40 protein-coding genes and 1 pseudogene (2 of these 41 running past the window's edge) are annotated in these 57,671 nt (G+C 46.1%); 25 read left to right on the top strand and 16 right to left on the bottom strand.

Annotation, left to right across the window (positions count from 1 at the left end; all coding sequences use genetic code 11):
• Window positions 1-55 carry the 3' portion of an N-acetyl-D-Glu racemase DgcA gene (gene dgcA / locus EBI00_RS04025; protein WP_123094637.1) on the top strand. Its footprint begins 926 nt before the window's first position, so only the last 55 of its 981 coding nucleotides appear in the window; its start codon lies off the left edge, out of view; the stop codon is at window positions 53-55.
• Window positions 56-175: 120 nt separating this feature from the next.
• Here the strand turns inward: dgcA and EBI00_RS04020 are convergent, their stop codons facing one another.
• The 3 genes from EBI00_RS04020 to EBI00_RS04010 form a co-directional block, all read right to left on the bottom strand.
• Window positions 176-2,059: a methyl-accepting chemotaxis protein gene (locus EBI00_RS04020; protein WP_123094636.1), complete on the bottom strand. Its 1,884-nt coding sequence runs from the start codon at window positions 2,057-2,059 to the stop codon at window positions 176-178.
• Window positions 2,060-2,221: 162 nt separating this feature from the next.
• A complete protein-coding gene (locus tag EBI00_RS04015; protein ID WP_123094635.1) occupies window positions 2,222-4,663 on the bottom strand; it encodes a YbcC family protein in 2,442 nt (813 codons plus the stop codon).
• Window positions 4,664-4,711: 48 nt separating this feature from the next.
• On the bottom strand, window positions 4,712-6,298 hold the full coding sequence (locus EBI00_RS04010; protein ID WP_174714888.1) for an NADH-quinone oxidoreductase subunit L: 1,587 nt from the start codon (window positions 6,296-6,298) through the stop codon (window positions 4,712-4,714).
• Window positions 6,299-6,396: 98 nt separating this feature from the next.
• Here EBI00_RS04010 and EBI00_RS04005 point away from each other — a divergent pair, with 98 nt between their 5' ends.
• The 5 genes from EBI00_RS04005 to EBI00_RS03980 all read left to right on the top strand — a co-directional run bounded on the left by EBI00_RS04005 (window position 6,397) and on the right by EBI00_RS03980 (window position 22,938).
• Entirely contained in the window at window positions 6,397-7,281 is an 885-nt protein-coding gene (locus EBI00_RS04005; protein WP_123094634.1) for a LysR family transcriptional regulator, read from the top strand.
• Window positions 7,282-7,323: 42 nt separating this feature from the next.
• Window positions 7,324-8,277 carry an NAD(P)H-hydrate dehydratase gene (locus tag EBI00_RS04000; protein WP_241556942.1) on the top strand — a complete coding sequence of 318 codons (954 nt, stop codon included), beginning with the start codon at window positions 7,324-7,326 and terminating at the stop codon, window positions 8,275-8,277.
• Window positions 8,278-8,746: 469 nt separating this feature from the next.
• Entirely contained in the window at window positions 8,747-12,124 is a 3,378-nt protein-coding gene (locus EBI00_RS03995) for a two-partner secretion domain-containing protein (protein ID WP_123094633.1), read from the top strand.
• Window positions 12,125-12,784: 660 nt separating this feature from the next.
• Window positions 12,785-21,184 (top strand): beta strand repeat-containing protein, encoded by an 8,400-nt coding sequence (locus tag EBI00_RS03985; RefSeq protein WP_123094631.1) that lies wholly within the window; start codon window positions 12,785-12,787, stop codon window positions 21,182-21,184.
• 17 nt (window positions 21,185-21,201) lie between these two features.
• Window positions 21,202-22,938, top strand: a complete 1,737-nt coding sequence (locus tag EBI00_RS03980; protein WP_123094630.1) for a ShlB/FhaC/HecB family hemolysin secretion/activation protein — start codon at window positions 21,202-21,204, stop codon at window positions 22,936-22,938.
• 84 nt (window positions 22,939-23,022) lie between these two features.
• Here the strand turns inward: EBI00_RS03980 and fdhA are convergent, their stop codons facing one another.
• Window positions 23,023-24,216 carry a formaldehyde dehydrogenase, glutathione-independent gene (gene fdhA / locus EBI00_RS03975; protein ID WP_123094629.1) on the bottom strand — a complete coding sequence of 398 codons (1,194 nt, stop codon included), beginning with the start codon at window positions 24,214-24,216 and terminating at the stop codon, window positions 23,023-23,025.
• A gap of 306 nt (window positions 24,217-24,522) precedes the next feature.
• On the opposite strand from fdhA, the gene hppD reads away from it, so the two are divergent.
• From hppD to maiA, 4 genes are read left to right on the top strand one after another with little or no spacing between them, the layout of a single operon-like run.
• Window positions 24,523-25,596, top strand: coding sequence for a 4-hydroxyphenylpyruvate dioxygenase (gene hppD / locus EBI00_RS03970; RefSeq protein ID WP_123094628.1), 1,074 nt, complete (start codon window positions 24,523-24,525; stop codon window positions 25,594-25,596).
• Window positions 25,589-26,722, top strand: coding sequence for a homogentisate 1,2-dioxygenase (locus EBI00_RS03965; RefSeq protein WP_123094627.1), 1,134 nt, complete (start codon window positions 25,589-25,591; stop codon window positions 26,720-26,722). Before hppD ends, EBI00_RS03965 begins: the two co-directional genes overlap by 8 nt.
• Window positions 26,723-26,731: 9 nt before the next feature.
• Window positions 26,732-27,748 carry a fumarylacetoacetate hydrolase family protein gene (locus EBI00_RS03960; protein ID WP_123094626.1) on the top strand — a complete coding sequence of 339 codons (1,017 nt, stop codon included), beginning with the start codon at window positions 26,732-26,734 and terminating at the stop codon, window positions 27,746-27,748.
• Complete coding sequence (gene maiA, locus EBI00_RS03955; RefSeq protein WP_123094625.1) at window positions 27,748-28,389, top strand: maleylacetoacetate isomerase; 642 nt, start codon at window positions 27,748-27,750, stop codon at window positions 28,387-28,389. Before EBI00_RS03960 ends, maiA begins: the two co-directional genes overlap by 1 nt.
• Here maiA and EBI00_RS03950 read toward each other — a convergent pair.
• The gene (locus EBI00_RS03950; RefSeq protein WP_123094624.1) at window positions 28,386-29,291 is read right to left on the bottom strand and encodes a LysR family transcriptional regulator; all 906 of its coding nucleotides are present in this window, start codon (window positions 29,289-29,291) and stop codon (window positions 28,386-28,388) included. The genes maiA and EBI00_RS03950 overlap by 4 nt on opposite strands.
• A 125-nt stretch (window positions 29,292-29,416) precedes the next feature.
• Between EBI00_RS03950 and EBI00_RS03945 the strand changes: the two genes are divergently transcribed.
• The 4 genes and pseudogenes from EBI00_RS03945 to EBI00_RS03930 all read left to right on the top strand — a co-directional run.
• Complete coding sequence (locus EBI00_RS03945; RefSeq protein ID WP_123094623.1) at window positions 29,417-30,121, top strand: CoA transferase subunit A; 705 nt, start codon at window positions 29,417-29,419, stop codon at window positions 30,119-30,121.
• Between the two features lie 54 nt (window positions 30,122-30,175).
• Window positions 30,176-30,838: a CoA transferase subunit B gene (locus EBI00_RS03940; protein WP_123094622.1), complete on the top strand. Its 663-nt coding sequence runs from the start codon at window positions 30,176-30,178 to the stop codon at window positions 30,836-30,838.
• An 85-nt stretch (window positions 30,839-30,923) separates the two neighbouring features.
• Complete coding sequence (locus EBI00_RS03935) at window positions 30,924-32,099, top strand: acetyl-CoA C-acetyltransferase (protein ID WP_123094621.1); 1,176 nt, start codon at window positions 30,924-30,926, stop codon at window positions 32,097-32,099.
• Window positions 32,100-32,127: 28 nt separating this feature from the next.
• Window positions 32,128-32,244, top strand: a pseudogene (locus EBI00_RS03930) (TIGR00366 family protein); the annotation flags it as partial.
• 89 nt (window positions 32,245-32,333) lie between these two features.
• On the opposite strand, the gene EBI00_RS03925 reads toward EBI00_RS03930, so the two are convergent.
• Window positions 32,334-32,954, bottom strand: coding sequence for a DsbA family protein (locus EBI00_RS03925; RefSeq protein WP_123094620.1), 621 nt, complete (start codon window positions 32,952-32,954; stop codon window positions 32,334-32,336).
• 154 nt (window positions 32,955-33,108) lie between these two features.
• Here EBI00_RS03925 and EBI00_RS03920 point away from each other — a divergent pair, with 154 nt between their 5' ends.
• Entirely contained in the window at window positions 33,109-34,008 is a 900-nt protein-coding gene (locus EBI00_RS03920) for a LysR family transcriptional regulator (RefSeq protein ID WP_123094619.1), read from the top strand.
• 39 nt (window positions 34,009-34,047) lie between these two features.
• On the opposite strand, the gene EBI00_RS03915 is transcribed toward EBI00_RS03920, so the two are convergent.
• The 7 genes from EBI00_RS03915 to EBI00_RS03885 all read right to left on the bottom strand — a co-directional run bounded on the left by EBI00_RS03915 (window position 34,048) and on the right by EBI00_RS03885 (window position 40,969).
• Complete coding sequence (locus tag EBI00_RS03915) at window positions 34,048-34,908, bottom strand: inositol monophosphatase family protein (RefSeq protein WP_123094618.1); 861 nt, start codon at window positions 34,906-34,908, stop codon at window positions 34,048-34,050.
• A 132-nt stretch (window positions 34,909-35,040) separates the two neighbouring features.
• On the bottom strand, window positions 35,041-36,030 hold the full coding sequence (locus EBI00_RS03910) for a 2-hydroxyacid dehydrogenase (protein ID WP_123094617.1): 990 nt from the start codon (window positions 36,028-36,030) through the stop codon (window positions 35,041-35,043).
• Window positions 36,031-36,171: 141 nt separating this feature from the next.
• Entirely contained in the window at window positions 36,172-36,627 is a 456-nt protein-coding gene (locus tag EBI00_RS03905) for a MarR family winged helix-turn-helix transcriptional regulator (RefSeq protein ID WP_241556941.1), read from the bottom strand.
• Window positions 36,628-36,820: 193 nt separating this feature from the next.
• Window positions 36,821-38,140 (bottom strand): TRAP transporter large permease, encoded by a 1,320-nt coding sequence (locus tag EBI00_RS03900; RefSeq protein ID WP_123094615.1) that lies wholly within the window; start codon window positions 38,138-38,140, stop codon window positions 36,821-36,823.
• Window positions 38,133-38,636 carry a TRAP transporter small permease gene (locus EBI00_RS03895; RefSeq protein ID WP_123094614.1) on the bottom strand — a complete coding sequence of 168 codons (504 nt, stop codon included), beginning with the start codon at window positions 38,634-38,636 and terminating at the stop codon, window positions 38,133-38,135. The genes EBI00_RS03900 and EBI00_RS03895 overlap by 8 nt, the downstream gene beginning before the upstream one ends.
• Window positions 38,637-38,659: 23 nt before the next feature.
• Window positions 38,660-39,697, bottom strand: coding sequence for a TRAP transporter substrate-binding protein (locus EBI00_RS03890; protein WP_123094613.1), 1,038 nt, complete (start codon window positions 39,695-39,697; stop codon window positions 38,660-38,662).
• 237 nt (window positions 39,698-39,934) lie between these two features.
• Window positions 39,935-40,969, bottom strand: coding sequence for a TRAP transporter substrate-binding protein (locus EBI00_RS03885; RefSeq protein WP_123094612.1), 1,035 nt, complete (start codon window positions 40,967-40,969; stop codon window positions 39,935-39,937).
• Between the two features lie 231 nt (window positions 40,970-41,200).
• Between EBI00_RS03885 and EBI00_RS03880 the strand changes: the two genes are divergently transcribed.
• The 7 genes from EBI00_RS03880 to EBI00_RS03850 all read left to right on the top strand — a co-directional run bounded on the left by EBI00_RS03880 (window position 41,201) and on the right by EBI00_RS03850 (window position 49,825).
• Entirely contained in the window at window positions 41,201-42,769 is a 1,569-nt protein-coding gene (locus EBI00_RS03880) for an acyl CoA:acetate/3-ketoacid CoA transferase (RefSeq protein ID WP_123094611.1), read from the top strand.
• A gap of 32 nt (window positions 42,770-42,801) precedes the next feature.
• Complete coding sequence (locus tag EBI00_RS03875; RefSeq protein ID WP_123094610.1) at window positions 42,802-44,010, top strand: thiolase family protein; 1,209 nt, start codon at window positions 42,802-42,804, stop codon at window positions 44,008-44,010.
• 20 nt (window positions 44,011-44,030) lie between these two features.
• Complete coding sequence (locus EBI00_RS03870; RefSeq protein ID WP_123094609.1) at window positions 44,031-44,789, top strand: crotonase/enoyl-CoA hydratase family protein; 759 nt, start codon at window positions 44,031-44,033, stop codon at window positions 44,787-44,789.
• Window positions 44,790-44,839: 50 nt separating this feature from the next.
• A complete protein-coding gene (locus tag EBI00_RS03865) occupies window positions 44,840-45,607 on the top strand; it encodes a 3-hydroxyacyl-CoA dehydrogenase (RefSeq protein ID WP_123094608.1) in 768 nt (255 codons plus the stop codon).
• A gap of 24 nt (window positions 45,608-45,631) precedes the next feature.
• Entirely contained in the window at window positions 45,632-47,413 is a 1,782-nt protein-coding gene (locus EBI00_RS03860) for an acyl-CoA dehydrogenase family protein (RefSeq protein ID WP_123094607.1), read from the top strand.
• A gap of 116 nt (window positions 47,414-47,529) precedes the next feature.
• Complete coding sequence (locus EBI00_RS03855) at window positions 47,530-49,395, top strand: feruloyl-CoA synthase (protein WP_123094606.1); 1,866 nt, start codon at window positions 47,530-47,532, stop codon at window positions 49,393-49,395.
• A gap of 13 nt (window positions 49,396-49,408) precedes the next feature.
• Entirely contained in the window at window positions 49,409-49,825 is a 417-nt protein-coding gene (locus EBI00_RS03850; protein ID WP_123094605.1) for an acyl-CoA thioesterase, read from the top strand.
• On the opposite strand, the gene fdhD is transcribed toward EBI00_RS03850, so the two are convergent.
• Window positions 49,797-50,654: a formate dehydrogenase accessory sulfurtransferase FdhD gene (gene fdhD, locus EBI00_RS03845; protein ID WP_123094604.1), complete on the bottom strand. Its 858-nt coding sequence runs from the start codon at window positions 50,652-50,654 to the stop codon at window positions 49,797-49,799. The two genes, EBI00_RS03850 and fdhD, sit on opposite strands and share 29 nt — an antisense overlap.
• Before the next feature lie 189 nt (window positions 50,655-50,843).
• On the opposite strand from fdhD, the gene EBI00_RS03840 reads away from it, so the two are divergent.
• Window positions 50,844-52,325 (top strand): peptidoglycan DD-metalloendopeptidase family protein, encoded by a 1,482-nt coding sequence (locus EBI00_RS03840; RefSeq protein WP_123094603.1) that lies wholly within the window; start codon window positions 50,844-50,846, stop codon window positions 52,323-52,325.
• An 82-nt stretch (window positions 52,326-52,407) separates the two neighbouring features.
• On the opposite strand, the gene EBI00_RS03835 is transcribed toward EBI00_RS03840, so the two are convergent.
• Both EBI00_RS03835 and EBI00_RS03830 read right to left on the bottom strand, forming a co-directional pair.
• Window positions 52,408-54,531: a TRAP transporter permease gene (locus EBI00_RS03835; RefSeq protein ID WP_123094602.1), complete on the bottom strand. Its 2,124-nt coding sequence runs from the start codon at window positions 54,529-54,531 to the stop codon at window positions 52,408-52,410.
• 85 nt (window positions 54,532-54,616) lie between these two features.
• Window positions 54,617-55,645: a TAXI family TRAP transporter solute-binding subunit gene (locus EBI00_RS03830; protein ID WP_123094601.1), complete on the bottom strand. Its 1,029-nt coding sequence runs from the start codon at window positions 55,643-55,645 to the stop codon at window positions 54,617-54,619.
• 277 nt (window positions 55,646-55,922) lie between these two features.
• Between EBI00_RS03830 and EBI00_RS03825 the strand changes: the two genes are divergently transcribed.
• Together EBI00_RS03825 and acs are read left to right on the top strand one after the other, a co-directional pair.
• A complete protein-coding gene (locus EBI00_RS03825; RefSeq protein ID WP_123094600.1) occupies window positions 55,923-56,663 on the top strand; it encodes a class I SAM-dependent methyltransferase in 741 nt (246 codons plus the stop codon).
• 122 nt (window positions 56,664-56,785) lie between these two features.
• Window positions 56,786-57,671, top strand: the beginning of a protein-coding gene (gene acs, locus EBI00_RS03820) for an acetate--CoA ligase (protein ID WP_123094599.1). Its footprint extends 1,073 nt past the window's final position; only the first 886 of its 1,959 coding nucleotides appear in the window; the start codon lies at window positions 56,786-56,788; its stop codon lies off the right edge, out of view.

The raw sequence follows: 57,671 nt of genomic DNA, 5'->3' as shown, positions 1-57,671 counted from the left end.
GGCTTTGCGCTACGAGGGGAGCGTAGTGCATCCCGTTGAAGGCGTTTGGGGATAAAGAGGGTACCCATAAAAAAATCCCGGTTCTCAACATGATGATTGAGAATCGGGATTTTTTCGTTTTGAGATTAGCTAATCTGACAGGTTAAGGTGAATCATAAAACCAATAGGTATCGTTTTACACTTTAAACTTATCCAATGCCTTAGCTTGCTTGTTCGTGATGTCTACCATAGCTTGGCATAGGGCTTCTTGTTCTTTTGCGGCTTCCGATACCGCCTGACTGATGTCTCGAATATTGGTGGTATTACGGTTGATTTCGTTTGAAGTAGCGCTTTGCTGTTCTGCTGCGGTGGCGATCTGAACGTTCATGTCATTAATCTCCAGTATGCTAGCGCGGATTGCGTGCAGTGCCTCTTTAGCTTGCTCGGCAACACCTTGAGTGTGCTTCGCATTATCCTTGCTTTTGAGAATCACATTTTCCGCATTTTTCACACCGCCCTGAAGCTGGTGAATCATTTTATTGATCTGCTCAGTCGACTCTTGTGTTTTAGATGCCAAGGTGCGAACTTCATCGGCAACAACAGCAAAGCCACGACCTTGCTCGCCCGCGCGAGCGGCTTCTATGGCGGCGTTCAGTGCCAACAAGTTCGTCTGATCGGCAATGTCAGTAATCACGGTTAAGATAGATTCAATATTGTTACTGTAACCCACTAACTCATTGATGGTGGTGACCACACTGTCGGTTTGTTCTGTTAGCTCAGCAATGGATTGAGTCGTGCGGTTAACGATTTCTTCCCCACTTTTGGCCGAAGTATCCGCTTGATTCGCTCGTTCCGCGGCAGTCTGTGCGCTACCAGCGACGTCATGAGCAGTGGCAGACATTTCATGCATAGCGGTGGCAAGCTGGTCTAGCTCGCTCAACTGGGTTCGTAATTGTTTGGCTGAGTTTGCAGACGACAAGGCCGTCTTGTCAGTATTTGATCTCACATCAACGGACAAACTTTTTATGTCGCGAATGAGTGTCTGCAAATAATCAATGAAGCGATTGAAGTCGCTCGAAACCTGACCAAATTCGTCATTACTAACAATGCTGAGTCGTTTTGTTAAATCCCCATTGCCACTATTAATGTCGTGCAAAGATTGACGCAATGCTTGTAAAGGTTTGAGCAATTGGCTGACGACCAAGTATAGGATGAAAGAGGCCAAGGTTGCTGCAATGATGGTACTTATCAAGGCGATCCAGCCAAATTCACGCACATCTTGTAATACTTTATCCTGATCTAAAACAACACCGATATACCATTTTGCACCGTAGAGATTGGTCAATGGCGTGAAGGAGATATAGGCGGCACGGCCATCTTTTAACGTGACCTCATTTAGGTTCTTATTCAGCGAAGGCATAGCGCCTGCGATGAAATCCGTCATTTTTTTGCCATTTAACTCGGCTTCTGGGTGACTGATGATATTGCCAGCGTCATTTAGTAAGAAAGCATAACCTGTGTCATTGAAGTTAAGCGTATTGACCGCATCTGACACGGTTTTCAAGCTTAAATCGCCACCAAAGGCGCCTTTGAACTGACCTTTATCATAAAAGTTAGCGACAGCTGAAATCAGAATCTCCCCCGATGCCGCATCAGGATAAGGGTCTGTTAAAATGGCTTCTTTGTGTGCTTGCGCTAATGGATACCAAGGTCGTTTACGGGCATCCCAACCGGTTGGGTTCCAACTTGGATCGTTGGTAATGCGTTCTCCATCTGTGGAGAGCCCTCCAAACATGAGTAAGAACTCATTTTTGTACACGGGCAAATCGAAGGTTTTTTGAATGGTTTGCCCTGAAAAATCGTTATCTATGATTTGTGCGGCGGTATTGATTAGTACCAACTTACCGTTAAGCCAGTTATTGACTTGCTCTGCTAATGCAAGGCTGCTTTCTTGGGTGCTGGTTGAGGTTTTTTCAAATAAAGCGCTTTTTAAGCTGCTGTATTGTATCCATGAATAAAGGGCGAAGGCTAAGATAACGACGGCTGAAGCGCAGAGCGCAACTTTTTGGGATACTTTCATAGGGATACCTTATTTAAAGGGTCAAGGGTCATTCTATACTCACAAGACAGCACCGCTGTTTTAAACCATCCCTAAACTTTTAAACAAGGCGGTCTGCTGTCAACTTCTTAATATTAGCATCCGTGTTAAGAATTAGAAATAAATGTGTACAAAGTGTGGCTGTTAATGCCATTTTTGTTGGTGAAAGCGTTCAATTAACCCGTCTTCACTCCAGCGAAATACATAGAGCCATTCATTGTCGATTAAATGACGGACATTATCGTGCTTTGACGCGATGGTTTCGATGGCTTCTTTTGGGGCGGCGATGTACACGGCAAGTCGTTGTGGCTGGTGCATCCATTTTTCGCCATTGTGCAGGGATTGCATTGAAAGGCCAATGCGGAGGTCGCCGCCGTTGCCTTCGAATACCCCTATGTTGCCTCCAACCGCGTTATGTAAGACCTTGTTGCCACAGCCATATTTTAGGTTATCTGTTACCGACGCGTTGTACTGCATGTTGATCCAGTTGGTGACTATCATGGGAGCAGTCATGATGAGTTCAAGTACGCTAAACCCGGTGTCATTTTGCCATTGGTAATCGTGTAAAAAACTGCGGCCTTGTAGGTCTACTTGGCGGGTCCAGTTTCTAGGAGCAACAATAAATGCGGCATTGTTAGCCAATCCCCATTCAGGACGCACTTGAGACCAGTCTTTGCTACGTTTTAAATAAGCTTTGTTGAGTTTGTCATCATCAGCCTTGAGTAAACTTGGGTCTATTTGGGCGATGCGTTCCCGTTGCGCTTTTTTTGTTGCGGCATCGAGCCAGTGTTGAATTTTCTCATCGAGAGGATCATCAAAACAACGTATGTGATCCGTTGTGGTGTTGTGCAGTGCGGCAATAAAACGGCTGCTGGGTGGAATCTCCACCCCAAGGGTTTTAAGTTCCGCTCGGACATCTAAATTATTGAGTAGTTGGGCCAATACTCTGACGTTTATTTCCCCTGTTTGCCCGCCACAGGCACCGCAATCCAGCCCAGCCGCGTGAAGATTGTTCGTAGTGTGGCTACCGTGTCCGACCAACAAAATCGTGTTAGCAAAATGCGTTAAGCCCATGGCGTGTAAAATGCCTTTTGCCAGTTGAGCTTGTTCTCTGACTGATAACACCTGTCCTGCTTGCGTCAGCGTCCATTTTGTTTGATGACTCAGACGACTAAACGGGTTTTCTTCACTCTTAGGCAAAAATGACTGTTTCAGCATTTTAAACGCATACAACCACCCCATGGATTCCACCATAGAAAACGTCGACGGGGCGGCTTGTGACCAGCCATGCCAACGGGCTGTTTTGTTTATTTGAGAAGCCGTGTTGTCGGTGGATGCCTCTTCGGTCAGTGTTGCTTTGGTTGAAGCGGCTTCAGTAACTTGAATGGCAGGCTTTAATAGCCCTGGTAACTGTGGTCGAGATAAGGGGCTGGCTTGAGATTGATACTCTATGGGTAGGCCAAAAAATCCCGCAAACCCCAAGGTCTGAATGTCGTTACTTTGTGCTTCTAAGGCACGACGTATGACCTCAGAACGCACATCAATGCAAAAGGCCGCTTGCAGTTTGGGCGCTGTAGATGCAGGTTGTGGCTTCGCAGTCAGTAAGGTGCGATGAAGTCGATGGTGATAACTCAGTTCAGCGGCTTTTGCCCAGACCCACAACAGACTTTGCGCTTCTTGTTGTTGGCGAATGAGACGGGGTAGTTGTGCTTTTTCACGTGACCAGAGTACGTTCAACAGTTCGGCATGCTTTGGTTCTTTTGCTTGATAATAGCGCCAGATAACCAGCTCCCAAGCCATGCGTATGGCCAACAAGGACAACATATCGTCGTTGGGTTGAGCATAAAGGTCGCCTTGCCAGCGCAGATAGGCTACCCAAGAGGCCCAGCCATTAATGTCGAGCAAGAGTGCGTGAGCATAATGCCCTAATGCGTCATCACTCAGTTTTAGGGTATCAATCGCTAAAGAGAAAACCTGTTCCTGTGTCTCGGGTAAGTGTTGAAAAAAGTGATGCAGTCCAGACTCATCCAAAATAATGCTGATGCCCTTGTCTTGGCGTGTCACGTCTAGCCAGTGTTGATATAAATCAGGCTGATGATCGATGTTTTGTCGTCCTAAAATTGGGCGCAGTTGCTGATAATGCGCGGCGCAAAACTGGCTAATTTGATGGGTTATTTCATCACGCCAGGCCATTTTATGAGGATCACGCTCATGGTCTAGTAAGTCTGCAATATTGTGCCAATTGGCGATGGGGTTTTCTTGTTCCAAGAAGGCTTCAAGGACGGCTTGATCTAGGCTTACACCTTGTTCCTGTGCCGCTTGCTGCAGTGCACCCGAGGTTATCTCACCAGATTGATAATGATTAAGATAATAGGTTTTTGGCATCAAGAGTTGAGCGTGTCCTAACGTGCTGAGTGTCGCACTGACTTGCTCAATCGGTTGGTGGCGCATTGGCCAAAAAGGGTTCACGGCAATCATTTGATCCAGCGGCCAGGTTGGCGCTATGTTCTGAGCTGCCGCCTTTAATATCGATGTTTGTTTTTCTGTCAGCATAGGGCTTTGGTTGACGTCGATGGCGGAATGCATCTTGTGGCTCCTTGTTAATGACCGTTCAATAGATTGTTGATAAAGCATTTACTTAATAGACACTTGTGGTTTCAAGGTTTTGCTATTAGCGCGAGTGGGTAAACGTAATGGCCATACTTTTAGTGTTAGACGTGTTAACCATTCATCAAGATACAAACCAGCAAACAACGACATGGATAAACGCTGCACCCAAGGGCGTTGTGCTTGATAGCGCAATAACCCGCTTGCGATAAATAAGCTAAGGAACAGCCCCATGACCCAGAGGTCTGCCAGACTCAATGGCGATACTCGCAAAGACGGATTGATCGGTAATACAAAGGCGAAGAGAGTTTTCATCGTGCTATACAGAGTCAGCAATAAGAATGTTAATCCAATGGCAGGCCATAGGCTGGCTTTAAGCTGGTGGCTATGACGTTGCGCGATCAGCATAGTGAGCGCCAGACCAAATAAGAGCCAAATACTCCACACCCCTTGGTACTGGATCAAATACGCGGCGCTCATTACAAGACCTGTTGCGACCATCGCTGCCAGTACCCAATCCCAAATCGATGGTTCTTGCGCTGGGGCGAGTCGGCGCTGCAAATCCTCGTTAATGGCGTTGCCTGAATTCAAAAAAGCGTAGGCTTTGTAGGCCGAATGCGTTAACAGATGCAATAACGCCAGCTCAAATAAGCCCAACGCACACTCTATTAACATTAAGCCCATTTGTGCACTGGTCGACCAAGCAAGACGAACTTTTTGGCTGATACGGGTCGTCATAATCAGGGCGCTGATAAGGGTGGTGAGACCCGCCACGATAAGCACTAACCACTGGGCTTCAGAGACTTGCAACAATAAAGGACCAAAGAGGATTAATAAGAAGCCCCCTAGGTTGATTACACCTGCGTGCAATAACGCACTCACTGGTGTTGGTGCCTCGACCACCTGTATTAACCAGCCATGCACTGGCAGTTGCGCGCATTTAATCAGTGCCACCAAGGCAATAAGAACAGCCGCAATGCGTTCATTTGTGGTTAAGGTAAGCTCAGGATTCGATGCCAATCGATTAAAATGTTCGACAAGCTCATTGATAAATAAGGTGTTGTGGGCTTGGTATAAGCAGACAAAGGCCACTAGCAAGCAAAGCTCCGCCGTGCGAGCTAATAAAAATTTCTTGTGTGCGGCCAGAGCTGCTCTCGGGCGTTCGGGATAAAAGGTTAGTAGCTTGTGCAACGCCAAACTAATGCCAACCCAACCCAGCCAAAACAGCACCAAATGGTTGCTTATCACCACCAAGGAGACGGCCGCTAAGGTAGTCAGCAACCAGCGCCAGTACAGGTTCAGCCTAGGCTCAGATGCCATGTAGTTGCGTGAAAAGGCAATCAGAATCATGCCCATAAAAAGCACCAACGCCAGCATGACCATACTCAGGTTCGATACACTCAGATAGTGTTGAGACTGTGGTGATGGCCACAGAACCTTTGTGAACACAGCGCCAATAAACACCACTATAAGAGTAATACTCAGTGCTAAGAGCCTTTGACCGTGATTTTTAGCCTGGTGACCGTCTGTTTGTCGTCGACCGACCAGCCAACCTGCAATGGCCAAACTGAGTGGGATACTGAAAAAGAAAAGAGAAGATAGATAAATGCTCATAACGGGCCCCTTGGAAAACTGTTGAGCAGTATCGCAGAACTGGATTGATTAAAAAAATATATATAAAATAACTAAACGTTCACTTATATAGAATGATTATGAGCCGACTTAACTACCATCACTTATACTATTTTTGGCGTGTTGCCATCGTGGGGAACCTCACTCAGGTAGCCAGAGAGCTGCATATTTCGCAATCGGCGCTCTCGCTGCAAATAAAGCAGCTTGAACACAACATGGGTGTGGCTTTGTTTGAACGCAGCGGCCGTCGGCTTGTTTTGACTGACATGGGGCGGCGTGTGCAGGCCTATGCGGATGACATTTTTAATACGGGAGAAGAACTTGAGTCTTTTTTAAGTAAGGGAGTACAGGTTGAAACACAGCATTTATCGATCGGTGTCTTACCGACGTTGTCGAGAAACTTTGTGGAACATTTTGTCAGTCCGCTACTGGTCAAGCCAGAGGTCAGCTTTTCACTTACCTCACGAGGTATGAGTGATTTGCTCAATGGCTTAACCAATCATGAGCTCGATCTGGTGTTAACCAATCGTCCGATGAATGCAGAAACCAAGGAGGCGCCTTGGATTGTGCAACAAGTTTCTCGTCAGCCCCTCGCCATTGTTGGTCCGAAAGACAGTAAAATAGCGACGCCATTTCCACAGGGCTACGAATCGGCCCAGTGGATATTGCCAGGGAAGAATACCGAGATACGAGCTGCGTTTAATTTACTCTGCGCCACATGGCAGTACCAACCCAATGTGAAAGCCGAAGCCGATGACATGGCGATGTTGCGTCTTTTGGCCAGAGACAGCGGCGCTCTCGCTGTACTGCCGGCTGTGGTCGTGAAAGATGAAATTCAGCAAGGATTGTTGGAAGAATATCAACGCCTACCAGAGGCTTATGAACATTTTTACGCCATCACCACGCAGCGCAAATTTGTCCCGCAAGTCTTAATTGAGCTCTTGCAAAAAAGCCAAAACATCTAAAAGCTAGAACGTATAAAAGGCATATAATCACAAGGATAGCCCATGAGTCTTCAATCGAATAAACACGACAAAGTGCTTTTACCCCGAAGTAAAATGGCAGTAGCCGATCAAGTGTTACAAAACAGGCCTGAACTTTGGTACCAAGAGTACCCTTGGCCGCGTGTCGATGGGCACAAGTTTCATCGTGGCCACGTCGTGGTATTTGGTGGTGAAAACATGACGGGTGCGAGCCGTTTAACGGCTCGTGGTGCTATGCGAATCGGCTCCGGTTTGGTGACATTAGCGGCGCCCACTAAAGCTTGGCCTGTGTATGCCACGGCACTGACGTGTGTGATGGTGGCAAAGTTAGAACAAAGCCAAGAAGTGGAAGATTTTGAGGATCTACTATCAGACCCTCGCCATAATGCGATTGTCGTGGGACCAGGCGCAGGTTTGGCGGGTTTCGAATGCATTCGCACGCGAAAAATAGCATTAGCCGCGCTGGCGACAGGTCGTGCTACCGTGTTAGATGCAGACGCACTCAGTGCCTTTGCCGAAGATCCACAAACCCTGTTTGATGCGATTAATGGCTCTTGCGTGATGACACCCCACGAAGGCGAGTTTGCGCGACTGTTCCCAGACATTAATAACAGCCCTGAGATGAATAAAAACCAAGCCGACGACAAATTAACGAGAGCGCGTATGGCTGCCAAACTAAGCGGTGCTGTCGTGGTGTTAAAAGGCCCAGATACCGTGATTGTGGCTCCCGATGGTCGGGCGATTATTAATTCAAACGCTCCCGCAGATCTGGCAACTGGTGGGTCAGGAGATGTGTTGGCTGGTTTTATCGTTGGCCTACTGGCACAAGGTATGACGCCTTTTTATGCCGCGGCCGCCGCTGTTTGGTTGCATGGCGAAGCGGCGAATGAATTTGGTCCGGGGCTGATTGCCGAAGACTTACCAGAGCAACTGCCTACGGTGCTAAGAGAACTTAAAATGCGTTTTCCTAGCCAATAACTGGCTAGTGTTCTCCTGTAAGTAAATTTTATTAAGTGCCTTAAAAGCGCTTGTCATCTTTTCATACTTTTTAAATGTCATTGCCTGAGCATTTTTATGCTTGTGTTGACTATATTTCCTATACATTCGCTACCGAGTTATTCGGAGTAGAATCCATTTCCCCATCCATCTTTAAATAGACTCGATTTCAGTACATCTACGTTGATGTTAGACAACAACAATGTTTTTAAATCGAACTGAATTCATATCTTATGTGTTAGTCCATTATATTAAAATTCGTTAAAAAGCCATGCTAAATGTGTAAAAAAAACTAAAAAAATGTTATTAACTTTTCATAAGGATATGCTAAATTTGTGAAATTATTGCCGTATTTGTAAAGGATTTATAAAGAAATGATTAACAACTAGGGGTTATTCTATAGAGCAGAAATTGCCTAGCATAGCCTCAAACATTTTATTGAGGCTGGTTTATGAACCGAATCTACCGTGTTATTTGGAACTCATCGCTAGGTGTTTGGCAAGCTGTGAGTGAAATTGGAAAAAGCGCTGGGAAAAAGAAAAATCAAGGACGTCGTCATCGGGCACGACTCAAATTAATTGCAGGCAGTGTTTTTTTGGTCAGTGCTCAAGCTTATGCCGATGCACTGCCAACCAATGGATCGGTAAATTTAGGCTCAGGAACTATTTCTCAACCAAACGCTAAAACACTTAATATTACTCAAACAACCAACAAAATGGCCATAGACTGGCAGTCTTTTAGTGTGGGTCAAGACAGCGTTGTCAATTTCATCCAGCCTTCCTCTTCCTCTATTGCGTTAAACCGTGTTACTGGATCCGATGTATCCAGCATACAGGGTGCTATTAATGCCAACGGTCAAGTTTTCCTTATCAATCCTAACGGTATTTTGTTTGGAACAACAGCACAGGTTAACGTGGGTGGGTTAATCGCTTCTACGCGCAATTTAACAAACGAAAATTTCAGCGCTGGAAACTACTTGTTTGAAGGTGGTAACGGTAGCGCTGTTGTCAACCAAGGTCGTTTAGTAGCCACTGAGGGCGGCTATGTGGTGATGATTGCTGCCAAGATTGAAAATAGAGGAGACATTCTTGCTAATCAAGGCAGTGTGCAATTAGCGGCTGGTGACTCTGTATTAGTGAACATGGGAGGCACGGTTAGTGTCGAGGTACAGCAAGGTGCCATCGATGCATTGATTAAAAATGGTGGCGCAATCAAAGCTGACGGCGGTCATATTTTGTTTACCGCAAAAGCGGCTGGCGATCTTGCTGCCAGTGTTGTTAATAATACCGGTATTGTGGAAGCCACTAGTTTAGTGTCACAAGGTGGCGAAATCGTCTTTATGGGCGATGACATTACTAACAGTGGTACGATTGCATCTGATGGTGCAACAGGTGGAGGTCAAATCCTAGTCGGTGGTGATTGGCAAGGTACTAATGCCGATCAGTACCCGCACGCTACCAAGGTTACCTTGACGGAAACTAGCCAAATTTCAGCTGATGCGACGACGCAGGGTGATGGCGGTACCGTGGTTGTTTGGTCAGACATCAACAGTACAGATAGCGTGACGAAAGTGGCCGGTAATATCAGTGCACAGGGTCAAGGCGAAAACGGCAACGGCGGTAAAATTGAAACCTCCGGTCATGTATTAAATGTCGCACAAGATACCACAGTAAAAGCAGCAGAATGGTTGCTTGATCCAACGAATATAACTATCAGCGCTGGCAATGGTGGCAGTCTCACGAGTGACGCTACAAGCAGTGATATAGGCGCAGAAACAATCGAGACAGCGTTAAATGCAGGTACCAGTGTTACCGTTCAGACAGATTCAGAAGCGGCAGGAGATGGGGATATTACCGTTGCTGCAGATATTTTGAAATCATCCGGTGCTGAGGCAACACTTACATTAACCGCGGCAAACAATATTGTTATTAATGATGGTGTGTCTATCAGCGCCACAACTGGTTCGCTTAACACAGTACTGCGTGCCGATAATGACGGCAACAGTTCAGGCGCAGTTACTATGGGTGCCGGCTCATCGATTGTTACCAATGGCGGTGACGTTTGGATTGGTGGCGGAGCCAATAATGCAACATGGAATGGCTTAACCGTTGGCGACAGTACTGCGACAAGTGTCACAACTAAAGCCATTACGCTTGGTGCGGGCAATCTGAACATAGCATCCACTGGTGCTGTCAGTTTGGGAGCCATTACCTCGACGGATCCTTCAAGCACTATTGATGTTTCTTCCACTGGCGCTGTTACACAAACAGGTGCCATTACGGGCGGGCAAAAAGTCAACTTACTTGGCACAACGGGAACATACACCCTAACTAACGCATCTAACGCGATCGGTACGCTTACCGCTAATACAGGTAGCTTAAAGGTTACCAATAACCAAGATTTCTCACTTGGATCGATTGTCACCACCGGTAATGTTGAGCTGTCTTCTACGGGCACGGTTACGCAAGCGGCTGATACCGCCATTACGGGTGATCAAGCTCTGAACTTGCTTGGTACAGGAACATACACTTTAACAAATACGGGCAATGAAATTGCCTCGTTAGCTGCTAACACTGGTACCTTAAGTGTTACCAATAATCATGATTTCTCCCTTGGGTCTATCGTTACCACAGGCAATGTTGAATTGTCTTCCACCGGCACTGTTACACAAACAGGCGCTATTACGGGGGGGCAAAACGTCAACTTACTTGGCACAGCGGGAACATACACCCTAACTAACGCAGCTAATGCTATGGGCACTCTTACTGCCAATACAGGCAGTGTGAAATTGGTGACTAGCTCTGGGCAAAGTACTGGTGTTATTAACACAACTGGCGCATTGAACTTGACTTCTAATACATTGGCGATCAATGGCAATATTGATGCTGGTGCTGGGAACATAACGCTAAATACCCATATTTTGACGGTTAATAGCGGCACAGTGAAAAGTTCGGGCGCACTACAAATAGCGGCCAAATCAGCCGGCACAACCATTGGCATTGGTGGTGGAACAGGCACTCTGCAAATTACGGCGACTAATTTCAGTACAGATTTCGTCGATGGATTCTCTGAGATTACGATTGGCGGCGAGAATCAATCAGGAAATATTGATGTTGATACCACCGTATTAAAAGATGCATTGACACTGCAAACCACGGGTAGCATAACTCAAAGCGGTGCCATTACCGGTGATCAGAACCTGACATTGCTAGGTGGTGGGGCTCACACGTTAAATAATGTTGACAATGCGATAGGCCAGTTAACGGCCACCAGCAGCACTTTAGCCTTCCGTGGTGAGAGCTTTACTTTAGGAAATATTGCGACAACAGGTGCTGTTCAGTTATCCAGCACAGGTACCGTAACACAAGCGAGTGATACGGCCATCACAGGAGATCAAGCACTAAGTTTGTCTGGTGTAGGTGGTACGTATACCTTAAATAATACAGGCAATGAAATTTCCTCGTTGGCCGCTAATACTGGCACATTAAGTGTTACCAATAATCATGATTTTACTCTTTTGTCTATTACTACCTCAGGCGATGTTGAATTGTCTTCTACGGGTACGGTTACACAAACAGGCGCGATTACAGGCGGGCAAAATGTCAACCTACTTGGCACAGGGGGGACATACACCCTAACTAGCGCATCTAATTCGATAGGCACGCTTACCGCAAACACGGGTAGTGTTGAGCTGGTAAATAGTTCAGCTCAGACCACAGGTGCTATTACCACAACAGGCGCATTGAATTTAACCGCTAATGCTTTAACTCTTGGAGCTATTAATACTGGAAGCACAGTAACGCTGTCTTCCACTGGCGCGNGGCAATGATATTGCTTCATTGGCCGCCAATACTGGTACCTTAAGTGTTACCAATAACCAAGATTTCTCACTTGGATCGATTGTCACCACTGGTAATGTTGAGCTGTCTTCTACGGGCACGGTTACGCAAGCGGCTGATACCGCCATTACGGGTGATAAAGCTCTAAACTTGCTTGGTACAGGAACATACACCCTAACTAACGCATCTAATGCGATTGGCACGCTTACCGCAAATACAGGTAGTGTGGCGTTAGTGAACAGTTCAGCCCAAACCACTGGTGCGATTACCACAACTGGCGCACTTAACCTGACTTCTGATTCCTTAACCATCAATGAAAACATTGCCACTGGTGCGGGTAATATCACATTCAACACCGACTCTCTGACGATTGCGAGTGACAAAACGGTTACAGGGTCGGGGACTTTACAAGTAGCAACTAAATCAGTTGCTACGACGATTGGTGTTAATGGCGGTTCTGGGGCTTTACAAATCTTTACGGCTNGTCGGGGACTTTACAAGTAGCAACTAAATCAGTTGCTACGACGATTGGTGTTAATGGCGGTTCTGGGGCTTTACAAGTCTCTACGGCGGATTTTGCCGATGGTTTCTCTGGCATTACCATTGGCGGTGAGAGTCAATCCGGCAACATTGATGTTGGCGCAACCGCTTTGAACGATGCAACAACACTGCAAACCAGTGGAGTCTTGTCGGTAAACAATAATTTGGTGGCCGATGGGAATAACCTAACGCTAAAAGTAGGCCAGCTCACTATAGCAGATGATAAAACCATTTCTGGTAAAGGTGTGCTAACGGTTGCGTCTGAAACAGACAGTAAAGCGATTGATTTTGGCGGTTCCAACGTTAATGCTCTGCAATTAAATGCAGCGGATTTTGGTAGCAAAATTGCAAATGGCTTCTCTGACGTTGTTATTGGTGGAGCAGATCAAACAGGTGACATTAATATTGTAGAAGTTTCTACCTTGGCCGCCGCTGTTACAATGCAAACCAGTGGAGCCTTATCTGTTGACCATAATCTAGCGGCTGGTGCGAACAATCTGACGTTAAAGGTGGACACTCTTTCAATCGCTGCTGATCAAACCATTTCAGGTACAGGTGTACTGACGGTCGCTTCTAATACTGACAGCAAAACCATAGGTATCGGTGGAGCAGCAGGAGATTTGCAACTTACTGCTGACAATATTAATACTGACTTTGCCGAAGGTTTCTCGGAGGTTGTAATAGGTAGTGCGAGCCAATCAGGCAACATTACTCTTGCTGCTATTGCTCTAGACAATGCACTAACATTACAAACTTCTGGCGCAGTCACCCAAACGGGTGCCATTACAGGTGATCAGGATTTAAATTTACTTGGCGCAGGTGGCATGCATACCCTGACTAATGCAGGTAATGCCATTGGTAATCTAACCGCTAATACTGGTAGTGTGGCGTTGGTAAATGGTTCCGCACAAACCACTGGTGCTATTACCACGACAGGTGCTTTGAGCCTGACGTCTGACTCGTTAACCATCAATGAAAATATCGCCACTGGTGTTGGTAACATCACATTCAATACCGACGCTTTAACGATAGCGGATGGAAAAACAGTGGCTGGCTCAGGCAACTTGCAAATAACCACTAAAAAAGTTGATAAACTTATTGATGTAGGTGGCGCAACAGCCGATGCTCTGCAATTAACGACTACAAACATTAGTACGGATTTTGCCGACGGGTTTGCAAATATCACTATCGGTGGTGTCGGTCATACTGGTGGTATTGAAATTGGCGCAGACACAACCTTTAAAGACGTAGCAATACTGCAAACTAGTGGTGCTTTGTCAGTCAGTAATAATCTAGCCGCTGGTGCGAATAATCTGACGTTAAAAGTGGGTGAACTTTCGGTAGCCGATGGCAAAGCTATTTCTGGCACGGGTACATTGAACATTACGAGCGATGCAGCCAGCGACGCGATTAGTATTGTGGAAACGATTGACAATACTGCAGTGGACACACTTCAACTACTTTCTGCTGATTTTGTCTCAAAAATTGCGGATGGTTTCTCTAGCATTGTGATTGGTGATCCCAGTCAATCAGGCAATATTACCATTGGTGCCACCGCGTTTAACGACGCATTGACTTTACAGTCAACGGGCACAGTGACCCAAACCGGAGCCATTACCGGTGGGCAAGACTTGAATCTACTTGGTGCGGGTGGCACGCATACTCTGACAGATGAAGGTAACTCTATTGGAACACTAACTGCCAATACTGGAAGTGTTGAGTTTGTCAGTGCAAAAGAACTAGTAGGCGCAGCTGATATAACGACAGAGACCTCTCAGTTAGGCTCTATGATCACGTCTGGGGCATTAAGTGTTTCGACTGTAGAAGGTGACATTAGCGTATCTGAAGATCTAACCGCGGGCGGTGCTTTAACGCTTACGTCTGCGAAGGACATCACCGTAGAGAGTGGTAAAACCCTTACCTCTCCAGCAAGCATTACCTTGTATGGTACCAACATCACTCAGAAGGGTACTTTAGACGCCAGCAGTACAACGGCTAATGGCGGGTCTATTACTCTAGCAAAAGATGCTTCAACGGCAGCGGATTTTATCAGTCTAGAGGGCGTGTTAAACGCCAGCACGACCAATGGAACAGGCGGTACGATTATCACCAATGGTCAATCTGTGTTTCTAAATACCAGTGCTAACGTCACAACGGCTGGTAACACGGCCAAAGGGATCTGGAAAACGCCTGTTTCGACGTTTGATACCGTCGTGGCCGAAACCGGTGGTGATATTACTGGGCAAACCATATCTGATGCGTTAAAAACAGGTGATTACAAGCTGATCGCCAGTGCTGATAAAGTAACGTTGAGTGAAAAGCTCGCAACCCAGAATACACTTAAAGATTTAACTGATGCAGCGATTACTAGCGCCGATTTTGGTGGCATCACGATCAATGATGTCATTACCAAAGTAACTGTTGTCGGCGGAACAGAAGAAAAGCCGGTTGATATTACAACGGACACCACGCTTACCGTTGAGTCAACAAGCAATATCACTATCAACAGCGCGATTAGTTCAGAAAAACAACGCCTCAATGTCGTTTTAACAGCGAACAGTTACAAGACTGGTGGCGGTGATGTGACACTAGGTTCTGGTGGAAGCATTACTACGAATAAAGGTAACTTTTATGTGGGTAGTGTTGCTTTAATATCGGGTACAAACGGCCTATCGAATGTGTATTCAAACTCAACATATCATGATGCTGTCACCGCAACGGCTGATAACTTCATCATGAAGACCGGTAGCCAAGTCAATGTAGATTCCGGTTCATTAGTCGTGAAAGTCACAGAAGACATACAATTGCCTACTGGTGATGCCACTGGTAAATCTTACTCGATAAATTCTACCGCCAGCTCTTCAGGTTACAACAATGAGACGGAAACCAATCGCCTTCGTTCAGGAACCGCAAATAATGAACCCATAGGGACTGTCCCCGTTTCTGTGACACTCGAGGCTGGCGGTTCAATTACTGGCGCAAGTAAAGACTCTACCAAAATTAGCACGAACTCTTCATCTGCAACGGTAAATGTGACGAGTGCTGAGAATATAGGTTCTGCAGATTCTCCAGTATTATTCTCTAGTAATAATGGAACCATTAATATTACCAATACTGTCGGCCACTCATATATTAAGTTTGCTAATGGAAGCGAAAGCTCTAATTTCTCGGCTTTAAACTTAACAACAGATGTCAGTACTAAAAACACCACACAACGGATAGAATTTAATAGCGATGGATCACATAGGCTGTTAGCAACAACGGATGGGAATGGCCTGTTTAGCATTGCAAAGGGCGGCTTTGTAGATCAAACCACTTATAAAAGCATTACTATTAAAGCGCCTAACATTACCTTGGCGAGTGGCGCGATTGCTGCCACTGGAGGATCTACGTCTGTTAATTCTTCTGATAACGCACTTCTAAATGGAACAGGGCTGAATTTAACCTTAACCGCACTATCTGGATCGACGTACGGCGAGATAAAAGCAGACAATGCTGCATTAGATTACAGTTCAGGCACGGCACCCAGTGATTTTACAAACAAAGAAGTTTACTTACCAAATGGCACGCTGACTCTCAATGCTTTAGATATTGGAGTGAAAACCAGTGGTGATGACGTCTGGGGAAATGCGCTCGAGGTGACGGCGAATACGCTAAATATCAATAACTCTGGCGGTTCAACCTGGTTGCGTAATAGTGATTACAATAGCCTCAATTTCTCGTCAGCGGGGGGTAACACAACGGTTGGTAATCATCACATTTTGTCTACCAATGGTGACTTCTTCAATATAGAAACTAACGCGGCTGCGCAGACTATCATTCATACTATTGATGACGAGAATAAGTTGTCGGGTATTAAAACGGATAATAAAAACGTTAGCTTAAAGACGGGATTTTCAACCACTGAAGCGCGAGACATTATCATGGCAGATAATGCGGTTGATATTGGTGCGGCCACACTGTCTTTAACCTCTTACTATGGTAGAAAGATTCTGGCTTATTCAGTCGACCATATTCAGAATGTTGGTGATACTATTCCAGCAACCATATTATCAGATGAATCTAAATTGACACCAACGGTTACCGTTGGCAATTTAAACCTGACGGTGGCAAATAATAATCATGACACCAATAAAGCCTCAATCGGTGGTGGCGGCTATACCCTTAAAGTCGCCAAAGGCGGAGAAGTTGGCGAAGCCAATGTGGGTAATAACGTACTGACAATTAATAATGAAAGCGGCGATATTGCGATTAATGAACTGTCTGCTGAGCACTTTAAAACCATTAAAGTTAATTACTCAAACACGGATAACACGGCAAGAGCGCATACTGTCGCGATTGATTTGTTTGACAATAGCTCTGTCACTGAAAATCTTAATTATTCAGATACCGGCAATGGCCTGATTACTTTAGAGGCGGCGAGTAGCAGTGTCGAGGCGGCGAGTAGCAGTGTCGATTTATCTGGATTCAACCGTAATTTTGACCTGTACGCCTACAATAAAGACATTCAGGTGAACAACATTTATGGTGGTTCCGGTTATTTCAACTTATCTTCAATTACTAAGAGTATTACTTTAAATGGCGATGTGAATACCAATGGCGGAGACATAGCGCTAACCAGTAATACGTTTAAACTTGCCAGTACTTCACGCATTGATAGCAATGCAGACGATGCTAGTAACAACGCGTCAACAGGAAGTTCAGGCAATATTATATTGCGAAGCTCAAGTTCTAATATAGGTGTTGACCTGTCTTCGAACAGTGATGTGTTAGCGACTTTAACGCTTGATTCAAGCTCAAGTGACGGCTCAGGTGGAAATATCACCACAGACATGAATGCCACTAATAGTGCAGGTAGTGTAGGTTCGTACCTAACGGGACTATCGTTTATTGGCTCTGGAGTAACGACTGAGCAAGATGGTTCGATTTCATTAACGGGTGCAAGTTTTGCGATCAATGGTGATTTCGTTGCAAAAGGAAAGGTAGCGTTAAGCGGTGGGGAATCGACCTCTTCAACGAATGCAACTAACGTGTTAATAGATACGAATGCGTCAGGTAATATCACCTTCTCTGGTTACAGTTTATCAGGCAGTTCAGGTCAAAAATATGATTTCGATACCAGTTCTACTATAGGTGATGGTGGCGACGTTAATTTGTACCCCGCCTCAACCACAGGCACATTTAGCGCAGGTTCGATAGCTGTTAATACTTCGACTACGGCTACTGGGTATTCCTCTGGAAAAATAACGCTACCAGCCGTTACCACGACTAGAAATACCGGTTCTTATAGTACAACCAGTGAGCAACTCTATACAGGGTCCACTATTACCCTTAATGGTAATCTACAATCTAATCAGGCCAATATTAGGCTAGATGGCTCTGAAATAGTGTTGGCCACTGATGTGTCGATTGATACCTATACTGGATTTGTATCAGGCCAAACTAAGGATACCCCTAACGTGAAGGCTGGGGATGTCCTCATTTTAGGTGGCAAGCTGATTAATAACGATTCAGCCAACTCCTTTGCAATAGACACCAGTGGTAATAAGGGGGCAACGGACTTTGCAGCCGATAATGGCCGTATATTCTTTAGAGATTACTCCACAGAAAAGGCAACGTTCAATAACTTTAGTATTGTCGGTGGAATCGGATCTAATTTGACAGACGGTGGAAGCGGATTAAGTAGTCTTTTTAATTATTCGGCAACAGGTCAAGTAACCATTGGACAAATGGACGGTGGCGCTTTTATTTTAGATGGTTTAAAAGCCGGTAGTTTGTTGCTTAAAGGATCGAGTTATCTCACTACTAATTACACAGTTTCTGGCAATATTGGTACAGGGTCGGATGAGAGCTTTGTTGCTGGAACCTTAGCCGCAACAAACGTAGGCTCATTGGACGTGACGACAGACAATGCCTTGAATGTGGGTAGCCTGTCTTCTATCAATGGTGTGTCTGCGACTGGTAAAGTGAAAATCACAACTAAAGCAGGCGATTTAACGGTCAATAACAACATTACTACTGCTTCAGTAGACAATGACGCTATCACACTGAATGCAGGCTTAGACACAGCAGTAGGCACTGCAACAGGCGGTAATGTTCTACTCAAAAGTAGTACTTTGTCTACAGGAGTTGGGGGGCGAGCAACCGTCTACACTGGCAGTATCGAAGACAGTGGTTCGTATAATTTTGGTAACGGTCGTTACCGATACAACAGTGACGAAACAAAAACCAATTACACGGTCGCTTTAGGTGACGAAACAAATACCAATTACACGGCCGCTTTAGGCACGGGTAATTACGCTATTTACCGTGAGCGACCCACGTTAACCATTGGTTTTAGTTTTGAGAAGGTATACGACGGCCTTGAATTGGCACCTAGTTCTACTTCGGCCTCGTTTACAGGGATTGTGAATGGTGATAAATCGCAGTTTACAGACCAACTAGTTTGGAAAAATGCCGTTGAAGATCAAAAAATCTTAAATGCCGGCGAGTATAATATTGCAAGAACTGGGACTTATACCGGCGCATCTGAACTGGGTTACAAGGTTGTAAATTCAGAAAACTTGAAGTACACCATTTCACGTAAAGACCTAACGGTTAGTTTAGCCAATCAGACCAAGGTTTATGATGGTAATACAGCGGCAGCGTTGACTAATAATAATTTTAATTTAAGTGGTTTTATTGGTAGTGAAAGTCTTACTGTTACCAAAAAAACGGGGACCTATAATTCTAAAGATGTTGTTAATGCCAATAGCGTTACAACCAGTTTGGCATCGAATGATTTCGATGAAGTCGATGGAACGTCAGCTTCTAACTATGTATTACCGACTACGGCAACGGGTTCTGCGAATATTACTCAACGCACCTTAACCGCTTCGATTACGGGTACACCGACCAAAGTCTATGACGGCAATACGGATGCGACATTGACTAATGCTAATTTCAGTATTACGAATTTAGTGGATGGAGATAGCTTCACCGTCAGTAAATCAACAGGCACTTACAACGATAAAGATGTGCTTGATGCCAGCAGTGTGACGACCGCTTTAACCACTGGAGACTTTACTCAGGTTGGCTCAACGCTTGCTAGCAACTACACCATGCCAGTGACGGCCACAGGGAAGGGGAGTATTACTGCCAGAACGCTCACTGCTTCGATTATTGATACGCCAACTAAAGTGTACGATGGTAATACCGATGCGACACTGACCAATGGCAATTTCAGCATAGCGAACTTGGTTGATGGCGAGGGCTTCACTGTGAGAAAAGAAACAGGGACTTATGACGATAAAGATGTCGCAGATGTCAGCAGCGTTACCACGAGTTTATTAGCAAATGATTTCGCTGTAGTGGGCTCGACTCTTGCTAGTAACTACACCATGCCAGTGACGGCAACAGGTTCAGGTAGTATTACCGCGAGAACGCTCACGGCTTCTATTATCAATACGCCAACAAAAGTGTATGACGGTAGTACAAATGCCGCGCTAACTAGCAGTAACTATAGCATAGCGAACTTGGTAGGCGATGAAAGCTTCACCGTCACTAAAGCAACAGGAAGCTATAACGATAAAGATGTCGCTGATGCCAGCAGTGTGACTACCAGATTGGTTGCAAATGATTTTGATGCGGTAGGTGCCACGTTAAAATCGAATTACAACTTGCCTATTACCGCAACCGGTGATGCGAAAATCAATGCCCGTCCGCTTGTCGCTGTTGCAACGACGAAAGATAAGATATTCGACGCCACAACAGACACGACCACGACGTTAACGATAGCAGCGGAAGACGTTAATCTAAGAGAACTCAATGACAGCAATAAACCATTAGTCGTTAATGGTGTGGTTGGCAATGAAAATGTCATTCTGACTTTTACTGATGCTACTTTCTCGGATGAGATGGTGGGTATGGATAAAACAGTTACCCTTAACGGTTTAACCGTCGCTGGTATTGATGCGGCTAACTACATTGTTATGGTTAAAGATGCTCTGGGTGGTTTAACCGCGCCGGCTAGCAAAATGACCACAACCGCAGACATAAACCCAAATAATACACCTGTGGTGACCATCCCCGTAGCGCCACCTGCGCCGGTCGTGATTCCTCAGCCAAACTTGGGTAATGCCCCTGTGGTTGCTGTTGGGGGAATGCAAGTGGTTGCGATTGAGTCAACTGGGTCGACTACTTCGGTCAGTTCAGGAGCGCAAGGCGAAGCCGCAGTAGACGGTATTTTATTGTCGCAGGTTAATAGCGGAGCCAGTTTCGATAACCAAGTATTCATAGTAGATGGTGGTGTTAATACGGTCGCTGCTGTAACCCCTGTAGAAACCGCAGCACCAATAGAAACCGCAGCACCAACAGACACTGCCGTACCTGTTGAAGCCGCCTCACCTGTTGAGTCAACGGCTGTGGAACCAGCGACGCCTACAGAGGTTGATAATACAGTAGAGACGACTTCCTCAGATGAAACTGACAACACTGTAGAGTCTGTTGATCCATCAACGGCTGACAATTAGGATTAAGGTTAGATTTTATGAAAAGAGTATTACTCAAAAAAAGTATAACAACGCCTTTGAATTTATCCGTTGCGGTTTTCTTGACGACTGTTTCAGTAGCATCTAGTGCGGAGTCTTTACCACCGACTAACTCAGGCACATTGATACAGCAAACACAGCAAGGGTTAATCGCACCTGTTCCGTCTGATTTTACCATTCAATTCGACGGCAACGCATTAACCGAGGCTGCGAGCGGTGGTCCGCAAGCTGTGTTGAAAAAGCTGCAAATTACAGGTACTTCAGTATTTACTGAGGAAGCAATATTAGTCGGCTTGGGGGATATTTTAGAGAAGTCCTATGACCTCGCTGGTTATCGCAATTTAGCCAATACAATTAGCCAGTTTTACCGAGATCGCGGTTATCCATTTGCGAGAGCTTATATACCAGCTCAGAGTATGAAAAATGGAGAGTTGCGGATTGATGTGTTGGAAGGTAAATATGGTCGCGCTACGGCTAGAGCCACTCAAGATATCCAAGCGCAAGCTCAAGCGTATTTATCAACTGTTATGCCTAATGAAGTCATTGAGTCCAGTAAGCTTGAGCGCATTTCATTGATCATGAATGATATTCCTGGTTACAAAGCATTGCCTTCTATTAGCCCTGGCGATAGAACAGGCACAGCCAATCTGAATGTGCTTTTAATTCCTGAGCAGCAAATGTTTGGGGACGTCACGATTGATAATCAAGGCAGCCGCTACACTGGTTATAACCGTGTGCAGTCAGGTGTTAAAAAAGCACACATGTTCAATTTTGGTGATGAGTTGACTGCGCGAGTGATGTTTACAGACGAGGCAATGGTATTTGGTAATTTGGGTTATAGTTTTGCTGTTATGCCTAATGGGTTAAGAGGGAACGCTGCATACAGTCAAACCCGATATAGCCTCGGAAAAGAATATTCATCATTAGATGCTATTGGTCGTTCAAATATTTATAGCTTGGGCTTAAGTTACCCATTGGTTCGCTCACAACTGACTAACATCAATGCAAAAGCAAGCTTTGAACGTAAAGAGTTGATGGATTTCTATCAAGCTTCCAATAATAAATTAACAAAATCGATAAACAGTATTCCTTTGTCTTTAGCATTTGATACTCGCGATCAATTTTTAGAAGGAGGCATAACCTACGGAGCGCTCACGCTTGGTTTTGGTGATCTTAATTATGATCAGGATACCGCCAATACGAAGGGAGGGTTTATGAAAACGACGTTGGACATTGCGCGTATCCAGTCGTTACCCGCGGGGTTCAGTATGTTTATTAAAGGAAGCATCCAAAAAGCGAGCCAAAACCTCGATTCCTCTGAAGATCTGTATCTAGGAGGATCGAATGCTGTGCGAGCTTATCCTTCAGGAGAAGCCGGTGTGAATGGTGGTGGCGATGAGGGCTACTTTACTCAGGTAGAGTTACGTTACAGTATTAATGAATACACCCCTTACGTATTCTATGATGCAGGTAGAGTAAATACGTACGCAAAACCGACTCAGTCCTTGACTAACGAAACACGCGATTTAGCGGGCGGCGGTGTTGGCTTGAAGTATGTTAGAGGCGACTGGAGTGCGGATGTCTTTGCGGCGTGGAGAACAGAGGGTGGAGCACCTGTCTCAGATATCTATGAAAACGCGAAACCGCGTGTTCTCGGGTCTTTGACGTATCGTTTTGGCGGTAGTAAGCCAGCCCCGATTGATGGATCTACATTAACAAATGGTTTAGTTCAGTAAAAATAGCCTTAATTAGTCAGTCTATAAAAAAACTCGTCAACATAACGTTGACGAGTTTTTTTAGCAAGAAAAGTAAGGGTAGGATTAACTCACCATTCTGTGAGGGTCGATAACGAATTTCTTCGCGGCACCGCCATCAAAATCCGCATAGCCTTGTGGGGCTTGATCCAGTGAGATCATCTGCACATTCACCGCTTTTGCGATGTCGATTTTATCAAACAAGATGGCTTGCATTAGGGCGCGATGATATTTCATCACGGGACATTGTCCTGTATGCAGGGAGTGAGATTTCGCCCAGCCAAGACCAAAACGCATGCTTAAGCTGCCTTGTTTGGCGGCATCGTCAGTGGCACCTGGATCTTCTGTGACATACAGACCCGGAATACCAATTTGCCCGCCAGCGCGAGTCATCGTCATGGCCGAATTTAGTACCACAGCAGGGGATTCTTGATGGTGATTACAACCACAAGCATGGGCTTCAAACCCCACACAATCCACAAAAGCATCGACTTCTCTATCCCCAAGAATCGCTTCGATCTTATCTTGAATATCGCCATCTTGTTTTAGATCGATGGTTTCACAGCCAAAAGAACGGGCTTGATTGAGTCGATCTTCGATCATATCGCCGACAATCACGCAGGCGGCACCCAGCAAATGCGCAGAAGCCGCCGCGGCCAAACCAACAGGGCCTGCGCCTGCGATATACACGGTAGAGCCAGGACCCACACCTGCGGTCACGCAGCCATGAAAACCCGTTGGGAAAATATCAGATAGCAGCGTGAGGCTTTGGATTTTTTCGCGGGCTTGATCGGCATCGGGGAATTTAAGTAAATTGAAATCCGCGTAAGGTACCATCACATAGTCGGCTTGTCCGCCAACCCAACCGCCCATATCCACATAACCATAAGCCGCACCGGGGCGAGCAGGGTTAACATTTAGACAAATCCCCGTTTTGCCTTCTTTACAGTTACGGCAACGACCGCAAGCGATGTTAAACGGCACAGACACCAAATCACCTACCTTAATGAATTCGACATCGCGGCCACATTCAATGACTTCGCCGGTGATCTCATGACCCAACACCAACCCCGTTGGCGCCGTCGTACGACCCCGTACCATGTGTTGATCACTGCCACAAATATTCGTCGTGACCACTTTTAAGATCACACCGTGATCGCATCGGCGCTTGCCAATGGCCAACTCAGGAAAGGGGATAGCGTCGACTTTAACCGTGCCATTACCTTGGTAAATAACACCGCGATTTGCATGAGTACTCATAACCACATCCTTTTTGCTGTTGTTTTTGTTTTTGCGTATGTTTGGTTATTCTGTCACCAGACACAAAAACAATGGGTCTTTGTACGACATAAAAGCGTGTTGAAAGCGACAGGCGTGTTTAGTATGTTCGTTTTATATATTTGAAATTCTTATCAATAAATAGAAAAAACAAATTTAATTAAATTATTGGCTTGAGTCACACTGGACATCCTTCAAAAATAACAATATGTACATTTAATCCCGCTTTAACCAAGGGTGGGAGTACAGCTCGCTCATACAAAGAGTGAGAAAACAGGAGAATGATAAATGCTAGATACAATTAATCCACTGGGTACGGATGGTTTTGAGTTTGTTGAATACACAGCGGCAAACAAAGAAGGCATCGAAAATTTAAAACAGCTTTTTGTGTCTCTTGGCTTTACAGAAGTCGCCAAGCACAGGTCTAAAGAAGCTTGGTTATTTAAACAAGGTGATATTAATTTTATCGTCAATGCTGAGCCAAATTCGCAAGCGGAAGCCTTTGCTCGTGAGCATGGCCCTAGTGTTTGCGCGATGGCGTTTAGAGTGAAAGACGCTGCACACGCGTTTGAGCATGCGTTAGCGAACGGTGCAAAAGCCTACCAGAATCAGGTTGGGCCTATGGAGTTGAATATTCCAGCGGTATACGGCATTGGTAGCAGTTTGTTGTACTTTGTTGATCGTTACGGTGCTCGTTCTGTCTATGATGTTGATTTCAAATACTACGACAACTGGGAAGCTCTCATGGCAGAACAGAGTGTCGGGTTGGAAGTATTGGATCACCTGACGCACAATGTGATGCGCGGTAACATGAATCTGTGGTCAGGGTTTTATGAGCAGATCGGTAACTTCCGTGAAATTCGCTACTTTGACATTGAAGGCAAACTAACTGGCTTGGTGTCGAAAGCCATGACAGCCCCCTGCGGCAAGATTCGTATTCCCATTAACGAATCTTCTGACGACAAATCCCAAATCGAAGAATTTATCCGCGAATACAAGGGCGAAGGCATTCAGCACATCGCTTTATCAACCGATAATATTTACGAAACGGTTCGCGTTCTACGCAGCCGTGGTATGGACTTCATGCCAACGCCGGACACCTATTACAGTAAGGTAAACGAGCGTGTAGAAGGCCATGAAGAAGATTTAGATCTATTGCGTGAATTGCGCATTCTGATTGACGGTGCGCCAATGAAAGACGGCATTCTGTTGCAAATCTTTACCAAAACCGTAATTGGTCCAGTTTTCTTCGAAATCATTCAGCGTAAAGGCAACGAAGGCTTTGGCGAGGGCAATTTTAAAGCCTTGTTTGAGTCTATCGAAGAAGATCAAGTACAACGCGGAGTGTTTGAAAATGCGTAAATGGACGTCATTTCCGTTAAAAGAAGGAGATGTGTCTCGTCAAGCCCACGCGGACTTTCCGGATAGCGCGATTTATGAGCGAGAAGCCGGCCGCAGTGGTTTTTTTGGACCAGCGACGCATTTTCATCATCGACATGCCCCGACGGGTTGGACAGATTGGCAGGGGCCATTGCGCCCCCGTCTGTTTGACTTTAATAACCTAACCGATAACGCAGGTCATTCACCTTGGTCTGTGCCTAACCTGCTATTCAATGCCCATTGTAAGATGCGCACTTGGCGAATCAGTGATCGTATGGAGCGCTTGGCGCGCAATGCCGATGGCGACGAGCTGCTGTTTATCCACGAGGGCAGCGCCGATTTGTTCTGTGATTACGGTCATTTAGAAATTCGCGATGGTGATTACGTGGTGATTCCGCGTTCAACCATGTGGCGACTTGAACCTAAGTCTGATATGACGATTCTGATGATCGAAGCCACCAACGACAGTTACCAACTGCCGGACAAAGGTTTAGTGGGCAACCACGCGATTTTTGACCCTGCGATGCTGGACACGCCAAAAATCAACGAGGCGTTCCAAGCACAGTATTCAGAGCAAAGCTGGCAGGTAGAAGTAAAACGCCACGGTCAGGTTTCCACCATCACTTACCCTTACAATCCACTAGACGCTGTGGGTTGGCATGGGGATTTGACGGTGATGCGCATTAATTGGCGTGATATTCGTCCTTTGATGAGCCACAGATACCATTTGCCACCGTCTGCGCACAGCACTTTTGTGGCACAACGTTTTGTGGTGTGTACTTTTGTGCCACGTCCTATCGAAAGCGATCCCGGTGCGTTAAAAGTGCCATTTTATCATGACAATGTGGACTACGATGAAGTGTTGTTTTACCACGCGGGTGATTTTTTCAGCCGTGACAATATCGAAAAAGGCATGGTCACCTTTCATCCCGCGGGTTTTACGCATGGGCCTCACCCCAAAGCGTTTGCGGCCGGGCGTGAATATAAGAAAAAATTCACTGACGAAGTCGCTGTCATGTTGGACACCCGTGATGCACTAGAGATTTCTGAAGCGGCCTTTACCACGGAAAATGCCGATTACGTTAACAGCTGGAAAGCCAAGCCTTAAGGAACTGTGATGAAATTAGCCACATTAAAAAATGCTCGCCGTGATGGTCAATTAGTCGTTGTGAGTCGAGACTTAAGTCGCTGTGTTGCTGTTCCTGAGATTGCCTTTACCATGCAGCAATTGTTGGATAACTGGGCGGACTTATCGCCTAAAGCTGAGGCCGTCTATGACGCGTTAAATCGTGACACGGTGGACGGCGAACAAGCCTTTGATCAAGCGCAATGCGAATCGCCCTTGCCTCGGGCTTACCAATGGGCTGACGGCAGCGCTTATGTGAACCATGTTGAATTGGTTCGTAAGGCGCGTCATTCTGAAATGCCGCCCAGTTTTTGGACGGACCCCTTGATGTATCAAGGTGGCTCGGACGACTTTATCGGCCCTCGTGATGCTATCGTCGCGTCCAGCACTGACTACGGGATTGATTTTGAAGGCGAGATCGCAGTCATTACTGACGATGTGCCTATGGCGATTACGCCAGAAGACGCCTTAAACAAAATACGTTTGGTGATGCTGGTGAACGATGTGTCACTGCGCGGCTTGATCCCTAACGAATTGGCGAAAGGCTTTGGTTTCTTCCAGTCTAAACCTTCGTCTAGCTTCAGCCCGGTCGCTGTCACTCCAGAAGAACTGGGTGACCATTGGCAAGAGGGTAAGTTGCATTTGCCATTGCTGTCGACCTACAACGGTAAGTTGTTTGGTAAACCCAACGCGGGTGTGGACATGACTTTTAACTTTGGCCAGTTGATTGCTCACGCGGCAAAAACCCGTCGTTTAGGCGCAGGGGCCGTGATTGGTTCTGGCACCGTGTCTAACAAACAAGGAACCGAGCACGGTTCTACTGTAGAAGAGGGTGGCGTAGGTTACAGCTGTATCGCTGAAATCCGCATGATAGAAACCATTCGTGACGGAAAACCGGTTACTCAGTTTATGCAGTTTGGTGACACCATTCGCATGGAAGTGTTGGATGAGCAAGGGCAAAGCCTGTTTGGTGCCATTGATCAGCAAGTCATTGAGTACAAGTCGTAATGAAGTTATACGGCTATTGGCGATCGTCTGCGGCCTATCGAGTCAGAATCGCCTTGCAGTGGAAGCAGCTGAGTGTCGAACACATTCCAGTGCATCTTGTTCAGCATGGCGGTGAGCAGCACAGTGCGGCTTATCGTCAATTGAATCCAAGTGAGCTGGTTCCGACCTTGGTTGACGATGACGTTAGCGTTAATCAATCCTTGGCAATCGTGGAATATTTGGACGAAAAGCACCCAGATATGCCGCTTTTGCCCAGTGAATTGGAAAGCAGAGCCATCGTTCGGGCTTTGGCGTTAGATATAGCAGCGGATCTGCATCCTTTGAATAATCTAAGAGTATTGCAATATTTGACTGGACCTTTGGCGATCAGTGAAGAGCAAAAGCTCGCTTGGATTCATCATTGGTTGCATGTGGGCTTCCAGTCACTGGAACAAAAACTGGCCCAAACGTCTGGGCGGTATTGTTACCAAGACCAAGTGACTCTAGCCGATGTGTGTTTAGTGCCTCAAGTTTACAACGCACTGCGCTTTCAGTTAGACATGTCAGACTATCCGCTGATTCAGCGTATTTACTTGCAATGTCAACAACTGGATGCTTTTCAGAAAGCCGCGCCTGAACAACAAGCCGACGCCAACCTCTAGGTTTGGCTATCCAAGTGGGTGTTGGCGTAAGTGTCAATCAAGACGTCCAACATGGCCGCTGCGGCGATAGACAAGTTGGATCTGGGTTGGCATATCACCCCCACACGGCGACTAATTTCCGGCTCTATCACGGGGCGGCAAACCGCTCCTTGTTCTTCGGTTTGCTGACGACATAATGCGGGTACGACAGCAACCCCCATGCCTTCGCTCACCATGCGGCCAACCGTGGCTAATTGGTGAGCATCAAACGCCACATTAAGTTCAATACCCGCATTACTTAAAGTGCTTTCTATCATGGTGCGCACACTAGAAGGTCGTTGCAGGGTAATAAAATCGTATTCCAAAAGTGCCTTCCAGGAAATCGTTTGCTGTGTTTCTAGCGGGTGATTTTTCGGCAAAATAGCAATAAACCTGTCTTCGTAGAGGGGATAAAACGACAGTTCTAGCAAATTCGTTGGCTCAAAAGAAATGCCCAATTCCACCTGATTATTACGCACCATTTCCACCACGACATCCGATAACACATCGTGAATAGCCACCTGAATATTTGGGTAGGACACATGATAGTTACGAATCGCTTTTGGCAATAAAGACGCGGCAAAAGAGGGCATGGAAGCAATGGCGATTTTGCCCAATTGCAACGCAAAGCGTTGCTTCATTTCATCTTCGGCGTTTTCCCACTGGGCCAGTAATCGCCGAGCGATGGGCACCAAAGCTTCCCCCTCGGGGGTTAATGCAATGTGCCGCGTGGTGCGCGTGAGCAATTTCCCGCCTAAATTATCTTCCAGACTCTTGATCGATAAGCTCAACGCAGGTTGTGAAAGATGCAACTGGGTCGCCGCGCTGGCAAAACTCATTGTCTGGGCAACGGCCAAAAAGGCACGAACCTGTTTAATATTCATGAACACCCATTCATTAGTATAAGTTATTAATAAATAGAAAGAACAAATTTAATTAAATTATCGCTATAGGTCAAACTGGTTGTCATTAATCCATTATTTAAAAATAACAAGATAGGAGAACAAGAATGGCTGGTTTTGACAAAGTCGTCGCTTCTTTTGAAGACGCCATGGTTGGATTAGAAGATGGGATGACGGTGCTAGCAGGTGGTTTTGGCCTGTGTGGCATACCAGAAAACCTCATAGCCGAAATCAAACGCAGAGGCACCAAAGGGCTCACGGTTGTGTCGAATAACTGCGGCGTAGATGGGTTTGGTTTGGGCATTCTGTTGGAAGACAAGCAAATCAACAAAATGGTGTCGTCTTATGTGGGCGAGAACGCCTTGTTCGAAAAACAATTATTGAACGGCGAGCTGGAAGTTGAACTCACGCCTCAAGGTACACTGGCGGAGAAGATGCGCGCTGGTGGCGCGGGTATTCCGGCTTTTTATACGGCCACTGGCGTCGGCACACCGGTCGCAGAAGGCAAAGAAACTAAAGTGTTCAATGGCCGTGAATACTTGTTGGAGGAAGCCATTGTTGGTGATTTTGCCATCGTGAAAGGCTGGAAAGCCGACCGTTACGGAAACGTCATTTACCGTCATACCGCGCAAAACTTTAATCCTCTCGCCGCAACCGCCGGCAAAATCACCGTGGTAGAAGTAGAAGAAATTGTCGAAGTGGGCGAGCTCGATCCTGCTCATATCCATACACCGGGCATTTATGTGGATCGAGTTGTGTTGGGTACTTTTGAAAAACTCATCGAGAAAAGAACCGTTAAAGCCGCTTACTAAAATAAAAGAGCAAAACAACAGAGCAAGACAACAGATTAAAAAAAGAGGTTTCTTATGTCACTGACAAGAGAACAAATGGCGCAGCGTGTCGCCCAAGAATTACAAGATGGTTTTTACGTGAACCTGGGTATCGGTATTCCGACCTTGGTTGCCAATTACGTGCCTAAGAACATGGACGTTATGCTGCAATCGGAAAATGGCTTGCTTGGTATGGGCGAGTTCCCCACGGAAGACACCATTGATGCGGACATGATCAATGCGGGCAAACAAACCGTGACCACAGTTAAAGGCGCATCGATTTTTTCCTCCGCAGAATCTTTTGCCATGATCCGTGGTGGTCACGTGGATTTAACGGTGTTGGGTGCGTTTGAAGTCGACGTGAACGGCAATATTGCCTCGTGGATGATTCCTAACAAGCTGATCAAAGGCATGGGCGGCGCGATGGATTTGGTCGCGGGTGCTGAGAATATCATCGTTACCATGACGCATGCCTCGAAAGATGGCGAATCCAAACTCTTGTCTAATTGCTCTTTGCCACTTACGGGCAAAGGTTGTATCAAAAAGGTTTTAACAGATTTGGCTTGGTTGGAAATCGAAGACGGTGCTTTTGTCCTGAAAGAAAGAGCACCGGGTGTTTCGGTAGAAGATATTATTGCCAAAACGCAAGGCAAGCTTATCGTGCCGGATCATGTGCCGGAAATGGTCTTTGCCCAGTGACAAAAGACTCTGTTTAAAAACATCGAAAAACCCAGCATTCAAAAAAAACACGATTTAAAAAAACAACAAATATAGGAACCCAGTTATGAAAGCCGTTATTGTTGCTGCTGCTAGAACCCCCATAGGTGCGTTTAATGGCGCTTTATCTACATTGAGTGCGGTGCAATTAGGCACGCAGCTTTTGTCTGGCATATTAGCCAAACAACCTATTTTGAAAGACCACATTGAAGAAGTGATTTTAGGTCAAGTGTTGGCAGCGGGTTGTGGTCAAAACCCAGCTCGTCAAACCGCGATTCACGCTGGACTACCAAACCATGTATCCGCCATGACGATTAACAAGGTCTGTGGTTCGGGGTTAAAAGCGGTGCAACTGGCCGCCCAAGCTGTGCTGAATGGCGACGCTAAGATGGTCGTGGCGGGTGGACAAGAAAGCATGAGCCAAGCGGCGCATGTCTTACCCAACAGTCGCTCAGGCAAAAAAATGGGCAACTGGGAGCTATTAGACTCCATGGTAACAGACGGCCTATGGGATGCCTTTAACGATTATCACATGGGCCAAACGGCGGAAAATATCGCCCAGCGTTGGGATATCAGCCGTGCAGAGCAAGACGCCTTTGCGGCAAACTCTCAGCAAAAAGCGGCGCAAGCTCAGGCTGCGGGTCGTTTTGTTGAAGAGATTCTTCCTATTTCAATACCTCAGCGCAAAGGCGAGCCGCTTATGGTTAATGCCGATGAGCAAATTCGTCCTGATACCAGTACAGAATCCCTAGCCAAACTCCGCCCCGCTTTTGCCAAAGAAGGCACAGTCACGGCGGGCAATGCCTCCACGTTAAACGATGGTGCCGCCATGGTCGTTGTTACCTCCGACGAGGAAGCGACGCGTCTAGGGCTGCCTATCTTAGCGGTCATTGAAGCGGCCAGCGGAGCAGGTGTTGATCCCGAGATCATGGGAACAGGGCCAATTGCAGCGACGCAAAAAGTATTAAGTAAAGCCAATTGGCAGGTGACGGGCTTGGACTTGATCGAAGCCAATGAAGCGTTTGCGGTGCAGGCTATGTGCGTCAATAAAGAGCTCGGCTTAGATATCAGCAAGGTCAACGTCAACGGTGGTGCCGTTGCATTGGGTCATCCCATCGGCGCTTCTGGCTGTCGAATTCTGGTGACTCTAGTGCATGAAATGCAGCGCCAAGACCTGAAAAAAGGCCTAGCGACCTTGTGTATTGGTGGCGGTATGGGCGTGGCCATGCTGGTGTCGCGTTAGAACGAAGCTACTTCCTGTTGGAAACCAGTGGGCATTGCCAGCCTTAGCGATTGCTGGGCTGGGTGCAAAAGACGTGATGGGTTATTGCTTGATGGCCTTGATCGGTTCTGGCGTGATTATCTCACTTGGCCTGTTGATTTTTTAAGGAAATATTAATTCAAGGGTTTTATATGAGACAAACAAAAAGCCACTATTCGGGAAAACGGAATAGTGGCTTTTTGTTCGTTGAAGGAATCAGATAACGGTCGCTAAATAGTTTTTCCACTCTGGTGTTTTGCCATAGTACTTGCTGTGCTCTAGCCAGATGAACTTACTATTTTTTTCTATGATAAACGTTGGGTAACCCCTGACTTGCCATTTGTCCATTAATCGATGGCTTTCCTGTACTTGGTCGATCATATTGGCTTCAGAGGCCGCTATTTTTTCGTTCCATGTGGCTTCGTCTAACCCCATTGAGACAGCAAGCTCTGCTAACGTATCCCATTCATCCAAATGTTTGCCATCTTGATAATGGGCGACTTGAAGAGCGGCTAGCATCTTATGTGCTTCGATGCCCATTTCTTGGCCAACGAAAAAAGCGCGTGTTGTCGAGTAAGAATCCACCACATAATCACCTGCACCTGACACTCTTGCCTTATAAGCTTCACCAAAGTGCATGTTCGTCATGGCGGCAATTTGGCTATCTGCTTGCAAAATATGCTGCCTAAAAGACGCGTCAATGGCACGCTTTGGAATCATTCCACCCGGGTGGTAAATAATCTCGAATTCAGGCGTATTGGCTAGCACCTCTACCAGAGGAGACGCGCCGTAGCACCAACCGCACATGGGGTCGAAAAAGTAGTGTACCCTTACCATGTCATTTCACCTTATTAAGTCATGTATTGCTGTTTGCTGAAAAGTAATCTCAGTTCTTTATATAGCGTCAATAGTAGAGAATTGACGTGCTTGGAAAAATACACAAAAATGAGCATGATTGTTTCTTATATCGTGCAAGTGGGTGAGTAGAATTATGGACAGAGTGATAGCAGCAAAAGTCTTTATCGACGTTGCGCAGTCGCGGAGTTTTTCCCGCACGGCAGACCGCTTGAATATGTCGCGTCCAATGGTCACGCGCTATATAGAAGCCATGGAAGACTGGTTGAAGATTCGTTTGTTGCACCGCACGACACGAAAAATATCCCTCACCAGCGCGGGCGAAGCCTGTTTAAAAGACGTCGAGCTTTGGTTGGAGCAAGCCGACAAGATCACCTCACTCGCCAATAGCAATGAAGAATTGTCTGGCTTAGTGCGAATCACCACCAGCATGTCGTTTGGTTTTTCTCAACTGATGCCTGCCATTCAAAATTTCATGCAGAAACATCCCAAAGTCCACATTGATATCGATCTAGAAGATAGCACAGCAGATTTAACCGAAAAAAGCATCGACCTCGCCATACGCATTGCCTCGAACCCAGATCCTTCTTTAATTGGTAAACCCATTGCCGTGTGTGAATCTGTGCTGGTGGCGTCTCCGGCTTACCTTGAAACCTCTCGCCAAACCATAGGTGACATTCAGCATCCACAAGACTTAATACACCACGATTGCTTGGGTTACAAAAACTTAGAACGTCACATCTGGCATCTATCCCAGCATGATCAATTTGAATCCGTTTCTTTGGATTGTCGTTTAAGCATCAACGAAGCCACGGCACTGTTACACGCCACACTTAACGGCATGGGGATTTGTTTGCAACCGACTTATTTAGCCAATCGCTACATTAACGACGGTAGCTTGTGCCATGTCTTGCCTGAGTGGAAACCCAAAGACCTGATTATCTACGCACTGTACTCGTCTCGAAAACACCTTTCGCCCAATGTACGCGCCTTGATTGATCATCTAGAAAGCTACTTTGCCAAGCATCCTTGGTGAGAACAAAAGTAACGATGCGAAATAGAGTTTCCGTTCAGTCTATTTCCTAAAATACTCCGCCAGTGCTTGCCATTGCTCTTCTGACTGAGCGGCGAGCATTTCGCCGTCTAGCATGGTTGGGCGGTATTCTTGGCCGTCGAGTGTTCGGCAGATGCCGCCCGCTTCGGTGTAAATCAGTACGCCAGCGGCGTGGTCCCACGGTAGCATTTTGTAAGTGAGGCTGAAGTGAAAGTGACCTTGGGCGATTTGGCGATACGCTGGGCAAGAGGGCAAGTTATTGATGCGCACAAAGCGAGAAGCTTTTAGGGCGAAGTCTTGTTTTTTCTGACCAGTATAAGAGTTGACAGACATAATGCCGAAAAGTTTGTCGAGGTTAAGCTCTGCGTCTGAGTGTATTTTTAAGGGCAAAGGCGCTTGTGCGGGCGTTTGATGCTTGCCTTTTTCACTCATAGCGGTACGTTGGAAAAACGCCCCTTCGCCTCGATTGGCATAAATCCAATCGTCGTTGACTGGGTCGTATAGTAAGCCGAAACGTGTGACGCCTTTTACCACCACGGCGAGTATCAGGCCGAACTCAGGCGAGCCATGGGCGTAGTTCCATGTGCCGTCGATAGGGTCGATGATGACACAGGTGTCAGCGGTGGCTATTTTATCTGTGGTAGAAGGGTCTTCCGCTACGGCTTCTTCACCGACGATGTCCCAATCAGGAAACGCCTGCTGGATTTCGTCTGTAATAAAGGCTTCACTGGCTTTGTCGGCCATGGTGACAAGGTCGGTGAGGCAGCTTTTGGTTTCGACATCGGCCGCGTTCAATTGACGAAAATTAGGCATGACGATCTCTTGGCCTGCTTGACGGACGATATTGATCAGTCTTTCTTGCGTTGCTTTATCGAGGTTCACCTTTCGTCACTCCTGTTTGCATTCTCCAAGGTTATTGCATTATACGTGATAGGAGTGACGAATGGTTTATCGAATCTTGATTATCCTGTGGTGTTTTTGTTAACTCGTTTCTTAAGGGTAAGAATAACAGGCTTATGCTAATTGCCTTGCACCGCTGCTGTCACTTTGGTGGTGCAGTAGGTTATCGACGGTGGTTTCGGCAATGTGGTTAAGGGCTTCGTCGGTGAAGTAGCCTTGGTGGCCCGTAACAACGACGTTCGGAAAGGTGAGCATGAGCTGGAAGACGCTGTCTTGGATGATGTGGGAAGACATGTCTTCAAAGAAGATTTTGTTTTCTTGCTCATAAACATCTAGGCCGAGGTAGCCAATTTTGCCCGTGTACAGGGCGTCGATGGCTTCTTGCGCGTGGACTAATGCGCCGCGGCTGGTGTTGATGATCATCACGCCGTCTTTCATTTTATTAAGGCTGTCTTTGCCGATTAAATGATGGGTAGAGGGGTTTAGTGGGCAGTGCAAGCTGATGATGTCGCTTCTTTGGTAAAGCTCATCTAACGCAATGTATTGGCAGCCCTGGTCGATAAGGTCTTGAGATGGGTATAGGTCATAACAGAGAACCTCACAACCAAAGCCTTTCATGATGCGACAAAACGCTGAACCGATGCGGCCTGTGCCAATACAACCAACTGTTTTTCCTTCTAAATTAAAACCCATTAGTCCTTCAAGGGCAAAGTTGCCTTCTTTAACTCGGTGATAAGCTCTGTGGGTTTTGCGGTTTAACGTCATGATGAGCGCGACGGCATGTTCTGCTACGGAGGTTGGGCTGTAATCTGGTACGTGAAACACCTTGATGCCTTCGGCTTTGGCGGCTTCTAGGTCGACGTTATTAAAGCCTGCGCAGCGTAAGGCGATGGTTTGGACGCCTTGTTGTTTTAAGCATGTAATGACCTCGGCGTTAACGTCGTCGTTGACAAAGCAAGACACGGCGTCAAAGCCTTGTACTAAGCTGATAGTTTCCATGCTTAAACGGCTTTCAAAATAGGTCATGGACAATAGCGTGTTGTCTGTGTGGGCTGCAAGTGTCCTTTTATCGTAGGGTTTGCAGGAAAAAACAGCGACTTTCATATCGATTACGTCCTATAAATGGCTTTAAATAATAGGGTATTTATAGCCTAAAAACCCATTAAACGCTTTGGTTTGGTTGACAAACCTTGATATAAGACAAGATGTAATACATAGAAAGCAGTCTATCTTAGTGCTGTCCGGTCATTGAGACAGCACGTCTAAGGTATTTAATAACCATTCTAGCTCTTCATCATTTTTTAAGCGGCTTGCCATGATTTTTTCATGTTCCATAACACGTTCGTTGAGAGTTTGGAAAAAAGCCTTTCCTTGTTGGGTCATAAAGAGAGCGTAAGAACGGCGATCATTGATCGCTGGGCGGCGTTCTAAAATGTCCATTTTTTCCAATTTATCGACCGCTGCAACCATAGCGGATCTGTCATTTCCAAGCGCTTGTGCCACAGCAGTTTGAGTCAATCCAGGGTTACGTTCAACTATCGCGATGATAGCGAACAAGCCTGGGCTAATGCCCAAGTCTGAACAGACTTCAGAGAACTTGCTGAAGAAGTTCATTTGAGCACGGCGTAAGCGATAGCCAAGAAGGTGGTTTAACACACCAAAGTCTACAGTTTGGTCTGTTTTATTTGAATCATCAGCCATTAGAGTCTCTTTTTTTATTGGGTAGAGAAACATTGTAATATAAAAATACTTATTGGTGTAATGCTAAACAATTTAAATAAATGTCTAAAAAGAAATACAAAAAATAATCTATAAACAACAAAGCAGGCTAATGCCCGCTTTGTTGTTAGTGTGTCAGTAATGTGTACCGTTTTATGATCTTATGTTTGAATGATTAGCCAATCAGATGTACCAGTCCTAATGTGATACTCGGGAAGAGAATCAATAGAGCGACTCGCACTACGTCAGAAATCAAGAATGGAATAACGCCTTTAAAACACTCTTTTAATTTGAGTGTATCGTCAAACGATTTAATGATAAATACGTTCATGCCAACGGGTGGGGTAATGAGCCCGACTTCAACAACAATGAGCGCGAGGATACCAAACCAAATGCCTAAGTCCGCTTGTGGGATACCAAAATCCATCACCATGATGATAGGGAAATAGATAGGAATGGTCAGTAGTATCATCGCCAAGCTGTCTAAAAAACATCCCATGACTAAATAGGTTAATAGCATCAACACCAAAATGGTATAAGGCGATAAACCCGAGTTCTGAATCAGCTCAACGCCTAAATCGGGTAATCTTGATAGGGCGATAAACACACTAAAGAGATCAGCACCTAATACGATGAAAAAGATCATGGCCGAAGACACGGCCGTGCGTAATAAGCATGTCAGCAAGCCATTTGCTCGCATTTTTCCATGTGTAAAAGCAAGTATTGCCGTTAAGACGACGCCCACCGAAGCGGCCTCAGTTGGGGTGAAAATCCCCATGTAGATGCCACCCAATACGATCAAGAAAATGGTCGTAATGTGCCACACATCTTTGGTGGATTTAATTTTTTGAGACCAAGTGGTTTTTTCTCCGCGAGGCCCAGAATTTGGGTAAATTCGCACATAAACTGCGATGGCTAAAATATACCCTGCGGCGGCAAGGAACCCAGGTATAAAAGCGGCTATGAACATTTTAGAGATATTCTGTTCGGTTAAGACCGCAAAAATGATCAGTACCATTGAGGGTGGAATCAAGATGCCCAAGGTACCACCTGCAGCCAAAGCCCCAGCCGCTAAGCTGCCTGAGTATTTAAGGCGCTTCATTTCTGGTAAAGCCACTTTGCCCATGGTGGAGGCGGTTGCCAATGAAGAGCCACAAATGGCACCAAACGCCGCGCAACCAGCCACGGCCGCCATGGCGATACCGCCACGCTGTCGTCCAATCCATGTATTGCAAGTTCGGAACAGCTCTGCTGTGATGCCTGAGCGAGTCGCTAGCTCTCCCATCAGCAAGAACAAGGGGACAACAGATAAGTCGTAGGTAGAAAATTTAGATGCCGGTGCTGTGCCTAGGTATTCTAACAATGCAGGCAAGCCCCCAATTAATGAATAGCCTATGGCGCCACACACTAGCATTGCCAAAGCAATGGGGATTCGAATACTCATCAAGACAAGTAATACGGCCATCATTAAAAAGGCCAATTCGATATTACTCATGGTTGCCTCCGCGGAAAGTTGAGAAAATATTGTATAGACCACAGAGTCCGCAAAGAACCATAGAAATCACACCCACAACAAACGTCCACCAAGTTGGTAATCCAAGTAACATGGACTGTTCCATGTATTCTTTTGCTTCAAAGCCACTCATGCTCATGCGATAGGCAAAGAGAAAAGCAATGATGGTGAAAACGACATCACCAATAAAATCTAAAGTACGCAAGGTGTTTGGTGTGCAGTGGGAGGTGAATAAATCCACAATCACATGACCTTTTCGTAAATAGCACTCAGGAAGAAAAAGAAAAATGGCCATGGCTAATCCCATTTCAGTAATTTCATAATCCCCTTCAACGGATTGGCCCATGGTGGTCCGGCCAATGATGCTCGCGACGGTAACCGCCGCGACCACGAGCATAATAAAGCCACCTGTTAGTGCAAATAAGTTTGATATGCGAGCTAAATAAGATTGCTGTATATCGCCAGAAAGTACTGTCATGCTAAATCATCCAACATCGGAGCTTAAAAGTTTTCGTATTTTTCAATCAATGCTTTTGCTTGGTCTAAAAGGCGCTGGGCGTCATAGCCGTCTTTATTCATTTCTTCTAGCCAAGCAGCGGTGACAGGGGCGAGTGTTTCTTTCCAGCGATCAAACTCTGCGCCTTCAATGGTGTTAAAGGTATTGCCACGCTTCATGGCATCGCCACGCGCGCCCACTTCATAAGCATCAAACGCGTCGCCAATAAAGCCCGCTAAGTTAACGCCGGAGTTAGCGTCAATCACCGCTCTTAGATCAGCTGGCAGGTCTTGATACGCTTTTTTGTTCATCGAGAAAATGAAGAATTGTGTGTAGAGACCACGGTCACCTTGGAACTCAGTATGGTAGGTGGCAAGCTCTTCAATTTTTAAGGGTTTAACCACTTCAAAAGGCAGAGTGGCTACATCAATTACCCCTTTAGATAGGGCGCTTGGCATTGAGGGGACTGGCATAAATACAGTGTTGGACTCCAATATACCAAAGGCATCCGCCATTATTTTATTGGGAGTGCGTACTTTTAGATCTTTCACATCTTCAAGGGTTTTAATGGCTTTGTTACGGGAATGGAGCGACCCAGGGAAATGCGTGTGCATGGCAAGTAAATGAACGTCGGCCAGTTCATCCTGCATTTCTTTTTCGGCGAACTCTTGCAACGCCATACTGGTGATACGCGCACTGAGGGGTATAAAGGGTAATTCAAAAACGGTGGCTTTAGGGAAGCGTCCTGGCGTGTAGCCGCCCACGGTCCATGTGATATCAACAATGCCTTTACGAGTCTGATCGAATAACTGCGGTGGTTTGCCGCCTAATTGCATGGCAGGGTAAATATCCACCTGAATACGGCCATCAGAATCCGCTTTGATTTTATTTGCCCAAGGCTGTAAAAAGTTGGTGTGCGCATTAGACACAGGTGGCAGCATGTGATGAAGTTTGAATGTGTACTCTGGCTCGGCAGCAATGGCGTTGATGGAAAGAAGGGATCCAGCAAGCAAAGCTAGGCTTTTAAGTTTGATGTTTTTCATGTTTCTCACCTTATTTTTTGTTGTTATACAGTGTTTTGGTATTCGTAAATGAGATGCTTAGGTCATCCTAACTGTGCGTGACGCAATGCAAGGTTAGGACTCCTCCCAAATTTATTACTAAAAACTGCCTCCTTTTTGACATAGATTGTTGTGCTTTTCAACAATCTGGTTTATAGATTTTTCACCCAAGGTATTCAAAAAAAACAATCACGAAACTAAAAGCCGTCGGAAGACGGTTTAAAAATCGTTATATTTCTGAATTAGTGAGCGTGTTTTATCCAGTAGGCGTTGCGCGTCGTAGCCATCCTTGTTCATGTCTTTTACCCACTGTTCGGTTATTGGGGCGGTGGCGTCTTTCCAGCGCTGATGTTCAGAGCCTTGGATCAGGTCAAAGCGGTTGCCTTGGTCAACGGCGTACTTGCGAGCAAATACCTCATAGTTATCAAATAGATCGCCAATATGGCCAGCCATTGTGATGCCGGAGTTTTCGTCAATCACTTTCTGTAGGTCGGCAGGCATGCTGTTGTAGACGTCTTTGTTCATAGAAAAAAGAAACGTATTGGTGTACAAACCTTCGCCTTCAAATTCAGTATGGTATTTCACCAGTTCATAGATTTTGGTTGGTAGTACAACCTCAAAGGGCAATACCGCAACGTCAATCACGCCTTTTGACAGGGCGCTAGGCATTTCGGTGACGGGTAAAAATACCGTGTTGGTATCCATGGCTTTAAACGCATCCGACATGACTTTGTTAGGCGCTCTGACTTTTAGCCCCTTGATGTCTTCCAATGTTTGGATGGCTTTTTCTCTTGAGTGAAAAGAGCCTGGTGCATGAGTGTGCGCCGCGATGAGATGGACATCTTTCAATTCATCCTGCATTTCAGTTTCAGCGTATTCTTGCAGTGCCATACTGGTGGCTTTGGCAGAACCTGGGATAAACGGCAGTTCAAAGGAGGTCATTTTGGGAAAGCGCCCCGGTGTGTAGCCTGCCACTGTCCAGGAAATATCAACAATGCCTTTTCTAACTTGATCGAATAACTGCGGTGCTTTACCGCCAAGCTGCATGGCTGGGTAAACCTCTATTTTGATGCGACCATTTGAGTCGTTGGCGATCTTGTTCGCCCAAGGCTCAAGAAACTGTGTATGAGCCATCGACATGGGGGGAAGAAAGTGGTGCAGCTTGAGGTTGTACTCAGGCTCTGCAGCAAAGGTATTCATCGATAGCATTGAACCCGTCACAAAAGCCACGCCAGCCAGATATCTTATAGTCATTTTGTTCACCTAAATTTTATTGTTATTGAAAATGCATTTTGTTTTTGTCATAAATTGTTGTTATTTTCAACAATTCTCTTCATAGATTTTTCACCCATAGTATTCAAAAAAAGCAACGCAAATAAAAAATGTTTGTAAAAAAAATAGTTGTGCTGTACAACAGAATTATTCCAAAAAAACAAATGAAAGCCCAACTAACCAAATAAACATAAAAGAGAGGTGAGGGTAAAAATGAGTAAGATTATTTCCCTAGCGCAAGCCGCCAATTTAATTCCTGACGGTGCCAATGTTGCTTGGTCAACAGTCGGTATGTCTTATTTTGCCGAAGCCGTGGCCAAAGCCGTTGAGCAACGCTTCATCGAGACAGGTCACCCACAACAGTTAACCTTAATTCATGACTGTGGCTGTGGTGACGGTAAAGAGGCGGGTATGTCACACATGGCGCATCCGAATTTGGTGAAGCGTTTGATCTCTGGTCATACCGGTCAAGCGCCCAAAATGGCGCAGATGATCACAGACAATGCCATCGAAGCTTACTTACTGCCACAAGGTGTGTTGACCACCATGTGGCGTCAAATTGCCGGCAACAAGCCAGGTGTGATTACTAAGATTGGCATGGGAACCTATGTTGATCCACTGATAAGCGGCGGTAAAGTCACGTCTTTAACTACAGAAGATCTGGTTAAACGCATCGACATTGAAGACGAAGAATGGCTGCTTTATAAAAAATTCCCACTGAATGTTGTGGTTATTCGTGCGACTACTGCCGACGAAGACGGAAATTTATCAGTGGAAGAAGAAGCCATGTTGGCTGAAATCTTACCTATGGCGCAAGCGGCTAAAAACAGCGGCGGCATTGTTATTGCGCAAGTGAAATACATTGCTGAGCGTCACTCTATCCATCCAAAAGAAGTCAAAGTGCCCGGCGTATTGGTAGACTATATTACGGTCGCGCCTGCTGAAGATCACAAACAAACTATTAGCACAACCTACAACCCAGGTTTAGCGGGTAATTCCCGTGTGCCGTTAAATGCTTTGCCGCCAATGCCGTTTAGTGATCGCAAAGTGATTGCTCGCCGTGCTGCAATGGAACTGAAAGCCAATGTCATGGTGAACCTTGGTATTGGTATGCCTGACGGCGTAGCGGCCATCGCCGCAGAAGAAAAAGTTTCTCATTTATTTACCTTAACAACCGAGCTTGGTACGTACGGCGGTATTCCAGCGTCTGGTGGGGATTTCGGTGCCGCATGGAATGCGGATGCCATTATTGAGCACGAAGCGCAGTTCGATTTTTATGACGGCGGCGGTTTGGATATTGCGTTCTTGGGACTCGCGCAAGCAGACAAAGAAGGCAATTTAAACGTCAGTAAGTTTGGCCCTAAAGTGGTCGGACCGGGTGGTTTTATCAATATTTCTCAGAGCGCGAAAAAAGTCGTGTTCTGCGGCACCTTGGTGAATGGCGCCAAACTAGGTTTCGAAAACGGCAAAATGAAAGTCTTAGAAGAAGGCAAGGTGCAGAAGTTTGTCGACGCCGTGGATCACATTACTTTTAGTGGTGCGGTCGCGCGTGCTAATCATCAGCCCGTGGTGTTTGTCACTGAGCGCTGTGTGTTGGAGTTGCGCTCAGAAGGCATGGTGCTGACCGAAATCGCCCCCGGATTGGATTTAGAAACCGACGTTCTGAACATGATGGCGTTTCGTCCCATCATCGCCGATGACCTGAAAACCATGCCAGCCTCTATTTTTGCTGAGCAATGGGGTGGCTTGGCCAGCATCATGGCATCCGATGTTCAGTTTTAAAAACAACAATAATCGATAAGCGAGAAAATCTTATGTCTATTAAGAATGTCGAAATTCCTTACGGTGCTTATTGGAGTACGCCGTTTACTAAGTGGCAAGGCTCATTACAGCATTTGCATTCGATGAAGTTTGCGGCGCATGTCGCAAAATCTGAGTTGGCAAAACGCAATATCGATCCATTGGTTTTCGATTCAGGCGTATTGGGCATGACAGTGAACCAGTACCAATCTTTCAACGGTGCGCCTTGGCCTTTGTATGACATTGGTGCGGTAAACACCGCAGGCCACGCGGTGAATCAAGTTTGTGCGACCAGTGCGCGTGGTTTGTTTGCTGCGGCATCCGAAATTGTCTGCGGTATGGCGAAGGTGTCTTTGTTGATCACCGCTGATCGTTGTTCAAATGGCCCACATATTTATTATCCGAATGCCAAAGGCCCAGCTGGCGCGTCAGAAGATCAAGTGACCTACAACATGATGAACGATTGTGTGGGCGGCCATTCGATGATGCAAACGGGTGAAAACGTCGCTAAGCGTTTTGATATCACCCGTGAAGAATTAGACGAAGTGACTTTCCGTCGTTATGAGCAGTACCAAGATGCATTAAAAGACGATCAAGCCTTTCAAAAACGTTATATGACGCTGCCGTTGTCAGTGCCAACGGCCAACTTCAAAAAAGAAGAAACCGTTATCACAGGTGATGAAGGGGTTTTCCTAACGACCCTAGAAGGCTTGCAAAAGCTGAAACCGATTCAAGAGGGCGGGGTAATTACGTTTGGTAACCAAACGCATCCTGCTGACGGTAACGCGTCGGCGATTCTTTGTCGCTCAGAAGACGTGGCATTCCTTACGGCTCGTCCTGAAATCAGAATTGAAGTGTTGGGATTTGGGCAAGCACGCGATGATTTGGCTTTCATGCCAGCGGCACCAATCGAAGCGGCTAAGCGTGCGCTTACCGTAGCGGGTATCGATATCAAGCAAGTCTCTGCCATTAAAACCCACAACCCCTTTGCAGTGAATGATGTGGCTTTTGCGAAAGCCATGGGCATTGATGTGATGACAATGAATAACTACGGCTGCTCGTTGATTTGGGGGCACCCACAAGGGCCAACCGGCATGCGCGCCATTATTGAGCTAATTGAAGAGTTGGTTATCAACGGCGGCGGTTATGGTTTGTTTACTGGTTGTGCTGCTGGCGATACAGGTATGGCGGTGGTTATCAAGGTGTCAGATCGCTCATTATAAAATTTAAAAGGTAATCCAAGATGACATATCAATTTATTAATTATTCCGTAGAAAACGGCATCGCGCATTTGCAGCTGAATCGCCCTGAGAAGAAAAATGCCATTAATGATCGCTTGTGTCTTGAAATTGAACAGGTGTTTTTGAATTTAACCGATGATGTCAATGTCATTGTGTTTTCTGGAAATGGCCCTGAATTTTGCTCTGGTCTGGATTTACAAGAGCATAAAGCCCGTGAGCCTTTTGAAGTGGTGAAGCATTCCAATATGTGGCATCGGGTGTTTGGTCATATTAGTGATTCTGGTATTCCAGTGGTCGCCGCTATGCATGGTGCGGTGATCGGCGGTGGTTTGGAATTGGCGATTTGTGCTCATGTGCGGGTTAGTGAAGAAAATACTTTCTATCGTTTGCCTGAAGGCAAGCATGGAATTTTTGTTGGTGGTGGTGCGTCTGTCAACGTGGCGAATGTGATTGGTGCGAGTCGGATGACAGAGATGATGTTAACGGGCCGAGATGTAAAAGCGGACGAGGGGTTGCGCATAGGTTTGGCACATTATGTGGTCGGCAATGGTGAAGCCTTGGCGAAAGCTTTTGAGATAGCAGAAGGCATTGGCAAAAACTCGAAATATTCCAATTGGGCCATGACGACTGGGATTAGTCGTATTAGCAATATGTCGGCACAAGAGGGTTTGTATACCGAGTCACTTCTTTGCGGTATCACGCAAACCAGCGACGAAGTAAAAGCGCGTATTGAAGCGTTTTTGAACCGTAAAAAAAGCTAATTAACTTTGCCCTTGGTAATAAAAATAACAGCAAGATCAGGAGTATTTAGATGCAAATTCAAGACAAACATTTTGTGGTGACCGGTTCGGCTTCGGGTATTGGTGAGGCGGTTGCGCGTCGTTTACATGGTTTAGGCGCAAAAGTCACTTTAGCCGATGTGAATGAAGCGGGCTTGGCCCGTGTGAAGGCGGAACTTGGGGAACGAGTACAAGGTTGTGTGACGGATATCGTTGACGAAAATTCGGTTCAAAATGCGATTGATCAAGCGGTTGAGGCTTTTGGTCCGATCAGTGGTTTGGTCAATTGTGCGGGTATTCCAGGTGCGGAGCGTATCGTTGGTCGTGAGGGTCCACATCGTTTAGCGTCGTTTCAACGTGCGGTGTCTGTAAATTTAATTGGAACTTTTAACATGATTCGTTTGGTGGCTGACAAGATGCAGCATAACGAGCCAGAGGCGAATTTAGAGCGTGGTGTGATGATTAATACGGCGTCTGTGGCGGCGTTTGATGGTCAGATTGGTCAAGCAGGCTATGCGGCTTCTAAAGGGGGTGTTTGTGCTATGACGTTACCGATTGCCCGTGAGTTAGCGCGCTTTGGTATTCGCGTGATGACCATAGCGCCAGGCTTATTTAAAACCCCCATGATGGATGTATTGCCAGAAGAAGTGCAGAAGTCTTTGGGCGAATCTGTGCCTTTTCCACCGCGTCTTGGCGAACCGGATGAATTCGCTTCATTGGCTCAGCACATTATTGAAAATGAAATGCTCAATGGTGAAGTGATTCGTCTCGATGGCGCGATTCGTATGGCCGCGAAATAATCCGATGACTGTATTTTGGAGTCGATGATGACTTATCAAGCACCTTATAAAGACATGCAGAAGCTAGTGGCTCAGGCTTATTACCAGCAAGGGCTGGATGCGATGGATTCCTTACAAGATTTTGATCTTGAGTTGGCCAATGCGGTGATGGATGAAGCCGCTAAGTTCGCCTCTGGTGTGTTGGCGCCATTGAACTCTGTTGGCGATGTACAAGGTTGTCGTTTTCAAGATGGCAAGGTAATAACACCGGATGGCTGGCAAGAGGCGTATCAGCAATTTGCCGAATCGGGCTGGATTGGTTTGGCGTTGCCAGAAGCATTTGGTGGTCAAGGTCTGCCCAAATACATCGCTCAGCCAGTGAATGAAATGTGGCTGTCGGCCAATTTGGCCTTTGTGATGTTTCAAGCCTTGGCGCAGGGCGGTTCAGAGATTCTAATGAACTTTGCCAGCGACGCCACTCAAAACCGATATTTGCCCAACATTGTGAGCGGAGAGTGGACGGTGGCAATGGCGCTGACCGAACCGAATGCCGGATCGGATTTAGGAGCGTTGAATACTAAGGCCATTCCCCAGTCTGACGGTACGTATAAAATCAAAGGTCAGAAGATCTACATTACCTATGGTGAGCACGATCTGACGGACAATATTGTTCATTTGGTGTTGGCGAGAACGCCTGATGCGCCGGCAGGCAGTCGCGGTATTTCGTTATTTATCGTGCCCAAGTATCGGGTGACGGACAACGGGGCGTTAGGGGAATTTAACGATATTCGTTGTACGGGCATTGAGCACAAAATGGGATTACATGGCAGCCCAACCTGCTCCATCAGTTATGGCGATCAAGACAATTGCATTGGCGAATTGGTAGGTGAGCTGAATCAAGGCTTAATGGCGATGTTTGTATTGATGAACGAAGCCCGCTTAAGTTGTGGTTTACAAGGTGTGGCTTTGGGAGAGTTGGGGTATCAACGTGCTTTAGCCTACGCCCATGAGCGCACCCAAGGGACAAATAAACAAGGCGAAAAAATCGCTATTGTCGAACACGCTGATGTGAAGCGTATGTTGCTAGACATGCGTTCGGAAACCTTTGCCTTACGTGCTTTGGGTTATCAGATTGCAGCACAAATTGATGCTACTGAAGCCACTCACGATCAAACGACTCTTGATGAAACGGAAAGTAATCAAAGCAAAAAAGCCAGAGTTGCTTTGCTGACGCCGATTTTTAAAGCTTTTGCCACTGAGCGCGCCAATGTGATGGCGGGGAAAGTGGTGCAGGTGTTTGGCGGTATGGGCTTTGTAGAAGAAACCGGTGTCGCGCAAATTATGCGTGATGCTCGAATCACGACGATTTATGAAGGCACCACAGGCATTCAAGCGCGTGATTTATTAATTCGAAAAGTGCGAGGCGATCAAGGAAAAGCGTTAACTGAGTTACTTGCAAATATTACTCAGTTGGTTCGTCCTTTTGAATCCGATGACGCTTTCGAAGTGGCTGCAAAAGAAACGTTACAAGCTGTTGATACAGTGACGTCTTTGTTGACCTCGCATTTGTTGAAACTGGATGCTGATTCTGTGTCTTTGCATGGAGTCTCTGTACCATTTTTAGAGGCGATGGGCATCTTATGTTGCACTTGGCAGTTGTTTGATGTGTTGGCTTATCAGCAAGCACAAGAAAACACTGATGCCTCTTATATGCAGAATCTTACGGCCATGACTAAGTTTTACGCAGCTTATCGATTGCCATCAGCTGTTGCAGCATTGAAGGTGGTTGAAAACGCTGGTTTGGGCCTTAGCGAATATGAATTTTGAAATAGACCGTAAAGTCTGAAGTCGAGAAAACAATAATAATTCGGCCGTGGTTTATACATCACGCCCTAACACTCTAGCCGCATAAAAATAACCAAAGTGGTTGTGGGAGCAAAAAAATGAACGGTGAATTTCATCCTATTAAAGTCGTTGCCCATCCTATTGATATTGAGAAACGAGAGGATGGTGTGCAAATCATTAATAGTCAAAAGGCATTAGATGACTATGCCCGCTGCTGGACAGATCAGCTTGAATGTTGGGCGAAAAAAACACCAGATCAACTGTTTGTTGCAGAACGTGATGAACAAGGCGAATGGCAAAAAGTCACTTATGCCCAAGCTGTGACACGAGTGCGTAAGATCGCCTCTTGGTTATTGACTCAGCCTGTTTCGGTTGAGCGACCTATTGTTTTTTTGTGCGGCAATAGCTTAGAGCATTTAATGTTGGCGTTAGCGGGTATGTATGTTGGTATTGCCCATTCCCCGCTGTCTCCCGCGTATTCGCTTATTGCGACGGACTACACAAAACTGCAGGGGATTTTTGATATTTTGACCCCTGGTATGATAGTGGTCGATGAATTGGCACCTTATGAATCTGCCATTCAAGCTGTATGTCATGATGATCAAGTTCCCGTTATGGTCTTGAGAGGGAATACTCTTGAAAACGCAGCAGCGGCAAAGGTTGCTAATTCCGTTATCTCCTTTCAGTCTGCTTGGGATTACCCAGAATCGGAGGCGGTTGATGCTCAGAATGCTCAGGTTACCGGTGATACGATTGCGAAAATTTTGTTTACATCGGGCACCACAGGGATGCCAAAAGGCGTTATCAATACCCAGCGTATGATTTGTGCTAATCAGGTGATGATTCATCAGGTTATGCAGTTTTTGAAAGATCAACCTCCGATTATGGTGGACTGGTTGCCTTGGAATCATACGTTTGGTGGCAACCATAACATCGGGATTGCCTTGTATAACGGCGGTAGTTTGTATCTTGATGATGGTAAACCAACCGAAAAACTCTTTGCCAAGACCTTACGCAATTTGGCCGAGGTGTCGCCGACGGTGTATTTTAACGTGCCAAAAGGCTTTGAGCTGTTGGTGAAGCATCTAAAAGCCGACAGCGAACTCGCAGAGAAGTTTTTTGCCCGTTTGCAGTTTACTTTTTTTGCTGCCGCGGGCTTGGCTCAGCATATTTGGGATGATTTGGATGCCTTGTCGATTGAATATACCGGTAAGAAGATTCCTATGTTAACTGGTTTAGGCTGCACTGAAACGGCGCCTTCCGCAACTTTTGCGTCTGTCGAAGAGTCTACTTCTGGTGTGATTGGTGTGCCCGCTCCAGGGGTATCTATCAAGTTAGTGCCAAATGAAGGTAAATTAGAAGCGCGGGTAAAAGCAGTCACTGTGATGCCTGGCTATTGGCGTCAGCCAGAACTGTCGGCTAAATCTTTTGATGAGGAAGGTTTTTATTGTTTGGGAGATGCGTTTGCTTACCTTGACGAGAATGCGCCACAGCGTGGTTTTCGCTTTGATGGACGAGTATCCGAAGATTTTAAATTGGACAGCGGAACCTGGGTCAGTGCTGGCACCTTACGGGCAAAATTCATCAGTGCTTTTGCGCCTTTTGTACAAGATGTTGTGTTGTGCGGCACCAATCGTGGTTATATCACGGCATTAATTTTTCCTGATTGGGCCCATTGTCAGGCCATCATGCCACACGATTTGCAGGAAACGAACGAAGACATTATTGCTCATAGCGCGGTGCGCGAGGCTTTTAAACAGAAGCTGGTGGCGTTTGCAAAACAGAGCACGGGCAGCTCTACCGTTGTCGAACGCATTCTCTTGCAGGCTGTGCCACCGAGTATTGATGCCCATGAAATTACGGATAAAGGCTCGTTGAATCAACGCGCGGTGCAAGCGCATCGTGAAGATCAAATTGCATTGCTGTATCAAGAACCGCTATCGGATTTGGTGATCAGTCTTTAAAGGAGGGCGCGTCATGTTTAAAAATGAGCGTCAATTACACATCGAGTGGGGGGATTGCGACCCCGCCGATATCGTGTTTTATCCACGATATTTTGCCTTTTTTGATGCCTCAACAGGGGCGCTATTTGAGGCGATGGGTTACACACTTCGTTATATTCGAGATGAGTTGAAAGATGTAGGCTTGCCCATGGTGGACACTCGATCACAATTTTTTAAACCGTCAAAATACGGCGATACAATTACGATTAAAAGTGAGATAACACACGTAGGCCGTGCCAGTTTTGGGATTCGTCATCAGTTGTTCAATGGTGATGATTTAGCGGTGGAGTGCTTAGAAAAGCGTGTTTGGGCCTGTCATGATGACTCAGGAGCGATGAAAGCAAAAGCCATTCCCGAAGCCGTTAAAGCGCGTATGTTGAGTGAGTTTTGAAAGTTTGAGCGAAAATACGTGGCGCATCTTGTTTGGGTAGATGAATGAGAGTAAGTCCGTAATGGATGGCGAGTTGTACGGCAAGGGTGCTAGGTGAAGCCAAGTGTATTAGTCTGGATAGGCCGACACGTACAGCTTTTTGAACGAGCTCTGTACTGCAACGGCTTGACATCAAGACGCTGTGATTGTGCAACGCAATGTTATGTTGCAAGGCATACCCAATGATTTTGTCGAGTGCGTTATGGCGGCCAATGTCTTCCATACAGATTATGGGGTCGCCTGTTGGTGAAATTAGTAACGCGGCGTGGACGGCGCCGGTTTGGTTGCCCAATACTTGGAACCTACTTAATTGCTGTCTTAAGGGAGCCAGTATCGAGAGTTGAATGGGCTCACTGGCGGGCAGCAAAGGAAGCTCTGGCATCGCTTGAGCCAAAGATTCGATGCCACACAAGCCGCACCCCGTTGCTCCAAGGTGGGTTTGCTTACGTTGCTTAAATTGCGCTAGGCGTCGTGGACTTACCACCAAGTCGACAGACAGGCTGTCGATTCCCATCGAAGAGTGTGCCTTCTGGGTTACGATATCGCGAACCTCATTGATGTGTTCAATGATCCCTTCACTTCTCGCAAAGCCTACGACAAATGCGTCTAACTGCACTGGTGTGACCATCATCACAGCGTATGCAATGCCATTCACGCTAATAGTAAGTGGTATCTCTTCGACTAATAGAGCCGTATCAGTGACTTCTGACGTGGGGGTAGGCTGGTCTTCTCGGCAACGATTGAACCTTTGACGTTGGTAGCCTGAGAATGAATCTGATGATGACGGCATATTTTTGTTCTTATTGAAGGGTAAAGTAATTTCAATAGTACAAAGCGTCTTGCCATGCGTCCAATGCTTTTGGCCGAAGGAGTATTTCCTTGAGTGCTGAAATGCCGTATCCTACGCCGAATTTTGAGTCCTGCTGTCGGTAGAATGTATGCTTAGTGGTTATTGTTTGTTTGTTGAGTTGTTTTATTCATGTCGTTGATTAAACAGCTTTTTTTGTGGTTTTTGTCGGGCACGCGAGCTTGGATATTGCTTATCTTGTCGGTGTTTTTATTGCTCGCTATGGTTTATGACAACTTGGTGATTTCCTCAGTCAATCCGAATGAGCATGTTTTGCCTAATCAGACCGCTGCTGTTAAAACCATGTCCTCTAATATCGCAGAGAAATCAGACTCTGAGTTGGAGGCAGACTCTGAGTTGAAATCAGATGCAAAAAAAGACGGCTTCGGTTTAGATGCCTATTTTGATTCGATCATGGCGTTTGACCCGTTAGAAGGTATGGAAAATACGACAGTTATTCTGCCCACAGTGGAATACGTTATTAAGCCCGGTGATACGCTAGCGCGTATTTTTTCTCGTCTTGGCTTCACGAAAAAGTCCTTGTATGAAATATTGGAAGCTGATCAAGAGTATTTGGTGCTAGAGCCACTAATGCCAGAAGACAAATTTACCTTTCAGTTAAATGAAAGTGGTGAATTGTTAAAAATTACCCGCCAAATAGACATTAGTAAAAATGTTTCTTATGTTCAGCATGAAGGAGGCGGATTCTTTTATACGGAAGACACTAAGCCCATCAATTATCAGTACGAAGCCTTTCACAGTAAGGTAGCGGGGAATTTTTTCAATGCGGCGAAAAAAACGGGCTTGTCTGATACACAGATCATGCTGGTACAAGACGTGTTAAAAGGGCGCGTTGATTTTCGTAAGGATGTGCGTTCTGGGGACTCTTTTAATGTGGTGTTACGCCGTGGTTATATCGAAGGGATACCCATAGGTAACAGTCAGTTAGAAGCATTAGAGATGAATATAAAAGGTCAAGTGTACCGTGCTTTTTTACATTCCGATGGGCGCTTTTATGATCAGCAAGGTAATAGTTTAACGCCGTCCCTATTGCGCTGGCCTACTCGTAAAGAGTATCGAATTAGCTCAGCGTTTAATGCCAATCGTTTACACCCCATCACCGGACACAGAGCACCTCATAATGGTGTTGATCTAGTGACCCCTATTGGTACAGAAGTGCTGGCTGTTGCAGATGGTGTGGTCACTCGAGTGGCCACGCATAAATACGCGGGTAAGTTTGTGGTGATTGAGTATACGGGGCCATATAGCTCGCGTTTTTTGCATCTTGATCGAGTATTGGTTAAAAAAGGGCAGCAAGTGAAGCGCGGGCAAGTAGTGGCATTATCCGGAAATACTGGGCGTTCTACAGGGGCGCATTTGCATTATGAACTGCATATTAAAGGACGCCCAGTTAATCCGATGACAGCAGACATTCCGACAACGCAATCGATTTCTGACGAAAGTCGAGCCGAATACGAGAGTATCGTTCAGCGTTGGATAGCCATGATGGCTAAAGTCGAGGAAGACTCACATAAAAACATGATTATGCTTGAAACAAGTGCCGGTGCTAAGTCAATGGAGAAACAGACGCAATCTTTTTTGGTCATTAGATAGCGATAATAAAAAGGCCTCTTTGTTTACAAAGAGGCCTTTTTACAATCTTTTATTCTACTTTTCTGCTTACAGTATTTTCTGTTTACAATGTTTTCTGGTAACTTTTTCGGCCCATCATGAAAAGACCAATAAAGAGACCTAAGCCAGCAAGCTGCCACCAGATATCTAGATTTGGCCACAACATCAAAACCCCTGCTGCCAACGCCGCGAGGCGAGGCACGAAAGATAAGGTGTCTTCTAGATAGCCTTCCATAGCGGCCACGGTTGCGTACAAGCCAAAAACGCCAAAGAAGGTGAGTCGCATTAGGGTGTCAGTATCGCCTCCAATCAGCGGAGTGTAAGCCATTAGCAAAGGTATAATGTAAAGCCCTTTGGCCAATTTCCACGCTGTCATACCCGTTAACATAGGAGGGGTTTTAGCGATAGCGGCGGCTGCAAATGCGGTTAAGCACACGGGAGGCGTGACATTACTGTCTTGTGATAACCAGAAGATAATCATGTGTGCAGTGACCAGAATCATCGCCACTGTTTGTGCACCCAGCGCTTGGTCCATTAGCATGTTTTTGAAGTCATTTGGAACCTGTGCTAGTAATGCTTCGGCTTGCTCCATTGGCATGCCTTGGGCTAAGGCAGGAATGACCGATGGGTCAACCAACATAAAGATAGCGCTGGCGGTTTCTGGTAGGTTGCCGCTTGCCATCATGTCCAAGAGTTGGCTTTCTGCAATCAGATTGAACAATGCTGGAGCAGACAAGGTCGCTAGGACAATATAGGCCGCGGTGACGGGTAACCCCATACCGAGAATTAAAGAGGCAACAGCTACCAAGATGATGGTGAAGAAAAGGCTGCCACCTGCCCAGTCAGTAATTAAGAGCGAAAAAGTGTTGCCCACGCCAGTGGTACTAATGACGTTAACCACCAGACCAATACCGACCAGTAAAACGGCCGTAGTGGACATATTTTTAGCGCCCTGTGCCATGGCGTCAAGCACATCAGCCGGTCCCATTCGGTGTTTTTTAGATAAGAAGGACGCGCCGATAACCGCCAGAATACTGATGCCTGCGGCGTAAGTCGGGGTGAACCCTTGAATTAGTAGGGTGACGAGTACACCTAATGGAACGATGTGATGCCAGCCTTCTTTAAGTACCTCTGAGATATTGATGTCATTATCACTTTCTGTCGCAATAACCCGACTGCGTTTTGCTTCAACGCGAACAAAAAAGCCCACTGATAGAAAATACAGTAATGCCGGAATAGCGGCCACGCCAATAATGGTGACGTAAGACACTTGTGTGTAGGACGCCATAATAAAAGCCCCTGCGCCCATAACGGGAGGCATCAACTGGCCACCTGTTGATGCGGCCGCTTCGACACCCGCCGCAAACCGTGCTGGAAATCCGGCTTTTCGCATTAAAGGAATGGTGATGACACCGGTCGATACTGTGTTGGCAACAGATGATCCAGATACCGAGCCCATCAGGCCAGAGCCCAGTACGGCAACAAATCCTGGACCGCCAATCATCTTGCTAGCCAGAGAGCGGGACAAATTGATAATAAAGTCGCCAGCGCCAGATTTTACCAAAAACGCACCAAACAAAATGAACATGAAGACAAAGCTCCATGAAATTCTTGAGATGGAACCAAACATGCCGTCTGTACTGAAAAAGCTGCGATACAGTAATGTTTCAACGGTCAGTCCGGGGAAGTTAAACATGCCACCAAGCCATTTCCCCCAGAGCACAACATAAGTCAGTGCCACCACAATCAGGAAGGGAATAAACCAACCACTGGTTCGGCGAATTAGCTCAAGAGACAATAATACCCCTACGCTGGCAACGATCCAGTCGGCAACATTAAATGTCACGCCTCGAGCATAAAGAGCATCTTCAAAGAAAATGATGTACAGCACCATGCCAACGAGCGCGAGCACCACAGCGCCATCAACGAACAGGGCAAGTTTGCTGTCTCGCCATTTTGGGTGAGCGGGAACCAGTAGGGCGCACATGGCACCAAAGCCTGCAAAATGGAACGCAGACACCCAAAGTTCAGGCAGTGTGGCTATGGTGTTGATATAAATGTGTGCAAGGGCTAAAAAAATAGAAAGAGTGAAGACAAACCGATTTAACCAAGTGCCAGAGCGGTGTTTGGTTTCAAAATCATCAAGATTAATCTCTTTGGCGTCGGCCGTTTCAGTTGAAGCAGTCATAGACAAGCTACCTATATGTTTATAAAAACCAATAGCGTTAAAAAAGCGCCGTATAAATACGGCGCTGATATCCGCAGTGACAATATTATTCAGCGATTAATCGAGCTGGAATATTGATACCACTTTCACGATAGTAACGAGCTGCACCTGGATGAAGCGGAACAGGTAATCCAGCAATGGCTTTTTCAAGTGACATCACAGATGTTGCTTTGTGAATAGCGCTTAGGTAGGGCAAGTTTTCGTAAAGTGATTTGGTTAGCTGATACACATCTTCTTCTGAGAGATCTGCACGGGTCGCTAAGAAGTTAGGCTGAGCAACGGTGTTGATATCTTTGGTTTGCCCAGGGTACGTATTGGCTGGAATTACGTAGCGAGTCCACAGGTCGTAGCTGCCGTTGGCTTCTTTGATTTGCTCATCGGTGAAGTCCAGTACAGTCACTTTATCGCCCATCGATGCATAGAGACGTGTCACGGCACTAACTGGCACACCCGCTGGTGTGTTCATACCATCGATATTGCCGTTTTGCATTGCATCGGCGCTGGCAGCGTAGCCCATATAAGACAAGCTGAATTTGTCTGGATCAATATTCAGGCCTTTTAGTTGCTGTCGACCAGAACCTTCTGTCCCAGAATTTTTGGTACCAATAGAGAATTTGTTATTGGTGCCTTCAAGCGCTTTTAAGTCCGCTACAGTGCCTGTTTTAGCCAGATCAGACCTCAGTACGAAATGCTCTACGTTTTGCCAAAGCATAGAAACAGAGCGCAATTCTGTTTGCTTTCCTGAGCTTTCAAAAGGACCTTCGCCGTCCCATGCCCAAGCACCGTACAAGCCTTGCAAGATAGCAAATTGTGCTTGATTTTCACGCAGCAGTTTGATGTTTTCACCTGAGCCAGCGGAACTGATGGCGGACATGGACAAACCAAATTTTGGCTCTAGTTTGACCTTGCTTAACGTCGCAATAGCGACGCCAACAGGATAGTAGGTTCCTCCTGTCGAAGCAGTTGCCAAAATATAGTTGCGGTTTTCTGCTGCTGTTACACCAGTTGCAGATAGTGCAATGGCAGCGGCAGTCGCGCCAGTAAGAAGCGTTTTAGTAACAAATCCCAATTTCATATTATTTTTCTCCTAGTGAGTGGGGTTGGTTAGATAACCTATAGCTATTTTCGTGCCATATATTTATCTATCTGATATATATAGCTTTATTCAAATATTGTAAATATCCTTTCTTTTTTTGTGCACATATAGGCGATTTGTTGCCTATAGTAGGGATTGTCCAATCGGCAATAAATTGCTTATGATGAAACGAGCAAACATCAAAGCCCGTTGGCCGTTTTGTCTTTTTTAGTGACTGGTGTAAGCAAAATATTGCCAATCTTGATTTTGAGGTGTTATGCGTACTTTTGACGGTCAGTCCTCTTCAAACTATTCGCGGATTCGTCCTTTATATCCTGCTGAGCTGTATTATTGGCTTTCTCAGCAAGTGGATAAAACCGGCGTTGTGTGGGACTGTGCCTGCGGAACAGGGCAGGCCTCTGTTGATTTAGCCGCTTACTTCGACAGGGTAGATGCGTCTGACATTAGTGAGTCTCAGGTAACCGCTGCTACGCCTCATCGTAAGGTGAATTATCAAGTGTGCTGGGCAGAGCGAACCTCTTACCCTGATGACTATTTTGATGTTGTTTGTGTGGCTCATGCTTTGCACTGGTTTGATCTAGAGGCTTTCTGGAAAGAGGTGAGACGGGTACTTAAGCCTGGGGGTATGTTTATCTGCTGGGGTTATAATTGGCTTCAAATTGGTGAAGCGGAAGATAAAGTGATCGCAGATTCTATCTTGTCAGTTTTGGAGGGTTACTGGCCATCGCAAAGTCGGTTACTTTGGAATGAGTATCAGGATATCCACTTCCCGTTTCAACCTCTTGAGGTGCCTTCATTCGAACTCAATTGTCATTGGACTGTGACGCAAACATTGGATTTTATTCGCACTTGGTCTGCTTCACAGCGCCACATAGAAGAACGAGGGGATGACTTTTTGCAACAGGCATCGACGAGTCTTAAAGAAGCTTGGTCTTACCCTGGCGAAAAGCAGATGGTTCATTTTCCTTTTTTTGTCAAAGCCGGACGAATGTGTTAATTCCTATTTTTTACAAGGTTCGACCTAAAATGAATCATAAGACTAAAGTGGAATAGATTGGTCGGTCAGTGGGGTTATAGTAGTTCAGCATCCGAATAACAAATTTAACAATGGAGCGGGTTATGAAGTCATCGTATAGCGCAACCTCAAATGAGGCAGCAAAAAAAGCCAACGTCAGTCAAGCGGAATTTGAAAAACGCTATCAAGAATCGATCGAGAGCCCAGACGAATTTTGGGGACGAGAGGGCAAACGTTTGGATTGGTTTACACCTTACACTAAGGTGAAGAATACCTCGTTTGAACGCAACAATGTGAGTATTAAATGGTTTGAGGACGGTGAATTAAACGTTGCTCATAACTGCATCGACCGCCACCTGGCAACGTCTGCCGATAAAGTGGCTTACTATTGTGAAGGCGATCAAGAGAGTGACGAAAAAGTCGCTATTACTTATCAAACGCTCCACGATGAAGTGGGTCGTCTCGCGAACCTTCTTAAACGTCAAGGCGTCAAAAAAGGCGACAGAGTCGCAATTTACATGCCGATGATTCCCCAAGCCGTATACAGTATGTTGGCTTGCGCACGTATTGGTGCGATTCACTCTGTTATCTTTGGTGGCTTCTCAGCTCATGCCATTGCCGATCGTTTAAACGATTGCGAAGTGAAACTTGTTATTACGTCCGATGAAGGTCGTCGTGCCGGAAACACCATCCCTCTAAAACACAATGTCGATATGGCGCTGGAAAATAATGCCTGCCCATCAGTTAAATCTGTCGTTGTGTACCGTTATACGCAAAAAGATGTTCCTTGGTTTGATGGGCGTGATATTGATTGGGCCGCGGCTGTTGCAAACGAAAGCACAGAATGTCCTGCTGAGCCAATGAATGCCGAAGACCCACTCTTTATTCTTTATACCTCAGGATCAACGGGCAAACCAAAAGGTGTCGTCCATACTACGGGTGGATACCTTGTTTATGCGTCCATGACACATGAGCTTGTGTTCGATCTTA

This window comes from Marinomonas hwangdonensis, from assembly GCF_003721245.1.
GTDB classification, from domain to species: domain Bacteria; phylum Pseudomonadota; class Gammaproteobacteria; order Pseudomonadales; family Marinomonadaceae; genus Marinomonas; species Marinomonas hwangdonensis.
The sequence above is the reverse complement of the archived record's forward strand: the minus strand, read 5'-3'. Positions and strand labels throughout refer to the sequence as shown.

What these genes read in the sequence shown, in the direction of transcription:
- EBI00_RS03825 (WP_123094600.1), top strand. Translation starts at nt 55,923, where the DNA reads ATGCGTACTTTTGACGGTCAGTCCTCTTCAAACTATTCGCGGATTCGT.
- EBI00_RS03855 (WP_123094606.1), top strand. Translation starts at nt 47,530, where the DNA reads ATGAACGGTGAATTTCATCCTATTAAAGTCGTTGCCCATCCTATTGAT.
- hppD (WP_123094628.1), top strand. Translation starts at nt 24,523, where the DNA reads ATGCTAGATACAATTAATCCACTGGGTACGGATGGTTTTGAGTTTGTT.
- EBI00_RS03925 (WP_123094620.1), bottom strand. Translation starts at nt 32,954, where the DNA reads ATGGTAAGGGTACACTACTTTTTCGACCCCATGTGCGGTTGGTGCTAC.
- EBI00_RS03850 (WP_123094605.1), top strand. Translation starts at nt 49,409, where the DNA reads ATGTTTAAAAATGAGCGTCAATTACACATCGAGTGGGGGGATTGCGAC.
- EBI00_RS03835 (WP_123094602.1), bottom strand. Translation starts at nt 54,531, where the DNA reads ATGACTGCTTCAACTGAAACGGCCGACGCCAAAGAGATTAATCTTGAT.
- EBI00_RS04020 (WP_123094636.1), bottom strand. Translation starts at nt 2,059, where the DNA reads ATGAAAGTATCCCAAAAAGTTGCGCTCTGCGCTTCAGCCGTCGTTATC.
- EBI00_RS03865 (WP_123094608.1), top strand. Translation starts at nt 44,840, where the DNA reads ATGCAAATTCAAGACAAACATTTTGTGGTGACCGGTTCGGCTTCGGGT.
- EBI00_RS03895 (WP_123094614.1), bottom strand. Translation starts at nt 38,636, where the DNA reads ATGACAGTACTTTCTGGCGATATACAGCAATCTTATTTAGCTCGCATA.
- fdhD (WP_123094604.1), bottom strand. Translation starts at nt 50,654, where the DNA reads ATGCCGTCATCATCAGATTCATTCTCAGGCTACCAACGTCAAAGGTTC.
- EBI00_RS04015 (WP_123094635.1), bottom strand. Translation starts at nt 4,663, where the DNA reads ATGCATTCCGCCATCGACGTCAACCAAAGCCCTATGCTGACAGAAAAA.
- EBI00_RS03935 (WP_123094621.1), top strand. Translation starts at nt 30,924, where the DNA reads ATGAAAGCCGTTATTGTTGCTGCTGCTAGAACCCCCATAGGTGCGTTT.
- EBI00_RS03885 (WP_123094612.1), bottom strand. Translation starts at nt 40,969, where the DNA reads ATGACTATAAGATATCTGGCTGGCGTGGCTTTTGTGACGGGTTCAATG.
- fdhA (WP_123094629.1), bottom strand. Translation starts at nt 24,216, where the DNA reads ATGAGTACTCATGCAAATCGCGGTGTTATTTACCAAGGTAATGGCACG.
- EBI00_RS04000 (WP_241556942.1), top strand. Translation starts at nt 7,324, where the DNA reads ATGAGTCTTCAATCGAATAAACACGACAAAGTGCTTTTACCCCGAAGT.
- EBI00_RS03875 (WP_123094610.1), top strand. Translation starts at nt 42,802, where the DNA reads ATGTCTATTAAGAATGTCGAAATTCCTTACGGTGCTTATTGGAGTACG.
- EBI00_RS03890 (WP_123094613.1), bottom strand. Translation starts at nt 39,697, where the DNA reads ATGAAAAACATCAAACTTAAAAGCCTAGCTTTGCTTGCTGGATCCCTT.
- EBI00_RS03900 (WP_123094615.1), bottom strand. Translation starts at nt 38,140, where the DNA reads ATGAGTAATATCGAATTGGCCTTTTTAATGATGGCCGTATTACTTGTC.
- EBI00_RS03910 (WP_123094617.1), bottom strand. Translation starts at nt 36,030, where the DNA reads ATGAAAGTCGCTGTTTTTTCCTGCAAACCCTACGATAAAAGGACACTT.
- EBI00_RS03940 (WP_123094622.1), top strand. Translation starts at nt 30,176, where the DNA reads ATGTCACTGACAAGAGAACAAATGGCGCAGCGTGTCGCCCAAGAATTA.
- EBI00_RS03840 (WP_123094603.1), top strand. Translation starts at nt 50,844, where the DNA reads ATGTCGTTGATTAAACAGCTTTTTTTGTGGTTTTTGTCGGGCACGCGA.
- EBI00_RS03980 (WP_123094630.1), top strand. Translation starts at nt 21,202, where the DNA reads ATGAAAAGAGTATTACTCAAAAAAAGTATAACAACGCCTTTGAATTTA.
- EBI00_RS04010 (WP_174714888.1), bottom strand. Translation starts at nt 6,298, where the DNA reads ATGAGCATTTATCTATCTTCTCTTTTCTTTTTCAGTATCCCACTCAGT.
- maiA (WP_123094625.1), top strand. Translation starts at nt 27,748, where the DNA reads ATGAAGTTATACGGCTATTGGCGATCGTCTGCGGCCTATCGAGTCAGA.
- EBI00_RS03960 (WP_123094626.1), top strand. Translation starts at nt 26,732, where the DNA reads ATGAAATTAGCCACATTAAAAAATGCTCGCCGTGATGGTCAATTAGTC.
- EBI00_RS03880 (WP_123094611.1), top strand. Translation starts at nt 41,201, where the DNA reads ATGAGTAAGATTATTTCCCTAGCGCAAGCCGCCAATTTAATTCCTGAC.
- EBI00_RS03830 (WP_123094601.1), bottom strand. Translation starts at nt 55,645, where the DNA reads ATGAAATTGGGATTTGTTACTAAAACGCTTCTTACTGGCGCGACTGCC.
- EBI00_RS04005 (WP_123094634.1), top strand. Translation starts at nt 6,397, where the DNA reads ATGAGCCGACTTAACTACCATCACTTATACTATTTTTGGCGTGTTGCC.
- EBI00_RS03920 (WP_123094619.1), top strand. Translation starts at nt 33,109, where the DNA reads ATGGACAGAGTGATAGCAGCAAAAGTCTTTATCGACGTTGCGCAGTCG.
- EBI00_RS03905 (WP_241556941.1), bottom strand. Translation starts at nt 36,627, where the DNA reads ATGGCTGATGATTCAAATAAAACAGACCAAACTGTAGACTTTGGTGTG.
- EBI00_RS03870 (WP_123094609.1), top strand. Translation starts at nt 44,031, where the DNA reads ATGACATATCAATTTATTAATTATTCCGTAGAAAACGGCATCGCGCAT.
- EBI00_RS03965 (WP_123094627.1), top strand. Translation starts at nt 25,589, where the DNA reads ATGCGTAAATGGACGTCATTTCCGTTAAAAGAAGGAGATGTGTCTCGT.
- EBI00_RS03950 (WP_123094624.1), bottom strand. Translation starts at nt 29,291, where the DNA reads ATGAATATTAAACAGGTTCGTGCCTTTTTGGCCGTTGCCCAGACAATG.
- EBI00_RS03945 (WP_123094623.1), top strand. Translation starts at nt 29,417, where the DNA reads ATGGCTGGTTTTGACAAAGTCGTCGCTTCTTTTGAAGACGCCATGGTT.
- EBI00_RS03860 (WP_123094607.1), top strand. Translation starts at nt 45,632, where the DNA reads ATGATGACTTATCAAGCACCTTATAAAGACATGCAGAAGCTAGTGGCT.